Below are 57,671 nucleotides of genomic sequence, written 5' to 3' on the forward strand. Positions count from 1 at the left end.
GTTCTTCACATCCCAGTAATGGAGAACAGATTCGAAACCATCCGCCTTTCTGGGCCACCATTTCTCAAGTAAATACTGTACAGGTACCTCTTTGCGAACATCGGGGTCGAGACTGTAAAAGGCATTGACCGCGTGGCTCACCGCATATTGTACACGATGCCTCCATTGCAGTGGAGAACGCTGCTCAGACACTGGTTCAGGGCGGATGAATCGGTGTGGGCTGCGCAGCATTTCTTCCAATCTGTAATCTTCAAGCAGACGTCCAGGAAGGTCATTCCTTCCCAATGGTATCGCTGCCTGAACATTATGTCTTAACATGATCTTTAGGATACCTGTAATCCGGCAGCAGCGAAGCGTTTGCCAAAGTCACGGCATGTTTCCTTCTCCTGCTCAAGCGGACTGTATTCAATTTTCAACATCTCTGGAGATACCTCCGCCCCACGCTCTTGCAGCTTGGCAGCCGCGAGATCAACCGCTCCGCAGAACTGCTCATAAGACGTGTCACCACTACCGAACACTGCTGCTCTCTTGCCGCTCAAGTCAAGCTCATCCAACTCTTCATAGAAATCAAGGAATTCATCTGGCAACTCCCCGTCTCCCCAAGTGTAGACGCCGATCATGAATCCGTCATAGTCCAATACATCGGATGCATTACAATCCGTTACGGATTTCAGATCTGCGTCGTGACCTCCCTGTGTAATTCCTTCCACAATCAGTTCTGCAATTTCTTCTGTATTTCCCGTCATGCTTGCATAAGCCACTAACAATTTAGCCATCTATTTTTCCCTCGCTTTAGTTTGATCATGTTATATTCTCTTCATGAAGAAAGAATGAATTTTGGATTAACAAAATCATATGTGATAATGATTATCATTGTCAAATTAATTTTTTGGTTATCTTTGTTTTTCAGTATATGGTACACTCCCGTCCCCCAACTGGCGTACAAGCCCTTTTTTGTTGTACAATAGTATCCAAATGACTTTTGAAGGATGGATAAATCATTATGTACGTAGCTAAGAATTGGAAGGACTATGAAGTAATCGATACAGGAGGCGGCGAGAAACTGGAACGTTGGGGAGATGTAATTTTACGCAGACCCGATCCACAGATTATCTGGCCCCTTGAGCAAGAAACCAATGAATGGCGTCAGGTGCATGGTCACTATCATCGTAGCTCTTCCGGTGGCGGTAACTGGGATATGAAAAAGCCCATTCCCGAGCGTTGGACGATCGGATACGAAAACCTGAAATTCCACATTAAACCTACCAGCTTTAAGCACACTGGCCTGTTCCCTGAACAAGCTGCCAACTGGAGCTGGATGATGGATAAAATCTCCAATGCAGGACGCCCTATTTCTGTCTTGAACCTGTTTGCCTATACAGGTGGAGCAACGGTAGCCGCAGCTTACGCTGGCGCTTCTGTTGTGCATGTGGATGCAGCTAAAGGCATGGTTCAATGGGCCAAGGAAAATGTTCAATTATCCGGACTGGCTGATCGCCCTGTTCGTTTTATTACAGATGATGTATTCAAATTCGTACAACGGGAACAACGTCGCGGAAATCGTTACGACGCCATTATTATGGACCCTCCTTCATATGGCCGAGGCCCTAATGGAGAGACATGGAAACTGGAAGAGAACCTATATCCTTTCTTGAAGTCATGTATGACGATCTTGTCGGATAATCCATTATTCATGCTGGTTAACTCTTACACTACGGGCATTTCCTCTACGGTTCTGCGCAACATGTTGACCATGACGATGTCTGCTCAGTACGGTGGTGACATTACTGCAGGTGAAATTGGTCTGCCAATCACACGTAGTGGTCTTGATCTGCCTTGTGGTATTCTGGGCCGTTGGGAGTCTTAATCATGTCAGAACATCGGCATGACCACGATGCGATTCCGATTCTGTTCGAAGACAACCATCTGTTAGGCATTACGAAGCCGGTCAATGTACCTACCCAGGAAGATTCATCAGGTGATCCGGATTTGCTTACATTGCTGAAGCAGGATCTGAAAGAACGATACAACAAACCTGGCAATGTGTATCTCGGGTTAGTACACCGGCTTGATCGTCCTGTTGGAGGGGCAATGATTTTTGCCAAGACATCCAAAGCAGCTTCGAGATTGTCCGAGACTGTTCGGGGACGTCATTTCCGTAAAATATACGCGGCTGTTGTACATGGCAAGTTGCCTGCACAGCAGGGAACGTTAAAACACACACTCCTGAAAGATGCACGCACAAATACCGTTACTGTTGTACCTAAAGGTACGGCTGGTGGTAAGGATGCCGTTCTGGATTACCGGGTTATTGGAGAAACAGATCGATACAGTCTCATTCATATCGAACTGCACACCGGCAGATCTCATCAGATTCGGGTGCAAATGAAAGAAATGGGCTGTCCTCTGTACGGGGATCAGAAGTACGGCGCAAGCGTGAATAAACCCGGCCAGCAGATTGCCCTATGGTCTGCGATTGCTGCTTTTCCTCATCCAGTTACCAAGGAAGAAGTTATTCTGCAATCTTTGCCTGCAAGAGAATTCCCATGGGCAGAATGGCCCGCTGCCGTGTACCAAAAGGCTTTTGGACAACCTCAATAAGTACGTGTTCAAAAAGACTGGTTTTCAGTACCGAGAAGATGGGATGAAGATAGAAATGGAGTAGCGGAGCGTAGAAAAGCTACGTGAGCAACGGACATTTCGGCTGAATTCCATATTCGATGCTTATGATGCCGATAGGCATCATTCGTAATCAAAAGCGGTTTTATCGAACAACCTCTATAAGTGCACAGGATCAGGTTACATCTGTCCATAAAACGTGTCGTTCAGATTCTGTATCTGAACGACACGTTTTCTTATATTTTCAGCTTTATACCTAAAATACAGAGAGGAGACATCATGATGACCCCGTTTACCAAACAAGTCATTGCGATCATCGCGGCGATTCCCGAAGGTAAAGTGATGACTTACGGTCAGATTGCAGCCCATGCTGGAAGTCCAAGAGCTGCGAGACAAGTCGTACGTATTCTGCACTCGATGAGCCGCAAGGAACGTCTGCCCTGGCACCGTGTCGTCAATGCAAAAGGAGAAATCTCCATACCAGATGAACACTCGCGCATGATGCAGGAAACAGAACTGATTAGCGAAGGTGTGGAGTTTCAACTAAACGGAACCATTAATCTCAAACAGTTCGGTCATGAGCCCGATCCTGTATTTCTTATCGATCCAACGATCCAGCCCGAATAATAAAAGTACTCTCCTCCTATCGCACAAACCAAAAAGAGAACTCAGGCAGTTAGGGTTACCCCTTCGACTGCTAGAGTTCTCTTTTTTGGTCTTATCTGATATTCGTTATGCTGTAGCCGTCGCTTTTTCCTGTTCTACAGTAACAGGCTCAACAGCTGGTTTTGTTTTCCGAATAAAGAACGCCATGATCAAAGCAACCACGGTCATTCCGGTAGCCACGATGAATGCATAGTTAACACCGTAAATCGTTGCATCTGCTGTAGCTGCTAACATCGCTGTCTTATTATTAGGGTCAACTTGGCCAGCAGCCACTGCATCCGCCAGATGTGTTTTGAGCTTACTACTCATGATAGTAACCAGAATGGCTGTACCGATCGCACCGGCAACTGTACGCAATGTATTGGACATCGCTGTACCATGCGCGTTCAGACGTTGAGGCAGTTGATTCAGACCTGCTGTCTGGATTGGCATCATCAGCATCGACATACCGAACATACGAGCCGTGTAGATAAACATCATGTAGCCGTAGGTCGTATCGATTGCCAGACGACTCAGTCCAAAAGTTGTAATCGCCGTAATGGCAAGACCCGCAACCGAAAGCCAGCGTGCGCCCACTTTATCAAATATGCGACCTGTAATTGGGGACATAATCCCCATCAATATCGCACCGGGCATCATCAGAAGTCCTGATTCAATCGGTGAGAATCCACGAATGTTTTGCAGGAAAATAGGAAGCAGGATCATACCTGCAAACATCGCCATGGTCACGAGCATATTGATAATCGTTGTTAATGTGTACATGTTGTACTTGAAAATACGGAACTCAAGGAGCGGATGATCTGTTGTCAGTTGACGAATAACGAACAGAATCAGGGATATCGCACCTACGACGAGACATCCAATGACAATTGCACTGCCCCATCCATCGGTACCCGCATCACTAAATCCGTAGAGCAAACTACCAAAACCTAGTGTAGATAAAATAACGCCTGGATAATCCAGTTTAGGTCTGGATTGACGTGTTACGTTTTTGACAAAAGCAATACCAATTGCCGTTGCAATAATAGAGAATGGCAAGATGATGTAGAACAACAATCTCCAGGAATAATGCTCAACCACATAACCTGAAAGTGTAGGCCCAATCGCAGGAGCCAGAATCATCGCGATCCCCATGGTTCCCATGGCCTGACCGCGTTTCTCAATCGGGAAGATGGTCAGGAATACAACGGTCATCAGAGGCATCAGGATACCTGCACCTGCCGCTTGAATGACACGACCTACCATCAGAATGGTGAAGGTTGGACTAAGACCACAGACTAATGTACCTATGGTAAATAGAGTCATGGCTGTAATGAAAATTTGACGCGTTGAAAATTTGGCAATCAGATATGCCGTAACCGGAATCAGTACACCGTTCACAAGCATGTAACCCGTGGTTAACCACTGGGCTTTGTTTGCATTGATCGCGAGGTCTTCCATGATTTTAGGAAGTGCCACGTTCATCAGGGTTTGGTTCAGGAATGCCACAAAGGCACCAATTAACAATGCCGCTACAATCGGGCCTTTCTTGATGTTGTCCATCGCTGAGGATGGAGCTGCAGCAGTAGTCGTACTCATATGTTGTTCATCTCTCTTCCTTCTAACTTTTCAATCATTTGACTATGAATTCTAAGTAGGTGCTCAAGGTCTTCCTTCGATATATCCAGAATGGGTGACACTCTTTCCATCCACAAATGGTGCGTTTCCTGTTGGGCCTGTTCCCCTTTATCCGTAATCTGAAGCTTAACGGATCGGCGGTCAGCATCTGAACGTGTGCGAACGATATACTCGCCTTTGACGAGCCGCTCCACAACAGCGCTCATGGAACTGCTGCCCATATGGCATAGCTCAGCCACTTCGTTGATGCCAATGGAAGGACGCTCCCTCAGGATGGATAACACCATAAACTGAATCGAAGTCAGCTCGATCTCCTTGTTTTCATTCCAAAATGCTCGAAAAAGCATTTGATTCACTTGGCGGAACGAATTAATAATATAGAATACTTCATACGTATCAGTCATTGATTCACCCTTTTACTTTTGGAATATAATATTTCGTACACGAAATATCAGGGGAACAATTATTTATTATAACAAAAATATTTACATAGTCAACTCTTTACATATGAATTCACAAAAATAATATTAGGACATACTAACTGTGTTACATCCATGCCTTTACTCAACTAACCTGGACACAGTCTGTATCATATGTAATTTGTAAATAAAATAACCATAGGGTTCCTGCATGAAACGAGCAGGCACTCCTATGGTTATTCAGAAGAATCAGCATGGTATCATACCGAAGTAGATAAGGCAGGCTCTTTGGTCTTGGGTGAGGTCATTTTGCCTAACAGATATACCAGCAATTGTTGATTGTGCATCGAAATGTTACTGAGAACAGAGTTCATGAATTCATTCCGGATGGTGATTCCCCGTTCTGTTTCCATTCTTCCTTTCTCTGACAGAGATACCCACACAATGCGTCGATCCTGATTATCCCGATTCCTGCGAATCAGATCATTCTTCTCCATTCGATCGAGCAGCATGGTTACAGCAGCTGGTGTAGTAGACAGATAAGGAATCAGATCCGAAGGTTTCATTTTCTGATGATCCTCGAGTACCTCCAGAACAGCCAGCTGAGCCTCCGTTAATGAGGGTGCCAGCTCTTGATCCATATGCAATTTATAATCTTTGGTCAACCTGGACCAGCACTTGGCAAAATCGGAATTATACATCTTCCATCGCTCCTCTCTGCAACCGGTTATCACTTCACCTGCTTAAGTTTTCGCGCTCCAAAGCCGCATTCCTGCTGCCTTTTTTCAATTTCCTAGCGATCGACCGTAATCGACGAAGGTTGTTAAACTTCGCATGAATGCCCTCTTCTAATCCGCCTTCGAACAACAAAAAAAGACTCCTCGCATGACAGGATTAGCTGTTCTGCGAAAAGTCTCGTTTGTTTGTTTTTATGAAGATGATGCTGGTTGATTCTCATTGAAGTCCCTTAGAAGTTCAACGATCTCGTCCTGTTTATCCACATGAACGATCAGCTTGCCAATATGTTTGCGCTCTGTAATCGGCACACCTTCCGAAGAGATCGGGAACACTTGGCCTTCCTTGGTCATTACAGTGATCTTACGTTGCTCTTTGCAATAAAACGCTCCAACAATACGGCTGCCATTCGGTTTCACACGTTTGCCTTCTTTGAACTCGAATGTGGCAAGCCCCTTGCCTCCACGGCTCTGTATAGCGTAATCCAGAAGTAATGATCGTTTACCATATCCCAGATCGGACAAGACGGCTACTTCACCTTCATCTCCTTCTACCCATAGAGCCGATACAACTTCATCTGTATCTCTTAACTGAATACCACGAACACCACCTGATACGCGTCCCATTGGATTGACTTCATCCTCTCGGAAACGAATCGCCATGGCTTCTTTTGAAATCAGCATAATATCTTGGCCACCTGTACTCAGATGTACAGATAACACTTCATCCTCCTTGCCCACTTTACAAGCCGCAACTGCACCGGAACGCTTGGTAACGTAATCCTTCAGCTCCGTTCGTTTCACCTGTCCTCTTCGCGTAACGAAGACCAGACTGTGATTTGGCTCTTCAAAGGATTTCACAGCAAGCACACTTGCAATACGGTCATCTTTCGCAAGGGGAATGACATTCACAATGGCTGTGCCTGGATCTTTCCACTTGAATTCAGGTACCTGGTGAACAGGTAACAGGAAGTACTGACCTTTCCTCGTAAAGACAAGCAAGTTCTCAAGCGTATTTACTTCCAGAACCTGAGCGATATAATCGCCGTCTTTCACACCACTTCCGCTCCGTTCACCACCAGAACGTGTAAAGGACTGCATGCCTGTACGTTTCACGTATCCTTCTTTGGATAACGTAACAAATACATCTTCCGCGTTCACAAGTACTTCGAGATTAACCTTGAGTTCTTCCACTTCACCCTGAATCGCAGAACGACGGTCTATTCCGTATTTATCGCGAATCTCCATCAATTCTTTGCGGATGACTCCGATGAGCTTGCGGTCACTATCCAGAATGGATTGTAGTTGTGCAATCTTTTTCATCAGTTCACCGAGTTCCTTCTCCAGAGAATTGATCTCCAGATTCGTCAAACGGTACAATTGCAACGTAAGGATGGAATCCGCTTGGCGTTCCGTGAATCCAAACATCCACATCAGGTTATTTTGAGCATCTTGACGGTTCTTCGACGCTTTGATAGCCGCAATGACCTCGTCAAGGATGTTAAGTGCTTTTACCAAGCCCTCGAGCACATGCGCACGGTCTTGCGCCTTCTCCAGCTCAAACCGGGTACGGAATGTTACAACCTCACGCTGATGGGCAATGTACGCCTCGAGGATCGACTTCAACCCTAATTGGTGAGGTGCTTTATTCACAATCGCCACCATATTGAAGTTATAGGTGACCTGCAGGTCGGTTTTCTTCAGCAAATAAGCCAAAATACCTTGTGCGTCCGCTTCTTTTTTCAACTCAACCACGATTCGCAGACCTTCACGTCCACTCTCATCACGCACTTCAGCGATACCTTCAACCTTCTTCTCAAGTCGGATGTTCTCCATGGCTGTAACGAGACGAGACTTTACGACCTGATAAGGGATCTCGGTAATGACGATCTGCTGTTTGCCACCGCGCATGTTTTCAATCTCGGTTTTGGACCGGATATAGATCCGTCCCTTACCTGTGCGATAGGCATCCAGAATGCCGTCACCGCCCATAATCAATCCGCCTGTTGGAAAGTCAGGACCCTTCATAAACATCATGATTTCGTCCAGCTCAATCGACGGTTTCTCCATCACAGCGATCGAAGCATCAATGACTTCACGCAAATTGTGTGGAGGAATCTCGGTTGCAAATCCAGAGGAAATACCGCTGACACCATTAACCAGCAAGTTCGGATAACGGGATGGCAATACAACCGGTTCTTTGGCCGTATTATCAAAATTATCCTTAAACAGAACCGTCCGTTTCTCGATATCGCGAAGCATCTCCATCGCGATGGGCGACAAACGGGCCTCCGTATACCGCATCGCCGCTGCCGGGTCATCATCCTGTGATCCCCAGTTACCATGACCGTCCACGAGCATATGGCCCATTTTCCATGGCTGAGCCATCCGCACCATGCCCTCATAGATGGATGAGTCACCATGTGGATGATAATTACCCATTACGTCCCCAACGGTTTTGGCAGACTTGCGGTAAGTCTTGTCAGGCGTATTACCTGAATCGTACATGGCGTACAGAATACGCCGTTGTACTGGCTTCAACCCATCCCGGACATCCGGAATGGCTCGATCCTGAATAATATATTTGGAGTAGCGACCGAAACGGTCCCCAACGACCTCTTCGAGAAAGGCCGGCATAAATTGTTCTGATGGACTCATTCCAAGCACCTTCTATTCTTCGTACTCTGTAAAGTCGACGTTCTCTACAATCCAGCGTTTTCGCGGATCAACCTTATCACCCATGAGCGTAGATACACGACGTTCTGCTTTTGCTGCATCAACAATCTGTACCTTCAGCATCGCACGAGTTTCCGGATTCATTGTGGTCTCCCACAGTTGATCCGGGTTCATTTCACCTAGTCCTTTATAACGTTGAAGCTCAACATTATTACCGAATTCCTTCATGTAATTAGCCAGCTCTTCATCCGTCCATGCATATCGAACTGTCGCAAGCTTACCAGACTTACGAGTAAGTTTGTATAATGGCGGCTGAGCAATATATACTTTGCCTGCATCAATTAAAGGCTTCATATAACGATAAAAGAAGGTCAACAGCAGCACCTGAATATGTGCACCATCGGTATCAGCATCGGTCATAATGATAATTTTGGAATAATTGCTGTCTTCAACTGCAAATTCGGTTCCAATGCCCGCCCCGATCGCCGCTGTAATAGCGCGGTATTCTTCATTTTTGAGAATATCAGCCAGCTTCGATTTTTCCGGATTGAGCGGTTTTCCCTTGAGCGGCAAAATAGCCTGAATCTTCGAGTCGCGTCCCTGTTTGGCAGAACCACCTGCGGAATCCCCTTCGACAATAAATAACTCATTTCGGGTAAAATCCTTCGATTGCGCCGGCGTCAACTTGCCGTTCAGGTTGGAACTTTCACTGCGCTTTTTGCCTGTACGCATATCATCCCGTGCTTTGCGAGCCGCTTCTCTGGCTCTGGAAGCTTGAACCGCTTTGCGAATTAACGTTTGCGCTACCTGCGGGTTTTCTTCCAGGAACCGCTGAATATTTTCGGACACGACCGAATCCACTGCACTTCGAGCGGAAGCGCTGCCGAGCTGATCCTTGGTCTGACCTACGAACTCAACATCTGACATTTTGACACTGATGACGGCCATCATACCTTCACGCAGGTCATTACCTTCGAGATTTTTATCTTTTTCCTTGATCATGCTGGTACGCCGCGCGTAATCATTCATTACACGGGTATACGCAGCCCTGAATCCGGTCTCATGAGTACCGCCGCCCCGAGTAGGGATTGAGTTCACGAACGAAGCCAGTGTTTCCGTATAACCCGCGTTATACTGGATTGCCACTTCGACTTCAATGTCATCCTTCTCCGCATAGAAGTGAATAACATCATGCAACACATCTTTATTTTCGTTAAGAAAAGCAACAAACTGGCTTGCTCCGCCTTCATACATGTATTCATCCTGATTGCCCGAACGTTCATCCTTGAGCACAATTCTCAGACCCGAATTCAGAAAAGCAATCTCCTGAAGACGTTCTGCCAATGTATCATAATTGAATTGAATGCCGCTCTGGAACACCCGAATATCCGGTTTAAATGTAACTTTTGTACCTGTCCGATTGGTATTGCCCAACACTTCGAGACCGGAGACCGGTTCACCGACATGTTCAATCCCTTTTTTGTCCTTCCAATACTCGAATCGCTGACGATGAATCTTGCCATCACGGAAAATCTCGACTTCAAGCCACTCGGACAATGCGTTTGTAACTGACGCACCTACACCGTGCAAACCGCCTGATTTTTTGTATCCTGATCCACCGAACTTTCCGCCTGCGTGCAAAATCGTAAACACGACCTGGGGAGTAGGAATCCCTGTTTTATGTATACCTGTCGGAATTCCCCTTCCGTTATCCTGAACCGTAATAGAACCGTCCTTATGCAGCGTGATATCGATTTTGGAGCAGAATTTGGCGAGATGTTCGTCGACAGCGTTGTCGACAATTTCCCATACCAAATGATGTAAACCTGAAGTGCTGGTGCTGCCGATATACATCCCCGGCCGTTTCCGTACCGCTACCAACCCTTCAAGTACTTGAATGTCGTCCGCGTCGTAGCCTGAAGACCCCTGTCCTCCGCCTGTCGAACCTGCCGACATATCGATTTGCTCGACCATTCATGCTCCCCCTTCTTAACTTGCAACTAAAAAAATGCCTAAAATGCAAACAGATGTTTTCTTATCCTTGTCCATTTTAATTCAAGATATCCCGTTTCGTAAAGACAAGGAATGACACAATGAGTGAAGCAATGCCCCAAACACTAAGCACAATAAGGGAAAAACCTAAATTCATCCCCTCGATTGGAGGTAACCCGCCAGACAAATAATTCGGAAGTTCGAGGTTAACCATGAACAGATACTTCGCTGTCTGCCAGGATGCTGCCATACTGGTCAAGATTGTTCCTGCAATCAAAGCGGCCATCATGATAACGATACTTGCAGCAGTACTGCGCACAAGCACGGATACCATAAATGCAAGCATAGCCACAATTACACTCACAAACCAGATCAGTCCTGCCTGCATGAGCATATACAGCCACTGGTCTACAGCATGCACTGCCGACATATCGACATCTGTTCCCACAACTTTGAATCCTGTGAAGATTGGCATGTTGAAGCCTTTATAACCAAAGACCGCACCCGATATGACATAACATATAATGTAGGCTGATACCACTATGATCGAAACAAACATAATCAGCGTAATTAATTTACTCAGAAGCACTTTCCAGCGTCTAACCGGACGCGTTAAAAGCATTTTAATCGTCCCTGTCGTACGTTCACCAGAAACAAGATCTGAAGCAATAGCCATGATTAACAGTGGAATAAACAATCCAACCGCGTTGTTCATGAACTCCCGCGTAAAGGTGACACCGCCCGGTTCTTTGGGATTGATGTCATTCTCAAGATAATACTGCATCTGCTGGATATATACTGTTCTATATTTTTTGTACTCTTCAGGTACCCGATCGCTACCGAGCGAATTTTGATTGTCTGTGATGGCCTGTTGCAGTTCAAGACGCCAATCGCCGCCAAACTTGTCGCGATTATTCTCCGCAGATTTCATCTGGGCATACGTAAACATCGGTACGAGGACCGCAAGTACAATAAATATAATATAAAGCCGTTTTTTCTTCACCATCTTAATCGTTTCATTGCGGATCAGCGGCATGATATTACTCAATGGATTCACCTTCTGTCATTTTTAAGAATAGTTGTTCAAGCGTAGGCTGAATCCGCTGTACCCCTTCAACCTGTACACCAGCTTGAACCATCTGTTGCACCATATCAGGAATTCGATCTTCGTGCATCTCGGCAACCACAGCGTTGGGACCAAGGCCCGCAACAATGGTATCATCCATCACATCCGCAGGTCGACCTACCAGAGCAATGCCTGCATCCTGCAACATTTTTTTGCCTTGCTCCAGTGGTGAAACATGCCATATGGCCAACTTGGAATGATCTTCAATCAGTTCGCTTACACCTCCAACAGCAAGCACACGCCCAGCACTGATAATGGCTACTCTGTCACAGAGAAGCTGGATCTCACTTAACAAGTGACTGCTGACAAATACAGCCATACCTTCACTGGCAAGTTGCTTAATAAAGACACGAAGTTCCTTAATCCCTTTTGGATCAAGACCATTTGTCGGTTCATCCAGAATAAGCAGACGCGGTCGCCCAAGCAGCGCTTGTGCAATACCGAGCCGTTGACGCATACCCAATGAGTACGTTCTGACTTTATCGTGAATCCGCTGATCCAGACGCACAATATCTACAACTTCCTGAATTCGTTCATTGTCCACACCTGGTTGCATGCGAGCGAAATGCTCCAGGTTCTCCCACCCTGTCAGATATGTATATACCTCCGGATTTTCAACAATGGAGCCTACATACTTCAAAGCACGCTCAGGGTCCCGATTCACATCATAACCACAGACTTTAATTTTTCCTTCTGTTGGTTTGATCAGATCGACCAGCATCCGTATCGTAGTTGTTTTGCCGGCACCGTTGGGACCGAGAAATCCGAAGATTTCACCCGGTTTCACGTCAAATGTAACGTCCTTAATGATCCATTTGCGTCCGATCCGCTTTTTCAGATTCTGTACGGATAGGACGGAATCATACTGCTGCTCTGCCATTTAATTTCCGCTCCCTTCTGCCGATGTATCTGCCTGGAATTCCTGTGCAATCCGAACTGCAATTTGCTCATAACCTTGTCCGTTGGGATGGAAATGATCTGACGAGAGATACTCCCCCAGATGATTTTCAAATAAATCGAATGTAGGAACCAGTGTCATCTTGTCCTCATTGTTCAAAATAGCCAGTGCAGCATCGTTCCATGCAGCAACTACTGCATTACCCGGCTTCTCCAGTTCCTTCACATCACCAAATGGATTGTACAGCCCTATGTACGCAATCTGTGCATCGGGATTAATTTCTTTAACTTTCTTCAATATCTCTTGAAGGCGCTTGGACGTTTCCGGCAAAGCCGCTGCCAGCTGCTCTGCTGTTGGCGGATCTTCCCCCTGGAGAACTTGTCCTCCCTGGAACAAATCATTTGCGCCGATCGAGAGCAAAATAAAATTGGACTGTTGCAGGACGTAACGCACGCCTTGCTCATCGAGTTTTTCCAATAAAGCATCTGTTCTCAAACCGTTTACACCCAGATTATTAAGAACCTGAACATCATATCCTTTATCTTTAAGCAGGTTCCCTGCACGTCTCACAAAACCGAGTCCTTCATCATCCCCCGTGCCTCTTGCCAGGGAATCGCCGATGACGGCCATCCGAATCTTGCCATCTTCCACGACAGCGGGTTTCCCCTCGATATCCTTAGATGGAGCAGTTGCCTCCTGGCCTGTAGTTAATGCGGAATCTCCCTCGGGGAAAATCACGTCTTTTATGGCGTATCCAAATCCAAATAACAACAGCAAAGTTGCCAAGATGGATACTGTACTGACAGTTCTCCAGATCCATGGTGCTGAATCAAGGCTTTTTTTCTTTTTCATCATCACATCTCCGCTCATGTACACCAATCCGGGTGCTTTATAATTTATAATGACTTTACATTAAGGCGTGTCTGAAAATCCGCTTACTTCGGAGTTTTCAGACACGCCTTGATGATGCTATTCCTAAATAACATAAATGTTCTGTCGTTAATTTGCAAACTTTGGCGCTGCATTCGCAGAATTCATTTTTTATATGTCATTTTACGGAAAAAAGGTTATACCATACACAGATATGAACTGTGTACTGGCATAACCTTTTGGAAAAGAAAATCATACTTTCTTCATTATAAATCGATTACTTACCGATAAACTCTTGTGCCCAGTATCCGTTATAGAAACCTACACCGATATGTGTAAAGTTTTTGCTCAAGATATTAGCGCGGTGACCTTCACTATTCATCCAAGCTGTAACCACTTCCTGTGGTGTTTTTTGTCCTTGGGCAATGTTCTCACCTGCATAGCTGTAAGTTACTCCGAATTGTTTCATCATATCAAACGGAGAACCATACGTAGGTGACTGGTGATCAAAATAGTTGTTGTTACTCATATCTTTTACTTTAGCAACAGCTACTTTGTCCAGAAGTGCATCTGAAGTCAGTGCGTTCAGACCTGCTTTAGCACGCTCAGCGTTCACAAGTTTTACAACTTGAGTAGCAAAGTCGGATTGTGTGCTTTCGCTACCATTATTACTTGTATTGTTACCCGTGTTTGAAGGTTTTTTAGCGGGAGTAGTTTCCGGCTTTTCTTGAGCTGGTTGTGCTGGTTTAGTCGGTTGCTCAGGCTTAGTTGTAGGCTCAGCAGGTTTTGTTGTTGGTTGAGTTGGTTTTGTTGTCGGCTCAGCAGGTTTCGTCGTTTGATCAGGCTGCGTAGCAGGTTTCTCTACAATTTGCCCCTCGGATACGGTGTATCCATTTTGTTTGAGCCATTTCTCAATATAAGCTTTCAAGCTGTCTGTACTTGTAATTTTGTACGTTGTGATAGTCTTATATGTTGAATCTGCAGCAGACGCGGAAGCAGGAAGCATTACCCCTACGGCCAGTACGGCTGTCAGACTACTCGTTACGACAGTTTTCATCCATTTCTTTGTCAAATTCATTCATCTCCTTAAGATTAGTTATTACAACTTTGTAATCAATACTCTAGCAGTATATCAATTCAACAGGAGATTGTGAACCTATAAAATATGGAAAAGTAACTTTTTTGTCATTTTTTAGAATGTTACAGATTTGACTGAGGGCTTATCTTGTAAGGCTCTACCCCCATCGACAAAAGCATAAAAAAAAGACATTCGGACTAAAAATGCTAGTCGAATGTCGCTTCACCATCTATTTATCATTCACCACACCAGAATCTGCAGATCAGGATATCATGAGAATTTCCATGCAATAGAAGAAACTTTATTTATACTATAGAAGAACTTTACTGAACCGATAACCTCTCTTCTGAAAACCAATGTGCTCATAAAAAGAGTACGTTGTTGAAGTCACTTCACGGTTTGCACCCGTGACAAACAGTTGTTTACCACCTTGCTGTCTGCCCCAATCTTCGGCACGAGCCATCAGACGACGGGCAATCCCACCACCACGATGTTCTTGACCTACAATCAGGGAAGTAATTTGTGCGGCAGGTTCTGGATAGGCATGACTTTGCACACATTGCAAGCCAATCACACCAATAATTTGTTCATCCACTTCGGCAACAAGCATGCATGCATTTGGATTGGTTTCCAAACATTCAATACGTTCTTTCATGACATTGGTTGTTGTCGGATAGCTGACCTCTCGCATCAGTCCCGTTACCGCTTCAGCATCTCGCAGCTCACACTCTCGGATCATCAGTACAGGGGCCTCAACATTATTGGACATGATTTACCTCCACTTTCAGCATATTAGCGGCTTGCACCGCTGTTTTACGAGCTTCTTCCACATCTTGGCCAGCACTTAAGGCTACAGCCATTCGGCGTCCTACTTTGGTCTCAGGTTTGCCAAATACACGAATCTGAGTACGAGGAAGAGCCAGTGCTTCTTCAATCCCGCCTACAGTAAAGTCAGATGTTTCATCATTAGCCTTCAGCGTTGCTGAAGCTCCCGGTGTCAACAGATGTACACCTGTGACCGGAAAACCAAGAATTGCACGTACATGCAGCGCAAACTCGGAACTGTCTTGCGTCACCATTGTAACCATACCCGTGTCATGCGGACGAGGAGATACCTCGCTGAACACAACCCCATCCGATGTGAGGAACAATTCCACTCCAAACAGTCCATACCCGCCAAGTTCATCCGTGACGGATTTGGCAATATGACAAGCTTGCTGCCATTGCTCAGGAGTCATTGCATGAGGCTGCCAGGATTCGACATAATCCCCATCCTTTTGAATATGACCAATCGGTGGACAAAATACGGTGCCTGATACAGACCTAACGGTGAGTAATGTAATCTCACTGTCAAATTGCACAAAGCTCTCCAAGATAACACGAACGGATTTGCCACGAGCCCCAGAAAGAGCAATGTTCCAGCAATCCTCCACGTCGTCCGGTGTTCGGCATACACTCTGCCCTTTGCCGGAAGAACTCATCAATGGTTTAATGACACAAGGTGTGCCAAGCTTACGTACGGCTTCCTGAAGTTGTTCCAGGTTGTCCGCAAAAAGGTAGTCAGCTGTCGGAAGTTTCAATTGTTCGGCTGCAAGCCGACGGATGCCTTCGCGATCCATCGTTAAACGTGCAGCTCGGGCAGTAGGTACTACACAAAATCCCTCTTCCTCAAGCTCCAGTAAAGCTTCTGTTGCAATAGCTTCAATCTCAGGTACGATGTAATGAGGTTTTTCTTTACGGATCAATTGTTTCAAAGCTTCAGCATCCAGCATGTCGATGCAGTAAGACCGGTGCGCGACCTGCATCGCAGGTGCGTTCTCATAACGATCAACAGCGATCGTCTCTACTCCCAGTCGTTGGGCCTCAATAACGACCTCTTTTCCCAATTCTCCACTGCCTAGTAGCAGCATTTTTTTGGCTTGAGCCGTAAAAGGAGCACCCCACATGTTCTTTCCAATCCTCCCAAAGAGAAATCTTCTATATCTGTCTGTCTCTCTATTTTCGGGGTTTTGGTTAAAGATTGCAAGAGTGCTCCCTATTTTTCTTGTGAATTTTACAAGATTTTTTGTGTTTTTTCGATCAAATTTTACAATTACTGCTCTCAGATTCGATACTCCTTCCATTCCTCCCAAAATTAAGGAAATGTTAACAGAGCAGACTTTAATACTCCAACGAATCAAAATACGCAAACAAATCCCAAGTTTAAAGACTTGGGATTTGTCGATTTTTTTCTCTAAAGATTTCATTATGGGAAGAAACATAAGCCATCTTTGGTGCACCTGGCGTCATATATTGTTTCGCACTATTAACTGCCACGATCGCATCATTGAAGGCTCCTGCAATGAGTCTAACTTTGCTTTCATGCGTCGCACAGTCCCCTGCTGCAAAAACACCCGGAAGACTCGTCTCTGCATGATGGCTCATTAGAACCATTCCATCGTCCATTGCTAAGCCACAACTGACAAGATCACTTAGATTGCTTTTATATCCGTGACTAATGACGACTTCATCCACTTCCAACACTACATTGTCCTGATTTTCCATGTGCGTAATCACAACCTGCTGGATTCGATTACCATTATTATACAGCCGCGTGATGCTGTATGGTGTCCTCACATCCGTTATATTGTTCATCTCACTGACATTTCGTTCCATCGCGCGAAACTCATTATTCCGGTGGATTACAACTACGCTGCGAGCAAGTTGAGCAAGTTCAATTGCCCAGTCTACAGCACTGTTGCCTCCACCCGAAATGAGTACACGCTTCCCAGAAAAATGTTCCGGATTTTGCACGGTGTAATGAAGATTCTCTTGCTCATATTCAATCGGCTCCTGAAGCTCCAGCTTCTGAATCTCTGCAATACCACGGCCTACTGCGACAATGATCGTACGCGTATAATGTATCTTCCCTCCAGTGGTATACATACTCCATATTCCGTTATCCAGTCGAGTGAACCTTTCCACTTTGCAATTCAATACAACCGTTGGATTAAATGTATTGGCCTGCTGAACAAGCCACTCGATCAACTTCGAACATTTCATAGGCGGAAGACCGCCAACATCCCAGATTGTTTTTTCCGAATAGGTATGCAGAAATCCACCAAGCTGGTTTTTGCCTTCGATGATTTTAACTTTCATATCACGCATTCCTGCATAAAAAGCCGCATACATGCCAGCAGGGCCGCCTCCGATGATGGTTACATCATAGATATCTTCTTCATTCATTTTAAACACACCTTGTTAATTTAGTTATGAATTCAAGATACATGTCACTTTACCCGTTTGCTTTATTTGTTTTTTGCTTCAAAAGCAGCAACAATATCATCAATGACATATTCATCGGCAAGTGGAGACATTCCCAGATTGAACCATTCCTTGCCACCCACCATGTAGACGTGGTCCTGCTTGACTGCTTTCAGATTTTTCCATAACGATGAAGATAACATATCTTCAAATTTCTTTTTAATTTCCGGATTAGTCTCATCATCCAGCTGAACGATCAGATGATCTGCGTCGTACTCAGGCAGTACTTCCAAGGATACGGACATGGCAGTTTGATCTTTCGGGAAATTAGGAAGTGGATTCATTCCCAATCGTTTGTGGACAAAGTTCCCTCGGTCAAGGTTTTCCCCATGAAGTACGATTTCTTTTTCCATCACTCTAATGTAGAGAACAGTCTCCTCACCAATCAGCTTGTGCAATTTGTCAGCAGCTACCTTCTCCTTTGCTACCAAATCCTGAATCACCTTTTCTGCCTGTTCTTCTTTGTCCAAAATTTTAGCCATATCCCGCAGTTCATCACGCCAATCATCACGCTGTGGCAAAAGTACGGTAGGTGCAATCAGAGTAAGCTGATCATAGTCCTTTTTAGACCACCAGTCAGGAGCGATAATTAAATCCGGAGTTGCCTCCATGAGTGCTTCAAAGTTAGGCGTTCTTCCTATTCCCATTTTCATTGTGTTTGCAAATGGCTCTTGCAAGTAAGAAGGAAAATCCTCATGGTAGTTCTGTACAGCAATGGGTACGATGCCAAGTGAATATAAAAATTCTGGATATACAACCGACAAACCCACTATTTTTTGTGGGTTCACCGGAATTTCAACTTCTCCCATTTCCGTGTTCACTTTTTTCACCTGACTGGCTTCTGTTGTTGAAGAATTGGCGGTACCCGCTTCTTGTCCCTCGCTCGAGGATGCTTCGTTGCCTGCTGCCCCACAAGCCGAAATAACGAGCATCAACATCATTATGCATACTACGGTCAACCATCTGAATCTCATTCTCTATGTACCCCCTATAGGTCATTAATAGATGACAATGTCTAATCAATAATAATTATCATTATCACTACGATATAGGAGTAGTATAATAAAATATGTTCAGGCATGATATTGACTATTCAGACTTTTTGCTATGGACGATCTTGCCATAACTTTAATATTTCATCCAACATAAGCTCATGGGTAAACGCAGTGTAGTCGAGCAGGACGCTCGACAACAGGATATCCATTCTGCCATTCTGTACCGCTAACAACGCAAGCCATTTTTCAGACTTACGCACAGCAGACCATGTCTGCCTGGATGTCTCATCATCACCCACAATCAGTAATATTCTTTCAACGTTGAGAACGGATAACTCCTTAATGGTTACTGTGCCACGTTCCCAATAAGTCTCAACTCCTTCGGGACCCTCCATTTGCATATCAACGTAAAAAACGGAAGCAATGCTCCTTGGGCCTAACATCTGCAACGCTTCACCATGAACTTTGAGTACAACCAGTCTGTCTTTTCGTATGAAATCTGTAAGCTGATTCTTAATGATTTTTGCCTTCTCTTCATATCTTTGAAGCCACACTTCTGCAATATCCGACCTGTCCAAAAAGCTTGCAACATATCTCAAATGTTCTCTCCAATCCCCTTTTTCCCACGGGAAGTCACACACCGGAGCCATGGATTGAAGCTGACTTTGCAGAGCCTCAGATTCCGTCCCAATCGTAATAATATAATCAGGTTTAACTAATCGCAGCTGTTCCAGCCAGGTGGTCTCACTCTCTGCGAGTGGCATAACTTTGTCCGTTTCATATTTACGTCTATAATAGGATGTCCATGGATGACTTGCCCGCGCGGCACATGGAATGATCTGCAATGCAAGCAGTATACCAATGCTCAAAGAATGAACTGCAGCAATTTTTTGTTTGCTATTCCGTATAAACGCTGCTGGTGGAATGCCAGAGATCTGCTTGAATTTACGCCGGAAATACGTCTCATCCTGATAACCCACGTACGATGCCACATCCTTGAGTCGATAACTGTGATCATTTCTCATTAGGATCTGGGCTTGTTTAATTCGGTATAGCGTTAAATAGTCCACTGGACTGTAACCATACCTTTTCTTGAATAAACGCATGAAGTGTCGAGGGCTCATTCGTGCCACATTTGCTAATTCCTCAATGGTTAATCTCTTCGAATAATTCTGCTCCATGTAGCCTTTAACATGTTCAATTGGTGAAGCCAGATCCGTCTTTTCTGCGCAGGCCACGTCGTAAAACATGGTATACAACAGTTCCTGAAAACGAATCTGACCATAGTACCTTTGCAAACCATCCTTCTTCAACGTGTGGTGGTAAACCATCTGACAGATGACGCCAACAGCAACGGGTGAAGATGAGCTGACCTCGCCATTCACGTCATTACGTAAAAGTTGCTTCATCATATCAAGGGCTATCCCCCCCTCCTGTCCCAGTGCGTACATGACATCAAAATTCATGTGATACACACCTCGTTCATCCAACGAATGCACATTTGCCTCAACCAGTTGCCCCGGGAAGCCTACATACAGTCCGCCCGCCTTCAATTCGATGAAACTGCCATCTATCTTCAACCACCCTTGTCCACTGGCTACAAATATTAACATGTATGTTTCAATGAAGTGTTTCCTCAGAAGCCACTCCGTCGCAGGAGCACTCGTATAATTCACGTGAAGGAGCCTAAAATTCATATGATCCAGGTGATCCAAATGCTTTGAATTTATCTCGTTGTTGTCCATCTGCATTGATCTCCCTCCAGCCATGAACGATTGTATTGATTTCATTCTTCAAAAATATAACATACCACACTAATGTTAAAAAAAAACACTCCGGCTATCCTCTAACCTGTCTTCAATGAATAAGATGCACTTATTATTGAAGGATCAGGCTATAGAACACCAGAGTGTTATAAGTTCATAGATGTTCAGACGCTTCACAAGCATCCGAAGTTTTCATCACAAAAATCTGTATTGAGCTTCTATTAAACCATTATAGACGCCTTGTTTTTGGATAAGCTGCTCATGGTTGCCCTCTTCTTTAATTTCACCATGATCCAGGACGATAATGTTATCTGCATTTCGGATGGTTGAAAGGCGGTGAGCGACCATAAAGGACGTTCTTCCCTGCAACAGCACCTTCAACGCTTCCTGGATTTTAAGCTCTGTCTCCGTGTCGATACTGGCTGTAGCTTCATCCAGAATCAGTATGCGTGGATCAGCAAGCAGCGCACGGGCAAAGGATAACAATTGCCGTTGTCCCATGGATAATACGTTTCCGCGTTCTTCTACTTCGGTATCGTATCCACCAGGCAGCTTCATGATGAACTCATGTGCATTGACTGCTTTTGCCGCGTCCTCCACCTCTTCATTCGTTGCATCCAGTCGTCCAAATCGAATATTGTCACGGATGGTCCCCGAGAAGATGAAGGTATCCTGCAATACAATGCTGATCTGGCTGCGTAAACTCTCTACCGTTACATCCCGCACATCCTGTCCGTCAATGGTGAGACGTCCACCGGATATATCATAGAAACGGCTGATTAGATTGATGATCGTACTTTTACCTGAGCCCGTATGACCAACAAGTGCAATCGATTGTCCCGCAGCCGCCGAGAAGCTGATCCCTTTCAGCGCCTGTCTGCCCTTCTCGTATTCGAACACAACATTTTCGAATGCGATATCTCCTTTAATAGAAGGAAGTGGCTTGGCACCTGGTTTATCCGCAATACTTGGTTTTTCATCCATGAATTCGAAGATACGCTCCGATGATGCCATTGCAACCAGCAACTGATTGTACATCTGTCCCAGACGGTTGATCGGGTCCCAGAAGTTGCCGACATAGTTGGCAAAAGCGACAAGTAATCCCACGGTCAACTGATCCTGTTGAATCAGATAGGCACCAAACCAGAAGAGTATCAATGTACCAAAACCGCCTGTAATCTCAATCAGCGGTCCGAAGCCTTGGTTCATCGCTGATGCTCTATCCCATGACTTTTTGCTGGACAGGTTCATGTTGTCAAAATACTTCATGTTCTCTTTTTCCTGTGTGTAAGCCTGAGTCACTCGAATCCCCTGAATGGATTCATTCAAGTGGGAGTTAATCCGAGAGTTCTTCATTCGCACATCCTGCCAGGCACGACGGATCAGCACCCGCAGTTTTGTCGAGATGATAAACATGATCGGCACCGTAATGATTACGGCAAGACCCAGTTTCCAGTTAATCAACAGCAGGATCACAATGATGCCGAGCAACTGTACGCAGTCGATCATGACGTTAACTGCACCGTTCGTGAACAGATCCTGAAGGGAGTTAATATCATTCGTAACACGTACCAGTACGGAACCTGCCGGTCTTTTGTCAAAAAAGTTAAAGGACAGCTTTTGGATATGCTTGAACAGATCCGAGCGAAGATCATAAATAACGCGCTGTCCGATAATGTTTGTCAATTTGATCCGGTACGTATTGGCTGCCCATTGAATCAGATACAACACAAATATGGAGCCTGCGATAAGATATAGCATAGTCATGCTTGGCAACCCCGTTGCCGGTGCAATGGCCCGGTCAATCGCCAGACTGATTAGAAAAGGTACGGACAATTTTGTAATGGTACCCAAGATCATCATTAGAATAACGAGTGGTAACAATTGTTTTGCATAAGGTTTCATGTATGCAAATAAACGTCCGAATTCTTTCCAGTTAAACGGTTTTTCAATAATTTCATCATCCTGATACACAAATCGTTCATTCAGTTTCTTGTCAGAGGCCACTTTTGCCTCGCGCCTGTCTGCTATCGTTTCGGCACTCATGAATTCACCTGCTCCCCAGCCTCCCGCTTACCGCGGGCAATATAATCTGCATATTGAATTTTATAAACATCCTGATATGGTCCAGGCACTTCAATGAGTTCGGTATGTTTTCCCCGTTGTACCACGCGACCTTCATCGAGCACCAGAATCTCATCTGCATGTCGTAGTGAAGATATCCGGTGTGCAATAATAAATGTCGTTCTGCCGCGCATAACTTCCTGGAAACCGGACTGAATCTCGTGTTCCGTCTCCATGTCCACGGCGCTGGTTGCATCATCAAGTACCAGGATTTTTGGATTTTTCAGCAAAGCCCTTGCAATCGCAATCCGCTGTTTCTGTCCACCCGATAATCCCATGCCGCGTTCACCAACCACCGTGTCATATCCGTCCGGGAACTCCATAATGAAGTCATGAGCCTTGGCCAGCTTGGCTGCACGGATAATCTCATCCATGGTGACGTTCTTGAGTCCGTAGGAAATATTATTGCGAATGCTGGATGAGAACAGGAACGTTTCCTGGAAAACAGAAGCGATCTGACTTCGCAAACTGCGGATGCCTATATCTTTGATGTTTTTGCCATCCAGCTTGATCGTTCCCGAATTCACGTTATAGGCACGCATCAATAGCTGAATGATGGTCGATTTACCTGACCCTGTACCCCCGAGGAAACCGATTACAGAACCGGGTGCAGCATCAAAATTAATATCGGTTACCGCTGGCATTTTATTGCCGTAGGCAAAGGTAACGGATTCAAACGTTACATGGCCGTTCACCTGGTCTGCCTCCACAATGACCGGATCTTCCGTTTCTTCCACATCCACTGGCGTATTGAGCAGTTCGAGCACCCGTTCACCTGAAGCTTTGGATTGCGTATAGTTGTTGATATGGAACCCAAGGTTCCACATTGGACCGATTATGTACCAGATCAAACTGAAAAAGGCAACGAGTTCACCGAGTGTCAGCGTCTTCTGTATAACCATTCTTCCACCGATTATCAGCAACAGCACGATACTCACCGAAGCAAGAATCTCCATGATCGGAAAATAACGACTCCACAATGTTGCGGCATGAATCTGATTTGTCTTGTAACGCTCATTACGTATGGAGAATTTCTCCACTTCATATGGCTCACGTGCAAAGGATTTTACCGTACGTACTCCAGTGATATTCTCCTGTACCGCTGTTGTCAGTGAACTGAGCGCCAGCCGCATCTCCTGAAACGCAGGGTGAATTTTGGATTCGAATCTCAGCGCAACGAAGGCAAGTAATGGGATGCATATGAGCGTGAACAGCGTAAGCTGCCAACTCATGGTCATCATCATGATTGCGCCGAATACGACCATGAAAACCATGTTAAGAATCTGGGCGAAACCAAATCCGATAAAGTTACGGATGGCTTCCAAATCTCCCGTGAGGCGGGACATCAGATCACCTGTCTTGGCCGTATCATAATAACGGAAGGATAAAAATTGAAGCTTTTCGTAACATGCGTTACGAAGTCTGTACGCCAGGAAGTTACCCAAGCGTCCTCCAAAAAAGCCGTGTAAAAACTGCATTCCCGCTTTCAAAATAACTACACCTAACACAGTCAAGGCAATTATGGGAACGTCTTCAAAAGTTCGCGGAACAATAATATCATCAATCAGTATCCTCAGCATGTACGGATACACTAACCCAAGTGCGGTCGCTAAGGCGAGGAACAAGATTGATACAAATAAATACGTTCGCTTTTCCCAAAAAAAGGTTTGCAGTTGCCTAAGAACATCCATGTTTCTCCTCCTCTTATGTCGTTCAAAAATACTATGAACATTTATGAAGTTTATCACCGTACCCCATTCGCGGCAAAGCGAATAACAGACCATATTCTGCCTGCTTTCAGCTTATTGACGCATTAACGAAGGTAAATGCCCACCTTTCAATCAAATGTTTGAATATTCTCTTTATTTCAGGTTGTTCGTAGCAAAAAAAGGCTCCCTGTATGCCTTTTCGGCAGGGGCCTTTTTGGATTGATTTTCGCAACATTTTCAATGTGTTACTGTATCATTCATTTTGTTTTACAAAGACTTCCAGAGAATACACGTCATGCCGTGATTTTAACTGCGTTCAATCTGTTCCAGTTGGTTAGACAAGCTGGTCCATTGCTCGGCCGGAATTCCGCTCTCCAGTGTATCTTGAATTCCACTTACCGCCTCGTCCAGACGCTCTTCCAACTGACGGGATTGGTGTTGCAATGATTGACAGAGCTGGTTATCGTAAAACTGAATCAGCTTGTCTTGCGCAGCAGGTAGAACTTCAATGATCATCTGTTTGAGGACAGGATCAAGTGCCTCCTGTAACCGCTGACGTCCATCCCCTTCGAAGAACTGTTTCGGATTGCGGAAATAATTCAAATAGCTTTTCCATCCAGACGGTTCTTCCAGACGAACTTCTTCAAGCACAGGTGTAGTCCAGCGTTCGTTCAGTGGCAGTGACACATCCACGCCCCCTGATAACTGTCTCACCTCATCTATACATTCCGTAACTTGCTTCATCAGCCAGGTCTGACCTGCCTGTTCAAGTCTGAGGGTGGTAGCAAGCAGTTCCTGCTCCAGTTCAATGGCAATCATGCGTAACAGTTCACGTCCACAGGCTGCAAAAGCCATCTTCAGATTGCCTCGATCCTCCCGAAGTACGGATGGATGGAATGCTTCTGCCATGAATAGACCAAGGCGATAGGCAAGCCGCTGCCGCACATGGAAGAGTAATTCTGCTGTTTCCTGTGACAGTTCTTCCTTCATCGATCTTGCTGCAAGTTGCTGTATGCGCTGACGTGACTGCCCCTGAATAGTCCCTAGTTCATCCCGCCGCTGCTGCAATGCTTCCTCACCCTGAGCTGCATCCTCGGCACGCTTCTTCAATCGCTGAATGACACGTGCCATCTCTTCCGAAGCTCCACCTACAGCAAGATCGGCTAATTCTCTGCCTGCAAATTGGTTGAACTCTTCCTCAAAACGGATAAAACCGGATTGTTCAAGCAGCTTTGAATCACCTGCCATCTTGCCTTCCATCGCCAGTATGCTGGATACCGGGAAGAGTCGTGGTGCCCGAATTCCATTACTGCGCAGTTGGGTGCTCACATGATCGAGAACCTGCTCCAGTTCTTCCTCGGAGGAAGACAGGTCACTGGCATTCACAACAAAGAACATCTGATCCATGGCAGAACTATCCTTAACGCGTCCCAACTGATTGAGGAACTGGCGATCTCCTTGGGAGAAAGCATGGTTGTAATACGTTACAAAAATGAGTGCATCCGCATTCTTCATATAATTGAAGGTTACACCCGTATGACGAGCATTCACGGAGTCCGCTCCTGGTGTGTCTACCAGTACAATGCCTTGTTCAGTCACATCGCAACTGTAATAGAGATCGATACTGTCCACAAAACAGGACTTCTTCTCGTTTGCGACAAAGTTACGATAACCGTCCAGATCCACCAACACATCCTGACCTAACTGGTCCGCTGTTTCTTCCCAGCCGGCTGCTGCCGCCTGCAAAAAGCTGTAATGCGGGCGCCCCGCCGGGTGTACATCCTGTGGTGAGAGGGAGCGTACTCGCTTCTGCCACTCCGCTCCAGGCTCACCCAGTCCGAGCAAACGGAAGGAATAGGCGAGGTCTTCCTGGAAGGCGTCCCGGGTCTTCATGCGGACCCGGGCTGTTCCATGCTCCGCGCCACCGGCAGGAGCCATAATCCGGTTAATCGCCGCTGTCGTTGGATGCGGCGAGACGGGTAGTACAGCTTCGCCCAGCAACGCGTTGGCGAAGGAGGATTTGCCGGCGCTGAATGCTCCGAACAGCGCCAGAGTGAACGTGCCGCCCGCAAGTGAAGCCGCGCGTGCACGCAGATCCCGTACCGCCGACCCCATGGCGGGGTACGGCTCTACCAGCGCAGCAGCGACTTCGAGCCGTGCCGCTGCTGCGTCCAGGCGTCGGCGGCGTTCAGCGCCAGCCGCCGCCGATGGCCCAGGCACCGCCGCCGCGATTGCGCGCTGCGCTGGCGGTGCCTCTGGCGTCTGTGGCTGCGCAGCCACAGACGTTGACGTGCCCGCATGCGGACCGGGTGCTTCGCCCGGTCCAGGTACCGCGGGCACGTCCGGGCCCTTCACCTCCGGCAATAGCCCGGAGGGGAGGGGGCCCGCATCAGGCAGCAGGCTGCGCAGCCCTGCTGCCTCTGCGGCGGCGCTGCGCTGGAGCGCTGTATAGCGCGCCGCCGCCGCGGATTGCGCCAGCAGCGCTGCGCGGCTGGCGTCCAGCGCCTGGAGCGCGGCTTCGCCTTGCGCTGCCAGCGCTTCCAGCATGCGGTCGGCCAGCATCATGGCCGACTTGCGATAGCGGGCCTCAATCTCGCCCCGCACATCTTTACTGAACTGAATCACATACTCTGGAGATACCTCTGCACTGGCACTGCGTTTCATCTCCAATAGTGCTTCATCTACAGCAGGCAGCTCCGTATTCAGCGCCTGCTCCCACTCCGCTCCCCATAGCTGATGGGACTCACCCAGCTGTCTAAGCATCGTACGAATATGTACCTCAACTTGTCCGGAAGCCTGATCCTGTAACAGTCTGACCAGCTCAGAAGCTCGGCGTTGTTTCTCCTGCTCGGTTTTGCCACCTGAGAACAATAAACCTACCCTGAAACCTGGTTTGCGGCTCTCCAAATAGGCAGCAGCCGACGCACGAATATCCGCAGGTGTAAGATTTGCATTTGCCAGAAGAGGTTCAAGCTCCGCCCGGAATTTCTCACGCACTCGCGAAGGCCCAGTACGAATGTCTGTTGCTTGTATATCAAGAAGCTCCAACTCTCGTTCCAAGCGTTCAATTCCTTCCTTGCCACCAATCTCATCCAGCAGGGAATTCTCTTCGTCTTCACGTTTCTCCGCTTCTCTCGTCAGATGTTGCTCCGTTACATGACTGGCCGAACTTGCCAAACTGTGCGTAATTAACGCTTCCTTCTCTTGCATCATGTGTCCAATGAGTTCCGGAAGCACATCCCACTGGTTGTAGCGATGTTGCTTGTCGCGGAGGGAAGTAAACAACAGTCCGTCATATCTGACTTCCCAGGCAGCAAATATAGCTTCGACACCTTCGGTATATTGGCCAAAAGAGAGCTCACGCTCCCGATGCTTGTCGATCTGGTTCACGATCAAAAACAACGGTTTGCCCCAATCCGACAGACTCTTGGCAAATGAAAGGTTTGTCTCTGACTGGACATGGTTATAGTCCATGACATAGAAGACCACATCTGCCAGATGGAGCGCGGAATGGGTTGCGAGACTATGTCCGCGATCTGTTGAATCCACACCTGGTGTATCCAGCAGGACAGCATCATCTTTCAGCAGAGGAATATCATCCCATACCTCAATTGAGCTGTAAGCTCCACCATTTTTGCAATACGCCTCCAATTCCTCTGGAGAAACTTCAAGTGTCCCTGCTCCATTGTCAGCGCTTACGCTTGGCGTAGTGTAAATAAGCGCTCTTGGCTTACCATTACGTATGGATACCACATTTGCACTTGTTGGCACGGGACTTGAAGGCAGCACCCGCTTACCGCATAAACTGTTGATGAGACTCGATTTGCCTGCAGAGAAATGACCACAGAACGCAATCGTCAGATGTTTCATTTCCGCCTTGCTGATTAAATCCGTTATAGCCTGTACAGCCGTATGGTCCCCTGTCTGCTCCATCGCTTCACGCAGCGGAAGCAGAGGTTTGGCCATTTCTTTTGGGTAATCTGTTCTGGACATGACTGGCCTTCCCCCTGGCTCCTCTAATTTGACATCCGTTTCGACGTCTATCTCTTTTACAACATTTATTTTAACATTATCAAGTTTGAATTTGAACGGTTGGAATTGAATATACATAAATGGACGTATAAGTTCTATAATCTAAAAAAAATAAAACCGAACAAGTCGGTTTTATCTGTAATACGTTTTATACTCGGTATTTAGCAAATGCTTACGCCAAGTGTCTGTTGCATGAATGCGATGTGATCACCTTAACCACAACGATCCTCATGACATTAATACAACAGAAACAATAGTGTAATCACTTCTTATGAAACTGCGTTCTCCATGGAAGGTAGCAAGATTTCAAATACTTGTCCATGTTGCAGAATTGTAATGTCTCTGCCTTTGTCTCTCATAACAACAACTTCAGGTTTAACGGACATACGCTCCAGATAATGTTCAGGCACGTCGCCAGAGTGGCTTACTGTGATACCTTCTACTTCTTTTTCTTCATTTTCAGCCATTTCCTGTTCAACGATTTGTTCAAAGATATCGGAGAAGGCCTCAAAATTGTCAGTGTACACGGAAATGCATTTCATGATTATTCATCCTTTTCTGCTCATTAATTTATTTTTCGTTTTCGGGTGGTGACACGTTCCTTATCTTTCCTGATTTGGGACGTTTTCATACGTTTTTTCCCTTCCCTGCATATGTCCAGCAATGGACAGATATGACATGCAGGGTTCTGTGCCTTGCAATGGTAGCGTCCAAAAAATATAAACCGGTGGTGAGTTAAAGTCCACTCGTCCCGGGGTACGCGCTTCATTAGTTTCTTTTCGACTTCAAGTACGGAGTCATCCCAACCTGCAAGCGCCAGCCGCTTGGATACACGTTCAACATGAGTATCTACCGCAATTGCCGGTACTCCAAACGCATTGGAAACAACTACATTCGCGGTTTTCCGCCCGACACCTGGTAGCGTCACAAGCTGATCATGTTCCTGCGGTACATCACCGCCATACTGCTCTATTAAAATTCGGCACATGTTCTGAATATGCTTGGCCTTGTTCCGGTACAAACCGATTCGCCGAATATCCTGTTCTAACTCTTCGAGAGGAACTGCCAGATAATCTGCTGGGCTTCTGTACTTCTGGAACAGATCTGCGGTTACCTTGTTAACCGTTTCATCGGTGCACTGGGCAGACAAAAGGACAGCTACCGTCAATTCAAATGCATTGCTGTGATTTAATTCGCAATGTGCATCAGGAAACATTGCTTCCATAGTTTCGAGTATATGTCTAACCGTCGCTGCATTCATGAAGAGCTACCTCCCACAAAATGACTCCACTCTGCGGAGCCTTACTTCGAAGCTTCATCCGAGTACTTTGCGGGGACCTCAAAAAGCTTGCAAAAAAAACGTCTTGATGCGGGAAAGATCCCGTATCAAGACGGTCATTCTTTTGATCCTCGAAAAGAAACGATTACTGTTTTTGAATCTCCAGAATAACATTGTTCAGGAGATACAATACAATATTATCATTATCTCTGAGAGATTGCACGCTTAAAGTATTGTCACCCTGGTGAACAAATACACTTGATCCGAGTGCAAAACGATAGTTTGTGTCTGCTGTCGTTTCCCGTTTAACCAAAATCTGGTTACCAACGCCATCATAAGACCAGAATTGTTTGCTCATGACAGTTAGTACTCTGAAGCGTGTGGAATTATCCGTATCTTTTGTCATTTCCACACGATCCCCGACCGTAAGACTAGTCAATGAAGTTAATGTGGAGCCAGATTTTACGACTTTAACCGAACCGCTAACAGGCACGGTTTCAGTCTGGCCGTTAAACTGTTTGAGCGTTACAGATGAAGCATCTACCGCTGTAACTTCAGCCAGCGTACGCTTCACGACTTGAACCGCTTTTGGCGTAGCTCCTTCAAACGTTACATTGATCAGGTTGCCTGCTGTCAGTTGTGAAGGCGTGATCGTCTGACCACTCTCTCCTGTCAGTACCGCTTGATCCACGTAGAACTGACTTGTCAACAGATCGGATTTTACTCGAATACGACTATTTGCTTCCAAGGCAACCACTTCGAATTGAGCCACAGTGTTCAGTGCAACCTTCTGCACTACATCCTGATTTGCTCCAAGCGTTACGGTCACTTGGTCACCAATCTTCAAATCTCCCAGACTTGCGCCCGATTTGTTATAGATCTCAACCGTAGGTGCGGTAGTATAAGGCACTGTAATCGTCTGATTACCAGACAACACACTGATTTTTCTGCCCGTTGTGTCAATGTTGCTAATCGTACCTTCATACTTGTAAATCACTTTAACGGACAACGCACGTGTTCCCACATAGGTCAGATCTAATTTGCGACCATCATTTAAAATCGACTCCAGACCAGCGAGTGTAGGTTTGGTCGTATTGTAATCCAGTTTGGTTTTCTCATCCAATGTAAATACAAACGGTTTCTTGTTGTTGTCCAACACGGTAAGTACCTTTGTTTTGCTGTTGTAAGATACAACCGTTACTCCGTTCATAGGTTCCATTTGACGTCCAATCACCTGAATACGCGTTACTTGGTCGTCAGAGTTCAATGACAACTCCACCTGATCCCCGTTCGTTGCATCTGTGATCAGATCATTTAGCGTCGCATCCTGAATACCATTAATGATAACTTCCGGCTTTTCAGTCAGCAATTTCGCCTCAAGGGAACCCCCTTCACGTTTGAACGTTAACGTGGACTGGTTGCCACCGATCTCAACCAATGTTCCGCGCACAGATTGCTCTACACCTTGAGACAATGTGATAGTTTGCAGAACACTGTCCTTTACGGTGTATTTCACGGCATTGCCAGCTTTGAGATCAGCCACTGACATGATACGGTTTTGATATGTGATAAGCAGATTGTCATTGTATGCAAACTGCTCTGTTGCACCCGCTGCATTGACAAGTTTAATCGTTTTGCCAGAAGTGGATACTTCAGCAATTACGCCATTGTCACTCTTGTTAACAATGCCGGATTTCACACGAATAGCGACTGTTTTTTTGTCAGCCGAGAACGTCTCACGCTGTACTTCGATGATGCTATCTGCCGTAATATCGGACAGTTTGATTGCATTACCATTCTGATCGATGAATGCAGTTGCCTCATCATAGCTGTACGTTTCGTAATTCTCGCCCACAAAGATACCAATTTTATTACCAGACAATGAACGTGCAAATGTACCTTCAACACTTTCCACCTGCGGTGTAGCATCAACAACTTCCACATAGGAAGCCCCACCTGCAGAACCTACAACCATAACTTTTGTATACAGCTTCACATCTGTGGCGGAAGCACGAGTTTCACTGTCTTTCGTAAAGTAAGGCGTACTGCTGTTCACTGCGAAGTTAACGGCTTTGCCGTCCACAACCAGCGTGATCTGCCCATCTTTCAATCCTGTCACATAACCCGTGGATGTGTTCGGGTACGTTGTATCCGTTAATGATTCACCACGACTGAAGAAGGTAGCCAGTTGAGCACGGGTTACGGAACCGGTTGGATTGAATTTGTTGCCTTCCACACCTTTGGCCAGATCCAGGCTAACAGCCAGATTGACATAACCTTTACCACTTTCGGAAATGCTTGCATTATCAGCAAATCCGGTAGATTGATTGTTTTGTGCCTTCGCTTCAGCATCCTTGTCCAATGAACGGATTAACAATTTCGTAATCCATTCCCGTGAAGCCGGCTTTTGACCCCAGGAGGTCTTGGATACATCCACCGTTGATTCTTCCGTTTTGTCAATCAGTCCCAGTTGAAGTGCCAGCGCGACATATGGCTTAAAATAATTTCCCACTTCCATGTTTGTCGGTAATGCCGCAGCCGTGTCGTTATTCAACTGGCCTTCTTGATTCATAAAACGGATTGCCATCGTTACAGCTTCTTGCTGTGTTACCGCGTCTCCTGGACGGAACAGGCCGTTGTTACCGAGAAGAATACCTTGATATGCCAGTTTGTACACATGTTTTTCAGCCCAGTATCCGACCTTGATGTCACTGAACAAACCAGTTGGTGCAGCCGTATTTGTTATTGCAGCAGTCTGACCCTGCCCCGTTTCTGTTGATTCTGCTGCCATGGCAGCTCCGCCGGCGCTAAGGGCCATCATGCCTGCAAGCACGGCTGATACTACTTTTTTAGAGTGTGATGGATTGTTATATTTAAAAGTCACCTATGATTCCCCTCTCTCATGTAAAACGACCCATATTCCGTGGATTCACGGTACAACAGCATGCTGTACAGCCTATTCGGATCTTGTCATTGGATGTTCAAGATCCACATGGCCCATCAGACTCTCCGTCTGCTGACCATCCACCAGTAAATCAAGTGATTTTACTTCATCAAACTGGAAGAACGTTTGTTTTAGAGCATCCAGTGCATAAGACTCTCCACCTGCTCCAAGACGTGCCGTATCTGGCATATGAATATCCAGCTTAAGAGCGCCATCCTTGAACTGAACAGACTTCAATTCAATTTCTTTAGACCACAGCGGAACAAGTTTAGCGTCTTTGCTCTGTTGCAGTGATTCAAAGGCAGCTTTATATTTGGCATCATCCGATGCGTATGAAATCTCTGCCGAAGCTTTGTGCAACTCCAGTTCTTCTTCATCCGTATAGAATACAGTGATCGTTTTCTTTTCATTACTTTCGGAAGTTGCCGGCTTCTCCGTAGACGTTTCGCTTGGCGGAGTAGTTGTAGTCGCTTCCTCTGAGCTGCCTTCCTCCGTGGATTCTGTAGGCGTTGTATTCTCTTCAGGCTCAGCAGTTACCGGTTCGGTAATTGTTTCACCTTCAACCTCGGTTACATTGTTTTCAGTTCCTGCGCCTTGCGTCTGATTCGGAGCAGCTGTTGGCTTGCTTCCACATCCAGCAGCAACTGCCATAACCGTTACCAGCAAGGCTGCAATCCATATTTTCTTGTTCATTCTAACTCCGCCTCCTCAACATAAGGGCTTGTCCCTTATTTAATTCCCAGATACTCCTTGATTCCTGCAACAATCCCTTTGGCAACACTGTTCTGAAAACTCTCCGTGAACAGGGCTGCTTCGTCGCTCTTATTGCTAAGGAATCCACCTTCCAGCAGAACTGCTGGCATTGTCGTTTCACGGGTCACATGGAGACTTGCCGTTTTCACTCCACGATCTTTCAGTCCGGAAGACTGTAAAAGATACTTGTGCATCACTGTAGCAAGTGCTTTGCTGTTGGAGCGTGTATAGAATGTCTCTACACCGTTCGCAGCAGCAGGGCCACTGTTAGCATGAATGGAGATGAAAATATCCGCTTTTATGTCTTGTGCAATCTTCACACGTTCTTTCAATGCCAAAAATGTATCATCGCTGCGCGTTAACACAACGTCAATTTTGGATTCTTTTTTCAACAAGGCTTCCACTTTCAGAGCCATTGCCAGATTGAAGTCTTTTTCACGTTTACCAGTTACACCGATTGCCCCAGGATCATGATCTCCGTGACCTGCATCGATAACGACAACTTTTTTGCCATTATTACCAACTGGAGGAGCAGGTGTACCACTTTGATTGTCGAGGTTAATCATAACCAGTCCGGAATCATTTTGCACACTGTACCCTTTTGAACTGGACAGATCGATTACAAAACGAATTGTAGATGGGCTGTTGCTGTATAACGAGTAACGAATCTTCGACACATCCGGATAACCGCTAACGACGAGTTGTCCATTCTGGTTGCTGTCTAAAGCCTGTCCTTCACTGAACGAATCAGCAAATGCGGTATTCGGCAAGTCTATAACGATTCGATCTGGTCCTGTCATCGTGAAGACGTTCGGCTTCGTACTTCCGCTTGTTGCAATCATGAAGCGGTTGTCGCTGAAGCTGATGCCGTTCACCAGTACAAGACCTTCTTGATCCGATCCTCCGCCTTCATTGCCAGAGTTCGGAGGTGTGGTTGTCCCGTTTCCGGAACCTGAATTCTGGGTAACTAATGTTACCGTCTTCGTGGTATTGTTCCAACCCACCTTAAGACCCATTTCCTCACCAATAAATCGGAGAGGTACGAGCGTAGTACCATTTTTCACGAGTGGCGGGGCATCCAGGTTTACGTTACTGCCGTTCACCGTTGCCGTCTTCTGTCCAACAATCATCTGCATGGCAGTGTTGTCTTTGCTAATAGTCACTGTTTGCGTTTGCTGCTTCCACTCCACGCTATATCCAAGATTTTCGGACACAACCCGGATCGGAACCATCACCTTGCTGTTGATAATTTCCGCTTTTGTATCCGATGGCTGTACGATTTCTTTTCCGTCTAGGATAATTTTCGTGTCTGTTGCTGCGTGACTATAGCCCGGGAATACGAGCCCAAAGACAAATAACAGTACCAAAAAACCGAACTTCTTCATCCTTCACCCCTACCATTCTCATATTTTTTTGCCGCATGTTGTCATTTTCCAACTCCGACTGACCGCTTGGGCATTACCAGACACCTATTAGACGCCCCTCGCTCTTAAAAGTTGCGAATATATTCCAACATAACAGAAAAAAAACGTTGTCAGATCAAGCTTTTTTTACATTTTAATGTCTTCTTTTTTCCTTATTTATCAAATATACATCTCTAAACAACGTAATACCCTAACCTTCATATTTGCGCAAAATTCAATTTACAGTCCCAAAAATTCAACAATTCCGTCCACAATCGCCTGTGCACATTTGTCCTGGTATTCTTCCGTGAGCATGACTGCTTCATCTGTAGGGTTACTTAAAAAACCAAGTTCAAGTAACACAGCAGGCATGGTTGTTTCACGCGTCACATGCAGACTAGCCGTTTTAACCCCACGATCCTTGAGTCCTGTTATCGGCAACACATATTTGTGAAGAGTATCAGCCAATGTCTTGCTTTCTTTACGACTGTAGAGCGTTTCAATGCCGTTTGGTACCGGTGTAGTGAATTTGTTTCCATGAATGGATACAAAAACATCTGCCTGATTCAATTCAGCAATATCCACACGCTGTTTGAGCGAAAGTTCTGTATCATCCTGGCGTGTAATGACCGTCTGAATATTTGGGTATTGTTGAAGGATTGCCTGTACCTTCAGCCCTACAGCCAGATTGAAATCCTTCTCATAAGCTCCTGACAAACTCACTGCACCCGATTGACGACCACCATGTCCCGGATCAATGACCACAATCGTTTTACCATCATTCGTAGGTACTGCCGGTTGACTTGTCGGTTCTCCACTCGTGGCGGTCAGGTCAACGAGCAAGACGTTGTTATCTCCAACAGACCATTTGGCTGTAGCCGTCTGATTCAGATCCAGAACGACACGCACGGTAGAAGGCGATTTACTGAACATGGCATACCGGACTTTGGAAACTATTGATGAATCCGTAACGAGAATCTGTCCACTGCCATCCGGGTTAGAGGCTTGTCCCTGAATGAATTCCTGAGAGAATGTCGCTGAAGGCAGATCAACAATAATTCGGTCTGGCCCACCAATACTGGATACTTTGGGGCTAATATTACCGTTGGTTGCTACAATCAAGCGATCTCCGCTGAAGCTGATGCCTTGAAGTTCTGTCAAACCATCCGGGACAGGTGCCTTGACGGGGTCACTGTCACCTTCCGTTTCAACTACGGGAGGAATGCTAAATAGGCTTACTGTCTTGGTTCCATTGTCCCAGCCAACACGCAGACCCATGCCTTCCCCAACAAAGCGTAACGGAACAAGCGTAGTTCCCTGTTTGATCAGTGGGGGCGAATCCAAGTTCACCACGTTTCCATTCACTGTAGCTGCATCTTTGCCAGCCGTCATTTGAATCATGCTGTTTCCTTTTTGAACCTGGACTGACTGAGTTTCCTTCTCCCACTTCACCTTATAACCCAGGTTCTCGGATACAATTCGAATTGGAACCATGACCGTTTTCCCGATATTCTCTGCAGGTGCACCCGTCTGCTGGTTAATGGTTACACCGTCGAGTACAATCGAGGGAGTGGTGTCTGCATGGGCCATGACTGGGAATAAACATAGGAACAGAAGAAAAACGACTGCTGCCGACCATTTTTTCATACCTCATCCACCATTCTTTTTGTCTTTTGAACATCCGACCTGATTCTCTGCAGCGTAACATCAATGACAATATGTAACCTTCCATAATCTACTAATCAGTTTATCAGATATTGTCTGATCATCCGGTTACAACGTTGTCATATTTAGTCGGAAACAGAGTGGCGAAAAGCTTACTTTCTTCATTAGTCCAGTTCCCAAAATCATATGGAAATTACATTCCTCATCCATTTTTGCTATGCTGAGTTCAAATACTTGAATACAGGAGATTGAGCCTTGATGCCTAAAATACTGATTGTGGACGATGAAGCAGATCTTCGAAAGCTACTGACTGATTATTTTGAAATTAACGGATATTCCGTGATGACGGCCAAGGACAGCCGGGAAGCGCTGCGGAAAGTGGAAAAACAGCCCGATCTCGTTTTGTTAGATATCAACATGCCTGAACAGAACGGCCTTCAATTATGTGAGAAAATTCGGGACTTCGTCTCTTGCCCGATCTTATTCTTAACGGCCCGAATCGAAGATGCTGATAAAATAGCAGGTTTTCGTGCCGGAGGTGATGACTATATCCTCAAACCTTTCAGCATTCGCGAGTTGGGCGCCAGGGTCGAAGCACATATACGCAGGGAACAACGAATCCAAACTAAATCTTCGGTAAGGTTTAACAATAATTTGGTCATTGATTATACGGCCAGGGAACTCTACTACCTGGATAAGCGAATTTCACTGCCCAAAAAAGAGTTTGATATTGTCGAATTGCTGTCCACGCATCCTAATATGGTGTTTGGAAAGGAACGCATATACGAAAAGATATGGGGCATGGACGAGCAAGGCGACAGTAACGTGATCGCAGAGCATATCCGGCGAATTCGCTACAAATTAAAGGAATACGGCTGTGATAATCAAATCGAGACCGTTTGGGGAGTAGGCTACAAATGGCCAAGTTCATGACTAGACTCCTGTTTTTAAAGCGATTGTCCTTACTGCACTCTTTTATGCTGTTGTGTGTGGTCACACTCATTGCCGTGCTGGCCATCATAACCATGGAGTTTGCTTGGGCGGAGAAGCTGCGGCTGCGTTTCGGAGAAACGGATTGGGTGATGCCCTCCCTCGTCACGGCGGTTCTGCTCACCGTAGCGACTGGAATTGTCACCATGGCCGTTTTATTTTACAGATGGAAGCTAAAACGTCCGCTGGAGCTATTAAAACGAGCATCCGAGAACATTTCGGCCAACAATCTAGACTTCCGCATTTCCTATGACAGCCAGGATGAGATGGGCGAGTTGATCGCACTATTTGAAAACATGCGCTCACAATTGGAAAAAAATCTTAAGACACTTTGGCGTTCGGTTGAAGAGCGCAAGCAGATCAATGCTATTTTTGCCCATGATCTGAGAACACCCCTGTCCGTGTTAAAAGGAAACGCCGAGCTTCTCGCCACCTATCTTCCCGAGAAGAAGTTGTCGGAAGAAAAGGTGCTGGACCTGATCCATACCATGAACCTTCACATCTTGCGTCTGGAGAGTTATACAGAGGCCATGAACTCCATTCAGAGGCTGGAGGATGTGCCGTTGAACATCCAATCGATGGATACGATCTCATTGACGGTTTTGCTGGACGGCAGCGCTGAACAAATCGCGAAACAGTACGGTATACATTTCGTATCATCCGTCGAGTTTGATAATGACTCAGTACATGTAGATCCCTATCTCGTCATGCAGATTTTCGAGAATCTAGTGGCTAATGGGGCGAGATACGCAGCCAGTCAAGTGAACGTCCACTATGACGTTCAGGGAGGCATTATGAAGATTACCGTCTCAGAGGACGGTCCTGGTTTCTCTGAGGACGCCCTGAGTAAGGCTATACTCCCTTTTTACCGGGGCGAAGTATGGGATGCGAGCGAACATCGCGGACTGGGCCTTTACGTTTGCAAGTTGTTTTGCGAAAAACATGAAGGTAGTCTTCGGATTGCAAACGGTCCTTACGGAGGTGGAAGCGTCACGGCAAGTATTGGGACCCGAGTTGATAAATAGTTGAAAATGATTTGATAACATCTCCTTATCTTGAATTCAAGGAGTGTTATCATGCTAAAACTAAAAAAAGAATGTATATCACCATTAGCTGCTTGTTGTTATGTACCGCGTGGGCGTCCCCCTTATCCGCCAATGAAGCCAGAGACAGGACAGAAGTTCTGCAGGAGATCGACGAATATATGAATCGAAGCATGAAGGCCAATCACATTAAGGCTGCTTCACTGGCAATTGCCAATAACGATGAGGTCTTTTACGCAAAAGGCTACGGGACATTCGCGGATGGCCAGAAGGTTACGGGCAACACCCCTTTTCCCATTGCTTCACTCAGCAAGTCCTTTACTGCATTGGCCGTTCTGCAGCTGGTGGACAAGGGTCGGATCAACTTGGATGCGACTTACGCTTCCTATTTTCCAGAGCTTTCTCTCCAGGACCCCCACGTTCTTGACATCACGGTCCGTCATTTACTGAATCAGACGAGTGGTCTCAATGACAAGATAAATCCCGATATGACAAAGACTCCGCAATTTCAATCGTTGGCTGAAGCGAACCAATTTTTAAACACGGTTCAACTTGCTCATATGCCCGGAACAGCCTACAGCTATCATAATCCCAATTACGTGCTGCTGGCGAACCTCGTGGAAAGTGTTAGCGGAGAGCGCTTTTCGGATTACCTGAAAAAACATATTTTTGAACCGCTAGGAATGAATCATACCTTCAGTGTCAGCACGACGCAGCAATTCTATAAGAATAATACTATCCCGCTAGGACATTACCTGAGCTTGGGACGCGCTATAAGTCAATCCGAACCGCTTTGGTTCATTGAGGGCCCCGCCGGCATCGTTTCAACCGCAGAGGACATGTCCCTATGGATGCTTTCCCAATATAATGGCCGCCTCGTTTCCCCTGTGCTGATGAAACAATATCATGCCGCAGGAGCGATCGGTCCTTACGGCATGGGCTGGCTTGCAAACCAAGATGCGTCTAGCGGCCAAACAATCTCCCACAGCGGCATTTTCTGGACCTACAAGTCAGAAGAACTGGTTTATTTGAACGAGCAAATGGGCATTGCCGTAATGTTTAATTCTGGTATAAACGCTTATGTGAATTACTCGGCATTTATTGATGGAATAGCGGATATCATGAGGGGGCAGGAACCCCAAACCTCGTTTGTAAACGGTCGGAATATGGAAATGATCATGATTGTGCTGATCATCGCTACGCTTGCATGGGGCATCTACGCCTATTTTCGCATACTTCGGAACAACCCCCGCCTAACGATTAGCAAATTGATTCTGATCACGGTTGGTAGACTAATCCCGGTTTTAATTCTCTTGTTTCTGTTCCCATTGGTTACATTCATCGGCGGAGGACGTGTGCTGCCTTGGTTTGGCATCTGGACTACCCTATCAACTCCAATCATATGGCTTATCGTATGGTCATTTGTGAATTTCGTGCATTTGGCTTGTTATATCTATGTCTATTTTCAGAATACAAAAAACGACCCTTTGGAGTTACCTCAGTAATCGATTTTTAGGTTCCTCTATTTAGTCCGCTATTATAGTATCTATTTAAGTATTCGGCCAAGAAGAATCAGGAGTTCTATGTATAGCTGACTTATAAAGCTAATTTAGCTTCTGAAATTACAAAAAGCTTCTATCTCACCGATGGGGAACAAGATCCCTTGGGCGAGGCAGAAGCTTTCTGTTATGCGATATTTTAACGATTAACCGAACAGTTTTGCCGCGTGGCGTTGTTCGTAAGCAGCGATCTCATCATCATGTTGAAGAGTCAGACCGATATCATCCAATCCTTGCAACAGGAATTGACGACGGTGCTCATCCAGATCAAAATCGATATGCAGTCCGTATGCATCAGTAATCGTTTTGTTTTCCAGATTTACATTCATCTCATAGCCTTCATGTGTCGCTGTACGTTGGAACAAGTCTTCAACTTGCTCTTCTGACAGCTTGATTGGCAAAATTCCGTTCTTAAAGCAGTTATTATAGAAGATGTCTGCATAAGATGGAGCGATGACACAACGGAATCCATAGTCCAAAATCGCCCATGGCGCATGCTCACGGGAAGATCCACAGCCAAAGTTGGCACGTGAGATCAGGATGGATGCCCCTTCATAACGAGGTTTGTTCATTTCGAAGGAAGCATTATTGTTGCCCTCTTCATCAAAACGCCATTCATAGAACAAAAATTGTCCAAATCCGGTACGTTCAATCCGTTTCAGGAACTGTTTTGGAATGATTGCGTCTGTATCTACATTGACCCGGTCTACCGGTGCAACAATGCCTTGTAATGTTTTGAATTCTTCCATATTAAACGTTCTCCCTTCTGTCTGTTATAGATTAGATCGCTGCTTCTGTTTTGAAATTCCAGTCCCGTACGTCCACAAAGTGACCCTTAACTGCTGCTGCTGCTGCCATTGCCGGAGATACCAGGTGCGTACGTCCTCCGCGTCCTTGGCGTCCTTCAAAGTTACGGTTGGACGTCGAAGCACAACGTTGACCTGGCTTCAATACATCCGGGTTCATCGCCAGACACATACTGCATCCCGCATCACGCCATTCAAATCCAGCTTCCGTAAAGATTTTATCCAAACCTTCTTGTTCAGCCTGAATTTTAACACGTCCTGAGCCTGGTACAACAATTGCTGTAACCTGACTGGATACCGTGTGACCTTTAGCCACTTGTGCTGCTGCACGCAGATCTTCGATCCGTCCGTTGGTGCAAGAACCGATAAATACATAATCAATTGGAATCTCGGCGATTGGTGTTCCCGGTTCAAGTCCCATATATTCAAGCGCTTTTTCAGCCGCTTTGCGTTCGTTTTCTGTAGGCAATTCAGCCGGAACAGGAACTTTCGAAGAAATGTCGGTTCCCATACCTGGGCTTGTTCCCCATGTCACTTGCGGAATCAATGTCTCTACATCGATTTCAACCATATGGTCGAACTCGGCACCTTCATCGGTTACAAGCTGTTTCCAACCTGCTACAGCTTCGTCGAATTTGGCATCCGCTGGTACGTATTCACGTCCACGCAGATATTCAAATGTTGTTTCATCCGGAGCGATCAATCCTGCTCTTGCTCCACCTTCGATGGACATGTTGCAGACCGTCATACGCTCTTCCATGCTCAACTCACGGATGGATTCGCCTGTGTACTCAATAACATAACCTGTTGCAAAGTCTGTACCGTATTTGGCGATGACTGCGAGGATCATGTCTTTTGCGGTTACACCCGGGTTACGTTTGCCGACAAAACGAACTTCCATCGTTTTGGCTTTTGCTTGTTGCAAACATTGAGTTGCCATAACGTGCTCAACTTCACTTGTTCCGATTCCGAATGCCAGTGCGCCAAACGCACCGTGTGTGGACGTATGACTGTCACCACATACAATCGTTTTACCCGGGTGAGTCAGACCCAGTTCAGGTCCCATAACATGCACAACGCCTTGATCAATCGTGTCCAGATCATACAATTTCACGCCGAAATCACGACAGTTTTGCGAAAGTGTATCAATTTGTTGTTTGGAGATAGGATCTGTAATGTTGAAACGGTCTTTCGTTGGAACGTTGTGGTCCATTGTCGCAAATGTCAGTTCAGGGCGGCGAACTTTACGTCCGCTGAGACGAAGACCTTCAAATGCCTGTGGAGAAGTTACTTCGTGCACCAGATGCAGATCGATATACAGAATGCTTGGTTTGCCTTCTTCTTGATGAATTACGTGATTTTCCCAAATTTTCTCAAACATCGTTTTTTTACTCATCATTTTCACCTCATTATAAGTTCGGTCCTTGGAAGAGCCTCTGTTTTCTTTAAAAAGTGAAGCTCTTGAATGACATAAATATATCACCCCGTCCTTCATTGTTCCAAGATATAATATCTATAGATGTAATAGGTTTAACCTATAATGTAATAAAGACAAATAAACCACTGCTCATCGCAGAGGTTTCAATTGATAACAATTATCATTATCAGATAAGTCTTATACTACGTTTTCGCTGCTTCGCTGTCAATGCTTTTTATCTAGATCATAACAAAACAGCCCTGAATCCAGAGCTGCTTTCCTAGTTGCTGTTATAAAATGAAAGTTATCATATCAACGCCTTTTATAGAGAGCGCTTGTCCGACTACTGTATTACAAACCGTTATTCGCAATCACATCTTTGTACCAATAGAAACTCTTTTTGCGTTTTCTCTCCAGTGTTCCATTGCCGTCATTATCCTGATCTACATAAATAAAGCCATATCGTTTCTCCATCTCTGAAGAAGAATAACTAATCAGATCAATCACTCCCCAACTGGTGTAGCCCAGCAGTTCAACACCGTCCAGAATTGCCTCATGCATCTGTTCCATGTGAGAGCGGAAATAATCAATACGATAATCATCCTGAATGCTGCCATCAGCTTCAATCGTGTCTACCGCTCCAATCCCATTTTCAACGATAAACAAGGGCACCTCATAACGGCTATACAGTTCATTCAGTGAGATGCGCAGACCTACCGGGTCAATCTGCCAGCCCCAATCATTCGTTTGCAGATACGGGTTCTTCACCCCTCCAGTTGTATTGCCACTCACCTGCTCCAATCGGTCGCCATCCACACTTGATACCAGGGACATATAATAACTGAATGAGATAAAGTCCACAGTGTGCACTTTCAGAATCTCTTCATCCCCCTCAAGCATATCCAGGTTAATTCCTTTTTCGGCAAAAAATCTCTTTGTAAAGTACGGATACGCTCCACGTACCTGTACATCCGTAAACATAAGATTGAATTGATTATCCCGGGAAGCAACGAGTACGTCTTCGGGATTACATGTATGAGCGTATGTTGTCAGTTTGGTAAGCATACATCCGATCTGGGAACCGGGAATGATCTCATGACAGTATTTCACTGCGAGCGCACTCGCTACAAATTGATGGTGTAACCCCTGATATACAGCCTGCTCCACATTTTCGAAACGCTCCGGAACAATACCACCACTCGTAAACGGATGACGAACAATGCTGTCAATTTCATTAAATGTAATCCAATACTTCACTTTGTCCTTATAACGGCTGAACACGGTTTTGCAAAAGTGAACAAAATACTCGACTACTTTCCGATCCGTCCATCCACCGTAGTGATTCACCAGATACATCGGCATCTCATAATGCGACAACGTAATCAATGGTTCAATCCCTTGTTCCAGCATGCCATCAATAACGCGGTCATAGAACTGCAAACCGGCTTCATTCGGCTCAGTTTCATTGCCATTAGGGAAAATTCGGGTCCATGCAATGGATAGTCGCAACGTTTTGAGTCCCATCTCCCCAAACAGGGCAAGATCCTCCTCGTAACGGTGGTAGAAATCAATGCCTCTGCGTTTCGGGTATTCTCTATCCGAGGTAGACTCCATCGCAGTTTTGATCTGCTCTTCATTGATCGCATTATGTTTTTTATACTCACTCTTGGCTACACCTTTGCGATAGATAGCAATGTCGGCTGTAGATAGACCTTTGCCATCCACATTCCACGCCCCTTCTGCCTGATTGGCAGCTATTGCCCCTCCCCATAGAAAATCTTCTGGAAACGTTCTTGTTGTATTGGTCATTGTGTATTCCTCCTTGGATTATCTCTGTGACTCTTTCATTCTTGCTCAATTGCGACTCATGACCCGATTGATATGAATAATCAAATACATCATCTCTTCATTGGAGATCGTATGTTCAAACCGGGCTTCAATATAATGCTTGATTAGTAGTACGCAGGCTTCTTCCTGCGGGTATTTATTCGCGATCTGCTCAAAGAGCTCATGATCCTGCGTGTTTAATGTTTTATGCTCAAAGAGCCGTTGAATGAAAAACTGCAAATGGGTCAAAAAGCGTGAATAGTTGATGCTATGTGTATCCAGCTCCACTTGGTAGTGAATTTTGATAATATTGAGTACATCCTTGACTGTATTGGTCATCATCATGACCTGATTCATATTGTCATCATTCTGCTGCGCATTAACGAGATGAAAGGCAATATTTGCCGCTTCCTCCTCAGGCAGGGAGAGACCAAGCTGTCTTTGAATGAGAGACAGACCATGCAACCCGATACTGAACTCCTGCGGATAGAACTTTTTCACTTCCCACAACATTCGGTTCTGGATCGTCATATTGTCCTTGAATCGCTTCATGGCCATATACAGGTGATCTGTTAATGCGACATAGAGATGATCACTCAGATGGCGGGACAATGTATGTTTCGCGTGGGAGATGATTTCATCAGCCAGAATCAGATATTCTTTTGGTGTTTCCTTCATCAGGGCGGTGAGATCTGAAGAGATCGTTTCATTTTCAAGGACATAGATCTTCTCGATCTCATCCTCACTCACGACATCTCCCGGTTTGCTCTTGTAGCCGATGCCCTTTCCCATCACAATAATTTCCTTGTCATCCTCACCACGTCTGGCAAGAACAATGCTCGAATTCAGTATTTTTACGACTTCCATATCAGGCTGCCTGCCTTTCATTCATATTTCAGCGGGTTATAGTTATAACACCGTAATTAATGGTTTCCCCGGTCCTGTTGTCGCCGAAGATTCATTGCCCAGCACCTCCAGATAATCCGATGAATTGGTCACAATTACAGGGGTCGTGGTGTCATAACCTGCGGCTTGTATAGCTTCAAGATCAAATTCAATCAGGAGCTGACCATGAGAGATCTGTTCTCCTTCATTCACTTTTACATCAAAATGCTGGCCTTTCAGTTTCACCGTATCCAATCCGACATGAATCAGAAGCTCTACCCCCTCTACCGATCTCAGACCGATGGAATGTTTGGTACGGAACACCGTCTCAACGGTACCATCAAACGGGGCAAACACCTTGCCAACACTTGGCTGAATCGCCATACCTTGTCCCATCGCTTCTTGCGAGAAGGCCTCGTCCTTCACCTCACTTAATGGCAGAACTTTACCTTCCAAAGGAGCAAAAACGATCTTTTTCGATTTGATCCCTGTGGATGGCTGGATTTCAGATTCACCTCTCGCTTTGTTTGTAGGACTGCCTTCCATCGACACTGCTGTTGGAACAACATCCTGAAATCCAATGACATATACGGCGACAAACGCGACAATGGCAGAGATCAGCATGGTAATGATCGCATAGATAATATTCATATGATCTTCACTGATAAACATAGGCATAGATGCAATCCCCGGACCCACGGCAGCATATGCCTTGAGATTCACAATACCTGCGAACAACCCAGCCACTCCGGCGCCGATCATGCAGGCAAACAGCGTTTTCTTGAGCCTTAAATGCACACCGTACAGAGCGGGTTCCGTGATACCGAATACACCTGAAATTCCTGCAGACAAAGCGACTTGTTTCAACTTGATGTCTTTGGTTTTGAATGACACTGCCAGTGCGCCTGCTCCCTGCGCCATATTGGATGCCAGCATCGCGACCAGCACCAGTGTTTCATATCCAGGTGAAGCCAAGGCTGCGAAAATAATGGGATAAAATACTTTATGCATACCAAACATGACAATCAGAGGCATCAGTATAGCCATAATGACAACGGTCAACCATCCAATCTTATCCTGAATCCAGTAGATCAGGTTGGACATTCCCGTTCCGAGATACATCCCCAGAGGTCCAAGTACAATCAGGGCAACTGGAGCAACAATGAGAATAACAATCAAAGGTTTAAGGAAAATTTTGACCGGCCCTGGTGAGATCTTGTCCGCGAACTTTTCAATGTAAGACATGAACCAGACCGTTAAAATAATGGGTACCACGGATGTCGCATATTGAACGGATGCAACAGGTATGCCAATAAAGGACACCGGATCTTCACCACCAAGCAGACCAATCATATTCGGGTGTAACATGATTCCACCAAACAGAACGGCAACAAAGGGGTTGGTTTTAAATCTATTTGCACTGGAATAAGCCAGTAGAATCGGAAGAAAGTAAAAGGCAGCATCAGACATGACACTCAAAACGGTATATGTCTGGCTCTCTTTGGACATCAGGCCGGTCACGGTCGCCAGTAGCAACAGTGCCTTAAGCATACCCGAGGCAGCAATGGCTGGGATAATAGGTTGGAAAATGCCTGCAATGACACTGGCAAAAGTATTAAACAGTCCTTTGGGGCTATAATCCGCTTTTTGTTTCTCCTGAGTTTCGTTTGATTGCCGAGTATCCATCATCTTGGCAAGTTCATTGTAGACGTACGCGACGTCATTACCGATAATAACCTGATATTGTCCGCCGCTATTCACTGCGCCAATAACACCATCAAGGCTCTTAATTTCTTGGGTCTTCGCCATATCCGGATTCTTCAGGGTAAGTCTGAGCCTGGTAGAGCAATGAATTAACGTATTGATATTATCATTGCCACCGACCAGCTCCATAATCGATTGGGCTAATTGTTTGTGATTCATGGTGCACCTCCGCCATTTTTTCTTGATGGGAACAAAAAAAGACCTAAAAAGGGTAGGAAAAAGAAACTCTTCCCACCCAATCTAGGTCTTGCCTGCCGAACAGTAACACGCCATCGTTGGATGAATTGTTATTCAATTATATAAACGAAATAGAATATGAATATTTGAAATGGTTCCGTACTAACATTTGAAACTGGCACGCATGAAAACGTTGATTTTGTTTTACCCGGGTAAGTGATTCTTATTAAGCGTTTTCAAAATCAGTATATCAACTCTTATGATGGAGTGCAAGCGGTTAAGCGAAATTAATGATTTCTTCATCTGTAATGATATAATGGTGGCATAACGAAAGGACTGACCAATGACGATGGAATTCAGACAACTTCAATATACGCTTCAAATTGCGGCCGAGCGCAATTTCTCCCGGGCAGCAGAGAAGCTGCATATTGCCCAACCTTCATTAAGCCAGCAATTATCCAAATTGGAAAAAGAATTGGGAGTACTGCTGTTTCAGCGTAATACAAGTACCGTGGAGTTAACCCATGCGGGTGTTACGTTTGTCGAGCAAGCCCAAAAGATCGTAGATGCCATGGAGCTATTGCGTCAGGAAATGTCAGACATCTCCCAGCTTCGCAAAGGTAAAGTCGTTGTAGGCAGCATGCCGATCACGGGCTCACACTTGCTCCCACATGTGCTTCCAGCGTTCCAACAAGCTTATCCCGAGATTGAGGTCACCTTATTGGAGGACTCCGGGCTTACGCTTGAGAAATTGACAGCAAGCGGCAAAGCAGATCTCAGTCTGCTATCTCTTCCTTTACAAGAGCCAAGCTTGTCTTATGTAACCATTGGAGAGGAACGGATTGATCTGGCGGTTCCCCCGAATCACCCTTTGGCACGCAGGGCAGATACGGAACATCCGATTCCTGTGCGAATTGAAGAGCTTCGGGATGAACCCTTTGTTGTATTGAAAAAAGGACAGGGCTTCCGCAAACTTACATTTGATCTCTGTGAGCAGGCTGGTTTTGATCCCCAAGTTGTGTTTGAGAGCACCAATATTGAAACCGTTCAGTCGCTGGTCGCCACAGGTATGGGCATTACCCTGGTTCCACGCTTTATTGCCCGTGCGCCGCGCAGTGAATTCGTACCTGTATATGTGCCACTTGCTGAGCCTACTCCCAGCAGAACACTTGTTGTGGCTTATCGTCAAGGAAGAGTACTGTCGAAGGCAGCCGAAGCATTCATCCATACGTTTCAACAAACCGTGGCCGAACTGTCAAAGGGAGACTAAGAAATTGCTCTATGGTATAAGTTCATTTCTTTAGGAACATTTCATACTGAACCAAAACAAAGGCTTGACCCTTATGGGCCAAGCCTTTGTCATATACTCGTTTCCCGCATCCGCAGGATAGAGTTCTTACATTGCAATCACAGTAACTGATTACAGTACAATGTTGCTTGTTAAGTTGTTTAGCTACAATGCTAATTTATAATGTTAACGTAGAAACGTACATAAGAAAACTTCATGTCTGGCGGTTTATTTACGCAAATTACGATCACTTGTCAGCCTGTTTTGCTGATTCATTACACGGCCTTCGTCCTGAACAGTTGAATCAGGGGGTGATAGCCCTCCTGCTCCATTCTCTAAGAATGCCCTAAAGTGATCTTCCCTTGTGTTATCCTGTTCCAGTCTCCTGAGCGTATCTTTCACATGGTTGTCCATTGATTGATCATCCTCCTTGGTGACGGGATAGTTATCATTACCCGCGTCCTGGAAGAATAAACACTTTTTCTGAAGAATTTTATTTCAGTTTTTATTTTTTGCCAAAATAAACCCCAGGTCGACGGTCTTCAAATACGGGAATCCTTCCGCGAACCTCATCCACCAGAGATGGACGAATAATTCCGGTCACGATCTCTTCCCCTTCGCCACCTTCAGCCACAATCTCACCCCAAGGATCAATGATGAGGGAATGTCCGAAAAATTCAGTCTCTCCCCCTTTACCCACACGGTTACAGGCGATCACATACATCTGATTCTCAATCGCTCGTGCCGTAAGTAACGTACGCCAGTGGTGCAGACGAGGTTTCGGCCATTCGGCGGGGACAATCAATGCCTTGGCACCATTCAATGCAAGGGTGCGGGCAAGCTCCGGGAAGCGGATGTCATAACAGATCGAAGCCCCCGCTGTAAGACCGTTCTGCAATTCAAAAATTTCAGGTTCCGCACCTGGCTGTAAATATTTCTCCTCATCCATCAGACGGAACAAATGTAATTTATCGTATCGTGTTACCTGTTTTCCTTCACGATTATAAGCGTACATTGTATTGTATATTTGACCATCCCGTTTCTCAGCGATTGACCCGCCAACGATGGAAATTTGATGTTTTTGAGCAAATGCAGACAGCCATTCCCGAGATTTCTGGCCTTCCGGGTCAGCGAGTTCATGAATTTGCGTCAGAGCGTAGCCCGTATTCCACATCTCAGGTAACACAGCCAGCCCCAGATCCGGATATTGTTCTACCGCACGCTCAAGCAACATCTGCATATGTTTATGATTGGCCTCAGGGTCTCCGAGTTGAATATCGCCCTGAATCAGGGCTACACGCATTTCTCCCTGTTGTTTTTCTGTCATGACAAGCACTCCTCTGAACCGTAATACCTGCTATCATAGCTTGATCCTCCTGAAGACTGCAAGCCTGTTTTTGTTATGAACTTCCACATAACAACTCAGGCAGCAGGGTCAACAATCGATCACTCGTGAGCGCATCACCCACATTCCATGTTGACTCCTCCACAGGGTATACCCGTCCATTCCGCACAGCCGGAAGAACCTTCCAACTGGGACTTTTCATCAGCATCTCTGTAGCCTGTCTTGCCACAACTTCCTCAGGCAGCATAACAAATACATGATCTCCCGCATACTGACGTACCGCTTCAGCCGAAATTTCCTTATAGGCTCTGCCTGCCGCAAGTGCTTCCTTCACTTTGGTAACTGGCCTGAATCCCATTGGATGATATAACATAGGCGCCAGACCGATATTGCCCATAACAAATAATCGTGCACCCCGATGGTATGTAAATACGGATGCCGTTTCCCCCTCTTCAATCACAGTATGGATCTTCGCCCACATCTGCTCAGTACGCTCCGCATAGGAGGTTAGCCAATGTTCAGCCTCCGGTTGTCTGTCAAACCAGCTGCCCAATCTGCGCATTCGTTCTTCCAACGTGGCATGTGAATTGTAAGCAAGCGTCGGTGCAATCCGGGAAAGTTGTTCATACTGTTGTTCATTGCTGCTATCAAAAATAATCAAATCCGGCTTCATGATAACAGCGGCTTCCACATTAACCGGAGCGACCGCGTCATATGTCTGATCTCCCAGTAACTGAATGCCCAGTATCATCAGATCCCCAGCGGAATCTCCGTAATACATCATTCGCTCCGGATTTACTGGAATATTCACATCATGACCCAACCAATCTTGTACTAATGTCTGCTGCTGAATCGATCTGTCATATTGACGAGGAGACAAACCAGTCATTTGGCGAAAACGCCTGCTGAAATAATACTCATCCTTAAACCCCACGCGACTCGCTATATCCCGAAGTGGTTCATCTGATTTGCGAAGCCAGTCCTTGGCATGTTTGATGCGAACATGATTCACATAATCGAGCGGCTTGTGACCCGTGAGTTGTCTGAAAAGAGTCGTATATTGTACAGGTCTGATCTCCGCAAGACGTGCCAGTTTCTGTACAGTGATTTCTTCAGCATAATGGTCGTCCACATACTGAATCGTACTGTGTAGTCTTGCTTCAATACTCTGTTCCGTCTTTGGAGAAGTGTACCGGGTAATGATCACCTCCATCCATTTTTGGAACTGTGCATTCAAATGACTGTATTCGGCATCCGTTTTATAATTCCGAAGGACATACATTTGCTCAAGCAACCCACTTAACGGAGCATAGGGATAACCATTCAATTGGTTTCTGTGCTCAAATACAGGTCGTGTAAAGAGCTCGGGATCACCCGTCAACACATGAATAACATCAAAAGCCATTACGATATATTTCAATTCCGAGTTATTACGATGTTCAATCTGGTACACCTCTCCCGGAGAAAGCGGATAAACACATCCCGTAGTAAACGGAAACTGTTCATGTCCAATATATAAATGCCCATCCCCTTCTTCGCAGATGAGGAAGGCATGTTTCTCACAAGCTACTTCCAGCATCACCTGTTCAGGTGGTTCAATTCGACGTACCAGATGACCCAGCCGAAACATGAATGCTGAAAAGAACAACGCTCCCCCATCGGCATCCAAAGCCTGCATGTCGGTTCACCTCGTTTTTCTAAAATGAGAATAATTATCAATCATTCTGTATGGTCTGATTATAAGCGAGCGATTGTTAATAATCCAGATATGACTTTAATCAGCAAAAAAGAGCGTTCAACGAAAAGTTGAAGGCTCCTTTCACTTTTTTATAACTGCATTACTCAAAGGTGTTACTGCTGCCTCACTAGCTCGTCACCATTATTGAATTATCTGTTTTGGCAGCTCTTGTAACAGCCACTCCCTGGAAAGAGCATCACTAGAAGCTTTTACGATATTAAAACGATATACTTTTCCTTCTTTCACCGCAGGCAGGTTCTTCCAGATTGTACTATCCAGCAATTCCTTGGTGGATTGCTTCGCATCGTCGGTCACAGGATCCAGAATAAATATCCGATCACCGGCAAATTCAGATAATTTTTCAGTCGAAATCTCTACAAATCCCATGTCTTCATCCAATACTTTCTGGATTTCCGCGGTTGGCTTCAGCCCGTCTTTTCCGTATAACAACTGTGGCAATCCTGCACCTGCCATGACAAACAGACGATTCCCGGGATACATGGTGAATACCGAAGCGGTCTCCCCTTCTTTTAATCCGTTCTCATGAAGTTGCGTCCACATCTCTTCCGTCGCTTTTTGATGAGCCGTAATCCAGTCCTCCGCTTCTTGCTTCTTATTCAATAAGTCGCCAAGGATACGCATGCGATCTTCTATTAAACCAAACGAATCAAATGTAACCGTAGGTGCAACCTTTGCGATCTGATCATATTGACCCTCGTCACTGTTGGAGAAAATGATCAGATCGGGATTCAGGTCTAACGCCTTTTCCACACTGATCGGAAATCCTACATCTTCTGCCTGAGCAACCTGATCATCAAATACGGTTCCCTCTTGACGAAGTATGCCGACAGGAACAACACCAAGCGCGAGCAGATCCCCTGTAACTTCTCCATGATAGATAACTCGCTTCGGATTTACAGGAATCTCAACTTCATGGCCAGTCCAGTCTTTGAATATCCGGGTCTCGCCCTCGTTCGTCTCTTCCGTTGCAGTCGTGGTCTCTGTCGTTTCTGTGGCTGCTTTGGAATCATCAGCGCCAGCAGCAGGTGTTGCAGCCTGATTTCCACAAGCCAGCAGCAGAATGGATAACCATGTGATCGTTAATAATACTCCCGTATTTCGTATGCCCTTTTTCATTTCTATTTCTCCCCCTATATCATGTGCGTTGTGCTAGAAATTAATGATATTGATTATCATTATCGGATATTATCATAAAACATGGCTTCTCTCAGCTCAATGGACAAAACGAAATGAGCACTTTCAGTTTTGTACAATACTCTGCTCTTTGCTCCTATGTACTGTATATTCAAGTGCATTTCCCTCTATACAGCTCGGGATTTGCGTGATAAATTAATGAGAACTATTTGCCATTTTTAATAACCGGAGTGATGAATATAATGACCCATTCAGACCATATAACTGCTCGTTCAGCTTTTAAGATACCGACTTCTGATGTGATGACACAGCTGCCAACGCAATTTTTTGCTACCCTTGTTCAAAATGTAAATCGTGAAATCACAAGTGGACATGACGTGATCAATCTGGGTCAGGGGAACCCGGATAAACCTACACCACCTCATATTGTGAAAACACTGCAAGAGTCGGCTGAGAATCCCCTCTACCACAAATACTCGCCTTTTAGAGGGTACTCTTTCCTGAAGGAAGCTGTCGCCAAACGTTATAAGGAAGATTACAACGTTGATCTGGATCCCGAGACTGAAGTTGCGATTCTGTTCGGAGGGAAAACAGGTCTAGTTCAGTTACCTCAGGTCCTGCTAAACCCCGGCGACACCGTTCTCGTTCCAGATCCGGGTTACCCGGATTACTGGTCTGGTGTTGCACTTGCCAAAGCAAATATGTCATTTATGCCTTTGCTGGAGTCCAACGCATTCCTGCCGGATTATGAAGCTGTTACAGCCGAAGATCGGGAGAAGGCCAAGCTGATGTTCCTGAACTATCCCAACAACCCAACGTCAGCAACGGCACCCCTTTCGTTCTACGAAGATACGGTTGAATTTGCCATTCAAAATCAAATCGTAGTAGCCAGCGACTTTGCTTACGGTGCAATTGGATTCGACGGACATCGTCCCGTAAGTTTCCTGCAAGCCCCTGGTGCCAAAGAAGTGGGCATTGAATTCTATACGTTATCCAAAACATACAATATGGCTGGATGGCGTGTTGGATTCGCACTCGGTAACGCAGAGATTGTCTCTAAAATCAATCTGCTTCAGGATCATATCTATGTCAGTCTTTTCGGTGGGATTCAAGCTGCGGCAACGGAAGCACTGACTGGCTCCCAGGAATGTGTTGCCTCGCTGGTTTCACGTTACGAATCCCGTCGCAATGCGTTTTATGACGCTCTATCCTCCATTGGTTGGCAAGCTTCCAAACCAGCAGGTTCATTCTTCAGTTGGTTGCCTGTACCTGCCGGTTATACCTCCGCTTCATTTGCAGACTTGTTACTACGAGAAGCCAAGGTGGCCGTAGCCCCAGGTATTGGTTTTGGTTCGCATGGTGAAGGCTATGTGCGCGCAGGACTGCTAAGTGATGAAAACCGATTACGCGAAGCTGTGGAGCGGATTGGCAAGCTGAATTTATTCAAGTAATTTACAGGACCATAACCCCTTTGCATATGCCAACTTTCCATGGTATGTTATAAGAAATATTGAACGAAACGTGATGACGGGACCAGTAAGAGAATATCAGTCGCGCCCAGAGAGTAAATTCCACCCTGCTGAAAGAATTTACCGCGACTCTTCTCTGAAACCTACCCCTGAGCGGCCTGTTACGTACAGGACAGTGCCTTCTGTTACAGGGCATGAAGCCGGATGATTTATTCATCAATAAAGGTGGTACCGCGGAAGTAACGAACTTTCGTCCTTTTTAACCAAAGGGCGGGAGTTTTTTTTGTACCCGCAAAAGCCTGCTCCAGAAGCACTTATTAATCATGTTTAAGGAAGTGAAACCATGACTTCACGTATTGTAGTTAAGATTGGAAGCAGTTCGCTTACAACGGAAGAAGGCGGTCTGGATCGCAGTTCGATCACTTTTTTTGCCGGAGAGATTGCAGCATTGGCTGATCAGGGCCATGAAGTACTTCTGGTCACCTCAGGAGCGGTAGCGGCCGGATTCCGGGAGATCGGTTATCCTCAGCGCCCCAAACTGCTACATGAGAAACAAGCCGCAGCGGCCGTTGGGCAGGCATTACTGATGCAGGCATATCAACAGGCTTTTGCAGCGCACCGCGTTACTACGGCGCAAATTCTGTTAACTCGTACAGACTTTCACAGTCGTAAACGCATGGGTAATGCGGGCATGACCGTAGAAGAGCTGCTCAAACAGCGAGTGATTCCGATTTTTAATGAGAATGATACGGTGTCGGTGGACGAATTGAAGTTTGGTGATAACGATCTGTTGTCCGCATTGGTTGCAAACCTGGTGAAGGCACAACATCTGATCATTCTTACGGATACCAACGGACTATACACCGCAGATCCGCGCAAAGATCCTTCTGCCGTTCGTTACGACCGTATTCCCGAAATAACGGCTGAGATCTATGCTTTTGCCGGCGGTTCAGGATCATCGGTTGGCACAGGCGGAATGCGATCCAAAGTTGATGCTGCCAAGGTTGCTACACGTGGAGGCGTACCGGTATTTGTGGGAAGTGTGAAAGAACCCGGAGATATGCAGAAGGCAGTGGATGGCACGGGCAAAGGAACTTACTTTGAGACACGACTCGCTTCGTTATCCCGTAAAAAGCAGTGGCTGGGCTTCATGTCCACTCCGCTGGGAACCGTCGTTGTGGATGATGGTGCTGAAGAAGCACTTGTCCATGGGGGCCATAGTCTTCTACCTGTAGGGGTCAAGCGAGTACTGGGAACATTCCATGCTGGAGACGTCGTAGAGGTCATTGGCATGGATGAAACCTTGCTCGGTCGCGGTATTGTCAATTATGATGATGACCAGCTTCGACTCATTGCCGGACTTCCCAGTGGAGAAGTGATGAAACAACTTGCCAGCATCCACAGACTTGAAGTTATTCATAGAGACGAATGGATTACGTTAAAATAAACATGAAGCAATATTAAGTTAAACTAATCATTTACACGTAATGGAGAGGACAGAAAAAACCTGAAAAAGCGGAGCGTTCGCCTTTATCACCGGATTTTCCCTTTAGAAAAGGGAATCGAAAAAATCTGGGGATAACAGCGATTGGAAGGTTATTCTGTCATCGTAGTGTCTGTGTAAATAATCTTTAGTCCAACATGTGGTTAAAATTTTAACTTTATATATATGAGGAGGAATTAAGATGAGTGAAGTCAGAGAAAAAGCCATCAAGGCCCAAGCCGCGGTTCCACAGCTGAACCGATTGAATACAGAACAGAAAAATACAGCCCTGCGTGTCATGGCAAATGCTTTGATTAAGGAGACAGATTCCATCATTACGGCAAACGCCGAAGATCTGGAACGCGGCAGAGAACAAGGTACACCGGAATCCATGCTGGACCGACTCGCCCTCAATAAAGAGCGCATTGTTGGCATTGCTGAAGGATTACGTCAGATTGCGGATCTCCCTGATCCAGTCGGTGAAGTATTGGAGACATTTACCCGTCCTAACGGATTGCATGTTGAAAAGCTTAGAGTGCCGATTGGTCTGATCGGTATCATCTACGAAGCTCGACCTAATGTAACCGTGGACGCAGCCGGATTATGTCTCAAAACAGGTAATGCGGTGCTTCTGCGCGGCGGCTCCTCTGCCCTGTCTTCCAATCGTAAAATTGTGGAGGTGCTGCATCAGGCACTCACAACGACAGACATGCCTGCTGATGCTTTGCAACTGGTTGAAGATGCAGATCGTGCTTCCGTAGATGAGATGCTCAAGTTGAACGGGCTGCTGGACGTTATCATCCCACGCGGAGGAGCTTCCCTCATTCGTAATGTGGTTGCCAACGCAACCGTACCTGTCATCGAAACTGGGGCGGGCATCTGCCATACCTATGTGGATGAATCAGCCGATCCAGTTATGGCAGCCGAAATTGCCATCAATGCCAAGGCACAACGTCCATCCGTATGTAACTCCATGGAAACGTTGCTGCTGCATGCCGCATACGCGGAAGAGCATCTGCCTGCTCTTGCCGAGCAATTCCGTGAGGCCAGTGTGGTCTTGAAAGGTTGCGACACGGTGCGCCGTCTTGTTCCTTCTGCCCTTGAGGCAACCGAGGAAGACTATGCGACCGAGTACAACGACTACATTTTAAATATCCGGGTGGTCGAGAACCTTGACGAAGCGATGCAGCACATCGCACATTATGGAACCAAACATTCCGAGTGTATCGTAACCCGGGATACAGCCCATGCAGAGCGTTTCATGCATGATGTGGATGCAGCAGCCGTCTATCACAATGCGTCCACACGTTTCACCGACGGATTTGAATTTGGTTATGGAGCCGAAATCGGAATCAGTACTCAGAAACTGCATGCTCGTGGACCGATGGGACTACCAGCACTGACATCAACCAAATATCGGATTACAGGCAATGGACAGATTCGTCAATAATATCCCAGCACCAGTTATATAGGAGGAACGATAAATATGAGTCAAGAGCAACAGACGTTACTACAACAGAAGATTACTTTCCACGGAGCAGGCGCGATGGCTGAAGCCATCGTGCGCGGACTGATCTCCCGCCTAGTCGTTCGTCCTCAGGATATTACGATGCTGAACCGCAGCAACCAGAAACGTCAGGAGGAGCTCAGCACCCGTTATGCAGTACATACCGGAACGGCCTCACAATCTCTGGATCATCTTGCCTCCACTCCGGTCATTGTACTCTGTATGAAACCCAAAGATGCTGCTGCAGCGCTGCGCGAGCTTGGTCCGCTGTTATCACCTGATCAACTGATCGTATCTGTCATTGCCGGATTATCAATCCGCACGATGCAGTCCTTGCTCGGTCGTAAACAGCCGATCGCCAGAACCATGCCAAATACGTCCAGTACAATCGGACTTGGCGCAACCGGTCTTGCCTTCTCTGCGGAGATTACGGATGATCAGCGCAGTACGGTAATGACCATGTTTGAAGCGGTTGGAATCGTGACCATTGTGCCTGAAGATAAACTCGAAGTGCTCACAGGGATTTCCGGAAGCGGCCCTGCTTATGTAT

Annotated in this window: 45 protein-coding genes and 1 other annotated feature (2 of these 46 running past the window's edge); of the genes, 11 read left to right on the forward strand and 34 right to left on the reverse strand. The window is 45.9% G+C overall.

The features are described from left to right. Positions 1 to 318, reverse strand: the beginning of a protein-coding gene (locus tag MKZ13_RS18955; RefSeq protein WP_339177375.1) for a hypothetical protein. 489 nt of this gene lie to the left of the window's left edge; the window shows 318 of its 807 coding nt (coding positions 1-318); its start codon is at positions 316 to 318; the stop codon falls past the left edge of the window. A 5-nt stretch (positions 319 to 323) separates the two neighbouring features. After that, entirely contained in the window at positions 324 to 776 is a 453-nt protein-coding gene (locus MKZ13_RS18960; protein ID WP_221820413.1) for a flavodoxin, read from the reverse strand. Positions 777 to 1,003: 227 nt separating this feature from the next. On the opposite strand from MKZ13_RS18960, the gene MKZ13_RS18965 reads away from it, so the two are divergent. The 3 genes from MKZ13_RS18965 (at position 1,004) to MKZ13_RS18975 (ending at position 3,246) form a co-directional block, all read left to right on the forward strand. Next, positions 1,004 to 1,867, forward strand: coding sequence for a class I SAM-dependent methyltransferase (locus tag MKZ13_RS18965; RefSeq protein ID WP_017687801.1), 864 nt, complete (start codon positions 1,004 to 1,006; stop codon positions 1,865 to 1,867). Positions 1,868 to 1,869: 2 nt separating this feature from the next. Then, positions 1,870 to 2,601 (forward strand): RNA pseudouridine synthase, encoded by a 732-nt coding sequence (locus MKZ13_RS18970; protein WP_339177377.1) that lies wholly within the window; start codon positions 1,870 to 1,872, stop codon positions 2,599 to 2,601. A gap of 300 nt (positions 2,602 to 2,901) precedes the next feature. Next, on the forward strand, positions 2,902 to 3,246 hold the full coding sequence (locus MKZ13_RS18975) for an MGMT family protein (protein WP_237174759.1): 345 nt from the start codon (positions 2,902 to 2,904) through the stop codon (positions 3,244 to 3,246). A gap of 105 nt (positions 3,247 to 3,351) precedes the next feature. Here the strand turns inward: MKZ13_RS18975 and MKZ13_RS18980 are convergent, their stop codons facing one another. From MKZ13_RS18980 to MKZ13_RS19090, 23 genes are all read right to left on the reverse strand, one after another. After that, positions 3,352 to 4,863, reverse strand: coding sequence for a DHA2 family efflux MFS transporter permease subunit (locus MKZ13_RS18980; protein ID WP_047843512.1), 1,512 nt, complete (start codon positions 4,861 to 4,863; stop codon positions 3,352 to 3,354). Further along, complete coding sequence (locus tag MKZ13_RS18985) at positions 4,860 to 5,306, reverse strand: MarR family transcriptional regulator (protein ID WP_036613308.1); 447 nt, start codon at positions 5,304 to 5,306, stop codon at positions 4,860 to 4,862. The genes MKZ13_RS18980 and MKZ13_RS18985 overlap by 4 nt, the downstream gene beginning before the upstream one ends. Positions 5,307 to 5,581: 275 nt before the next feature. Continuing rightward, a complete protein-coding gene (locus tag MKZ13_RS18990; protein ID WP_221820408.1) occupies positions 5,582 to 6,022 on the reverse strand; it encodes a MarR family transcriptional regulator in 441 nt (146 codons plus the stop codon). 228 nt (positions 6,023 to 6,250) lie between these two features. Further along, the gene (gene gyrA, locus MKZ13_RS18995; RefSeq protein ID WP_339177381.1) at positions 6,251 to 8,713 is read right to left on the reverse strand and encodes a DNA gyrase subunit A; all 2,463 of its coding nucleotides are present in this window, start codon (positions 8,711 to 8,713) and stop codon (positions 6,251 to 6,253) included. Between the two features lie 12 nt (positions 8,714 to 8,725). Continuing rightward, entirely contained in the window at positions 8,726 to 10,705 is a 1,980-nt protein-coding gene (gene parE, locus MKZ13_RS19000; RefSeq protein ID WP_221820406.1) for a DNA topoisomerase IV subunit B, read from the reverse strand. Between the two features lie 76 nt (positions 10,706 to 10,781). Further along, on the reverse strand, positions 10,782 to 11,771 hold the full coding sequence (locus MKZ13_RS19005; protein WP_036613298.1) for an ABC transporter permease: 990 nt from the start codon (positions 11,769 to 11,771) through the stop codon (positions 10,782 to 10,784). Further along, on the reverse strand, positions 11,764 to 12,729 hold the full coding sequence (locus MKZ13_RS19010; protein ID WP_100527270.1) for an ABC transporter ATP-binding protein: 966 nt from the start codon (positions 12,727 to 12,729) through the stop codon (positions 11,764 to 11,766). Before MKZ13_RS19010 ends, MKZ13_RS19005 begins: the two co-directional genes overlap by 8 nt. Next, the gene (locus tag MKZ13_RS19015) at positions 12,730 to 13,599 is read right to left on the reverse strand and encodes a GDSL-type esterase/lipase family protein (RefSeq protein WP_221820405.1); all 870 of its coding nucleotides are present in this window, start codon (positions 13,597 to 13,599) and stop codon (positions 12,730 to 12,732) included. 295 nt (positions 13,600 to 13,894) lie between these two features. Next, positions 13,895 to 14,689: a CAP domain-containing protein gene (locus MKZ13_RS19020; RefSeq protein WP_339177386.1), complete on the reverse strand. Its 795-nt coding sequence runs from the start codon at positions 14,687 to 14,689 to the stop codon at positions 13,895 to 13,897. Between the two features lie 316 nt (positions 14,690 to 15,005). Next, the gene (locus MKZ13_RS19025) at positions 15,006 to 15,464 is read right to left on the reverse strand and encodes a GNAT family N-acetyltransferase (protein WP_036613284.1); all 459 of its coding nucleotides are present in this window, start codon (positions 15,462 to 15,464) and stop codon (positions 15,006 to 15,008) included. Next, positions 15,454 to 16,641, reverse strand: coding sequence for a formate-dependent phosphoribosylglycinamide formyltransferase (gene purT, locus MKZ13_RS19030; RefSeq protein WP_339177389.1), 1,188 nt, complete (start codon positions 16,639 to 16,641; stop codon positions 15,454 to 15,456). The genes MKZ13_RS19025 and purT overlap by 11 nt, the downstream gene beginning before the upstream one ends. Before the next feature lie 256 nt (positions 16,642 to 16,897). Beyond that, positions 16,898 to 17,920, reverse strand: a complete 1,023-nt coding sequence (locus tag MKZ13_RS19035; RefSeq protein WP_339177391.1) for an NAD(P)/FAD-dependent oxidoreductase — start codon at positions 17,918 to 17,920, stop codon at positions 16,898 to 16,900. Between the two features lie 62 nt (positions 17,921 to 17,982). After that, positions 17,983 to 18,972, reverse strand: a complete 990-nt coding sequence (locus tag MKZ13_RS19040) for an ABC transporter substrate-binding protein (RefSeq protein ID WP_339177393.1) — start codon at positions 18,970 to 18,972, stop codon at positions 17,983 to 17,985. Between the two features lie 131 nt (positions 18,973 to 19,103). Continuing rightward, a complete protein-coding gene (locus tag MKZ13_RS19045) occupies positions 19,104 to 20,783 on the reverse strand; it encodes an AraC family transcriptional regulator (protein WP_339177396.1) in 1,680 nt (559 codons plus the stop codon). 171 nt (positions 20,784 to 20,954) lie between these two features. Then, positions 20,955 to 22,805, reverse strand: a complete 1,851-nt coding sequence (locus MKZ13_RS19050) for an ABC transporter ATP-binding protein (protein ID WP_339177398.1) — start codon at positions 22,803 to 22,805, stop codon at positions 20,955 to 20,957. Beyond that, positions 22,802 to 24,574: an ABC transporter ATP-binding protein gene (locus MKZ13_RS19055; protein WP_339177401.1), complete on the reverse strand. Its 1,773-nt coding sequence runs from the start codon at positions 24,572 to 24,574 to the stop codon at positions 22,802 to 22,804. The genes MKZ13_RS19050 and MKZ13_RS19055 overlap by 4 nt, the downstream gene beginning before the upstream one ends. 324 nt (positions 24,575 to 24,898) lie before the next feature. Beyond that, complete coding sequence (locus MKZ13_RS19060) at positions 24,899 to 28,585, reverse strand: dynamin family protein (protein ID WP_339177404.1); 3,687 nt, start codon at positions 28,583 to 28,585, stop codon at positions 24,899 to 24,901. A gap of 308 nt (positions 28,586 to 28,893) precedes the next feature. Then, the gene (locus MKZ13_RS19065; RefSeq protein ID WP_017687779.1) at positions 28,894 to 29,166 is read right to left on the reverse strand and encodes a hypothetical protein; all 273 of its coding nucleotides are present in this window, start codon (positions 29,164 to 29,166) and stop codon (positions 28,894 to 28,896) included. A gap of 23 nt (positions 29,167 to 29,189) precedes the next feature. Beyond that, on the reverse strand, positions 29,190 to 29,885 hold the full coding sequence (nth, locus tag MKZ13_RS19070; RefSeq protein WP_036607558.1) for an endonuclease III: 696 nt from the start codon (positions 29,883 to 29,885) through the stop codon (positions 29,190 to 29,192). 163 nt (positions 29,886 to 30,048) lie between these two features. Beyond that, positions 30,049 to 32,787: an S-layer homology domain-containing protein gene (locus MKZ13_RS19075; protein ID WP_339177407.1), complete on the reverse strand. Its 2,739-nt coding sequence runs from the start codon at positions 32,785 to 32,787 to the stop codon at positions 30,049 to 30,051. A 72-nt stretch (positions 32,788 to 32,859) separates the two neighbouring features. Further along, the gene (locus MKZ13_RS19080) at positions 32,860 to 33,540 is read right to left on the reverse strand and encodes a GerMN domain-containing protein (RefSeq protein WP_339177408.1); all 681 of its coding nucleotides are present in this window, start codon (positions 33,538 to 33,540) and stop codon (positions 32,860 to 32,862) included. A gap of 35 nt (positions 33,541 to 33,575) precedes the next feature. Then, on the reverse strand, positions 33,576 to 34,985 hold the full coding sequence (locus MKZ13_RS19085) for an N-acetylmuramoyl-L-alanine amidase family protein (protein WP_036607564.1): 1,410 nt from the start codon (positions 34,983 to 34,985) through the stop codon (positions 33,576 to 33,578). 258 nt (positions 34,986 to 35,243) lie between these two features. Then, complete coding sequence (locus tag MKZ13_RS19090; protein ID WP_339177410.1) at positions 35,244 to 36,650, reverse strand: N-acetylmuramoyl-L-alanine amidase family protein; 1,407 nt, start codon at positions 36,648 to 36,650, stop codon at positions 35,244 to 35,246. 276 nt (positions 36,651 to 36,926) lie between these two features. On the opposite strand from MKZ13_RS19090, the gene MKZ13_RS19095 reads away from it, so the two are divergent. The 3 genes from MKZ13_RS19095 to MKZ13_RS19105 all read left to right on the forward strand — a co-directional run bounded on the left by MKZ13_RS19095 (position 36,927) and on the right by MKZ13_RS19105 (position 40,206). Next, positions 36,927 to 37,601, forward strand: coding sequence for a response regulator transcription factor (locus tag MKZ13_RS19095; protein ID WP_339177411.1), 675 nt, complete (start codon positions 36,927 to 36,929; stop codon positions 37,599 to 37,601). Then, a complete protein-coding gene (locus tag MKZ13_RS19100; RefSeq protein WP_339177412.1) occupies positions 37,598 to 38,683 on the forward strand; it encodes an ATP-binding protein in 1,086 nt (361 codons plus the stop codon). Before MKZ13_RS19095 ends, MKZ13_RS19100 begins: the two co-directional genes overlap by 4 nt. Before the next feature lie 179 nt (positions 38,684 to 38,862). Next, entirely contained in the window at positions 38,863 to 40,206 is a 1,344-nt protein-coding gene (locus tag MKZ13_RS19105; RefSeq protein WP_339177413.1) for a serine hydrolase domain-containing protein, read from the forward strand. A 200-nt stretch (positions 40,207 to 40,406) separates the two neighbouring features. Here MKZ13_RS19105 and leuD read toward each other — a convergent pair whose 3' ends face one another. The 5 genes from leuD to MKZ13_RS19130 all read right to left on the reverse strand — a co-directional run bounded on the left by leuD (position 40,407) and on the right by MKZ13_RS19130 (position 47,118). After that, the gene (gene leuD / locus MKZ13_RS19110; protein WP_036607574.1) at positions 40,407 to 41,009 is read right to left on the reverse strand and encodes a 3-isopropylmalate dehydratase small subunit; all 603 of its coding nucleotides are present in this window, start codon (positions 41,007 to 41,009) and stop codon (positions 40,407 to 40,409) included. Positions 41,010 to 41,040: 31 nt separating this feature from the next. Further along, on the reverse strand, positions 41,041 to 42,462 hold the full coding sequence (gene leuC, locus MKZ13_RS19115) for a 3-isopropylmalate dehydratase large subunit (protein WP_074095602.1): 1,422 nt from the start codon (positions 42,460 to 42,462) through the stop codon (positions 41,041 to 41,043). A gap of 372 nt (positions 42,463 to 42,834) precedes the next feature. Continuing rightward, positions 42,835 to 44,292 (reverse strand): glycoside hydrolase family 1 protein, encoded by a 1,458-nt coding sequence (locus tag MKZ13_RS19120; protein ID WP_339177416.1) that lies wholly within the window; start codon positions 44,290 to 44,292, stop codon positions 42,835 to 42,837. Between the two features lie 45 nt (positions 44,293 to 44,337). Next, entirely contained in the window at positions 44,338 to 45,177 is an 840-nt protein-coding gene (locus MKZ13_RS19125; protein ID WP_339177419.1) for a PRD domain-containing protein, read from the reverse strand. Between the two features lie 42 nt (positions 45,178 to 45,219). After that, positions 45,220 to 47,118 carry a beta-glucoside-specific PTS transporter subunit IIABC gene (locus tag MKZ13_RS19130; protein WP_339177422.1) on the reverse strand — a complete coding sequence of 633 codons (1,899 nt, stop codon included), beginning with the start codon at positions 47,116 to 47,118 and terminating at the stop codon, positions 45,220 to 45,222. Positions 47,119 to 47,485: 367 nt separating this feature from the next. Between MKZ13_RS19130 and MKZ13_RS19135 the strand changes: the two genes are divergently transcribed. Next, positions 47,486 to 48,406, forward strand: coding sequence for a LysR family transcriptional regulator (locus tag MKZ13_RS19135; protein ID WP_339177424.1), 921 nt, complete (start codon positions 47,486 to 47,488; stop codon positions 48,404 to 48,406). Positions 48,407 to 48,652: 246 nt separating this feature from the next. Here the strand turns inward: MKZ13_RS19135 and MKZ13_RS19140 are convergent, their stop codons facing one another. From MKZ13_RS19140 to MKZ13_RS19155, 4 genes are all read right to left on the reverse strand, one after another. Next, a complete protein-coding gene (locus MKZ13_RS19140) occupies positions 48,653 to 48,838 on the reverse strand; it encodes a hypothetical protein (RefSeq protein ID WP_105409030.1) in 186 nt (61 codons plus the stop codon). A gap of 91 nt (positions 48,839 to 48,929) precedes the next feature. After that, positions 48,930 to 49,751, reverse strand: coding sequence for a carbon-nitrogen family hydrolase (locus tag MKZ13_RS19145; protein WP_339177429.1), 822 nt, complete (start codon positions 49,749 to 49,751; stop codon positions 48,930 to 48,932). A gap of 73 nt (positions 49,752 to 49,824) precedes the next feature. Continuing rightward, positions 49,825 to 51,447 carry an AraC family transcriptional regulator gene (locus MKZ13_RS19150; protein WP_339177431.1) on the reverse strand — a complete coding sequence of 541 codons (1,623 nt, stop codon included), beginning with the start codon at positions 51,445 to 51,447 and terminating at the stop codon, positions 49,825 to 49,827. 201 nt (positions 51,448 to 51,648) lie between these two features. After that, positions 51,649 to 52,644 (reverse strand): ABC transporter substrate-binding protein, encoded by a 996-nt coding sequence (locus tag MKZ13_RS19155; RefSeq protein ID WP_339177434.1) that lies wholly within the window; start codon positions 52,642 to 52,644, stop codon positions 51,649 to 51,651. A gap of 260 nt (positions 52,645 to 52,904) precedes the next feature. Here MKZ13_RS19155 and MKZ13_RS19160 point away from each other — a divergent pair, with 260 nt between their 5' ends. The 4 genes from MKZ13_RS19160 to proC form a co-directional block, all read left to right on the forward strand. After that, entirely contained in the window at positions 52,905 to 54,113 is a 1,209-nt protein-coding gene (locus MKZ13_RS19160) for a pyridoxal phosphate-dependent aminotransferase (protein WP_339177437.1), read from the forward strand. Between the two features lie 64 nt (positions 54,114 to 54,177). Beyond that, positions 54,178 to 54,392 (forward strand) — a binding site (T-box leader). Positions 54,393 to 54,474: 82 nt separating this feature from the next. Continuing rightward, complete coding sequence (gene proB, locus MKZ13_RS19165) at positions 54,475 to 55,578, forward strand: glutamate 5-kinase (protein WP_047843533.1); 1,104 nt, start codon at positions 54,475 to 54,477, stop codon at positions 55,576 to 55,578. 238 nt (positions 55,579 to 55,816) lie between these two features. Continuing rightward, the gene (locus tag MKZ13_RS19170; protein WP_339177439.1) at positions 55,817 to 57,064 is read left to right on the forward strand and encodes a glutamate-5-semialdehyde dehydrogenase; all 1,248 of its coding nucleotides are present in this window, start codon (positions 55,817 to 55,819) and stop codon (positions 57,062 to 57,064) included. A gap of 36 nt (positions 57,065 to 57,100) precedes the next feature. Continuing rightward, positions 57,101 to 57,671 carry the 5' portion of a pyrroline-5-carboxylate reductase gene (proC, locus tag MKZ13_RS19175; protein ID WP_036607595.1) on the forward strand. 290 nt of this gene lie beyond the right edge of the window, so 571 of the gene's 861 nt are visible here — the first part of the coding sequence; the start codon lies at positions 57,101 to 57,103; the stop codon falls past the right edge of the window.

It is taken from the genome of Paenibacillus sp. FSL R5-0701 (assembly GCF_037973995.1).
Lineage (GTDB): Bacteria > Bacillota > Bacilli > Paenibacillales > Paenibacillaceae > Paenibacillus.

Bases quoted from the DNA above. Each gene is read 5' to 3' on its own strand.
- MKZ13_RS18960 (WP_221820413.1), bottom strand. From the start codon at position 776: ATGGCTAAATTGTTAGTGGCTTATGCAAGCATGACGGGAAATACAGAA.
- MKZ13_RS18965 (WP_017687801.1), top strand. From the start codon at position 1,004: ATGTACGTAGCTAAGAATTGGAAGGACTATGAAGTAATCGATACAGGA.
- MKZ13_RS18970 (WP_339177377.1), top strand. From the start codon at position 1,870: ATGTCAGAACATCGGCATGACCACGATGCGATTCCGATTCTGTTCGAA.
- MKZ13_RS18975 (WP_237174759.1), top strand. From the start codon at position 2,902: ATGACCCCGTTTACCAAACAAGTCATTGCGATCATCGCGGCGATTCCC.
- MKZ13_RS18980 (WP_047843512.1), bottom strand. From the start codon at position 4,863: ATGAGTACGACTACTGCTGCAGCTCCATCCTCAGCGATGGACAACATC.
- MKZ13_RS18985 (WP_036613308.1), bottom strand. From the start codon at position 5,306: ATGACTGATACGTATGAAGTATTCTATATTATTAATTCGTTCCGCCAA.
- MKZ13_RS18990 (WP_221820408.1), bottom strand. From the start codon at position 6,022: ATGTATAATTCCGATTTTGCCAAGTGCTGGTCCAGGTTGACCAAAGAT.
- gyrA (WP_339177381.1), bottom strand. From the start codon at position 8,713: ATGAGTCCATCAGAACAATTTATGCCGGCCTTTCTCGAAGAGGTCGTT.
- parE (WP_221820406.1), bottom strand. From the start codon at position 10,705: ATGGTCGAGCAAATCGATATGTCGGCAGGTTCGACAGGCGGAGGACAG.
- MKZ13_RS19010 (WP_100527270.1), bottom strand. From the start codon at position 12,729: ATGGCAGAGCAGCAGTATGATTCCGTCCTATCCGTACAGAATCTGAAA.
- MKZ13_RS19015 (WP_221820405.1), bottom strand. From the start codon at position 13,599: ATGAAAAAGAAAAAAAGCCTTGATTCAGCACCATGGATCTGGAGAACT.
- MKZ13_RS19025 (WP_036613284.1), bottom strand. From the start codon at position 15,464: ATGTCCAATAATGTTGAGGCCCCTGTACTGATGATCCGAGAGTGTGAG.
- purT (WP_339177389.1), bottom strand. From the start codon at position 16,641: ATGTGGGGTGCTCCTTTTACGGCTCAAGCCAAAAAAATGCTGCTACTA.
- MKZ13_RS19035 (WP_339177391.1), bottom strand. From the start codon at position 17,920: ATGAATGAAGAAGATATCTATGATGTAACCATCATCGGAGGCGGCCCT.
- MKZ13_RS19040 (WP_339177393.1), bottom strand. From the start codon at position 18,972: ATGAGATTCAGATGGTTGACCGTAGTATGCATAATGATGTTGATGCTC.
- MKZ13_RS19045 (WP_339177396.1), bottom strand. From the start codon at position 20,783: ATGAAATCAATACAATCGTTCATGGCTGGAGGGAGATCAATGCAGATG.
- MKZ13_RS19050 (WP_339177398.1), bottom strand. From the start codon at position 22,805: ATGAGTGCCGAAACGATAGCAGACAGGCGCGAGGCAAAAGTGGCCTCT.
- MKZ13_RS19055 (WP_339177401.1), bottom strand. From the start codon at position 24,574: ATGGATGTTCTTAGGCAACTGCAAACCTTTTTTTGGGAAAAGCGAACG.
- MKZ13_RS19060 (WP_339177404.1), bottom strand. From the start codon at position 28,585: ATGTCCAGAACAGATTACCCAAAAGAAATGGCCAAACCTCTGCTTCCG.
- MKZ13_RS19065 (WP_017687779.1), bottom strand. From the start codon at position 29,166: ATGAAATGCATTTCCGTGTACACTGACAATTTTGAGGCCTTCTCCGAT.
- nth (WP_036607558.1), bottom strand. From the start codon at position 29,885: ATGAATGCAGCGACGGTTAGACATATACTCGAAACTATGGAAGCAATG.
- MKZ13_RS19080 (WP_339177408.1), bottom strand. From the start codon at position 33,540: ATGAACAAGAAAATATGGATTGCAGCCTTGCTGGTAACGGTTATGGCA.
- MKZ13_RS19085 (WP_036607564.1), bottom strand. From the start codon at position 34,985: ATGAAGAAGTTCGGTTTTTTGGTACTGTTATTTGTCTTTGGGCTCGTA.
- MKZ13_RS19090 (WP_339177410.1), bottom strand. From the start codon at position 36,650: ATGAAAAAATGGTCGGCAGCAGTCGTTTTTCTTCTGTTCCTATGTTTA.
- MKZ13_RS19095 (WP_339177411.1), top strand. From the start codon at position 36,927: ATGCCTAAAATACTGATTGTGGACGATGAAGCAGATCTTCGAAAGCTA.
- MKZ13_RS19100 (WP_339177412.1), top strand. From the start codon at position 37,598: ATGACTAGACTCCTGTTTTTAAAGCGATTGTCCTTACTGCACTCTTTT.
- MKZ13_RS19105 (WP_339177413.1), top strand. From the start codon at position 38,863: ATGAATCGAAGCATGAAGGCCAATCACATTAAGGCTGCTTCACTGGCA.
- leuD (WP_036607574.1), bottom strand. From the start codon at position 41,009: ATGGAAGAATTCAAAACATTACAAGGCATTGTTGCACCGGTAGACCGG.
- leuC (WP_074095602.1), bottom strand. From the start codon at position 42,462: ATGAGTAAAAAAACGATGTTTGAGAAAATTTGGGAAAATCACGTAATT.
- MKZ13_RS19120 (WP_339177416.1), bottom strand. From the start codon at position 44,292: ATGACCAATACAACAAGAACGTTTCCAGAAGATTTTCTATGGGGAGGG.
- MKZ13_RS19125 (WP_339177419.1), bottom strand. From the start codon at position 45,177: ATGGAAGTCGTAAAAATACTGAATTCGAGCATTGTTCTTGCCAGACGT.
- MKZ13_RS19130 (WP_339177422.1), bottom strand. From the start codon at position 47,118: ATGAATCACAAACAATTAGCCCAATCGATTATGGAGCTGGTCGGTGGC.
- MKZ13_RS19135 (WP_339177424.1), top strand. From the start codon at position 47,486: ATGGAATTCAGACAACTTCAATATACGCTTCAAATTGCGGCCGAGCGC.
- MKZ13_RS19140 (WP_105409030.1), bottom strand. From the start codon at position 48,838: ATGGACAACCATGTGAAAGATACGCTCAGGAGACTGGAACAGGATAAC.
- MKZ13_RS19145 (WP_339177429.1), bottom strand. From the start codon at position 49,751: ATGACAGAAAAACAACAGGGAGAAATGCGTGTAGCCCTGATTCAGGGC.
- MKZ13_RS19150 (WP_339177431.1), bottom strand. From the start codon at position 51,447: ATGCAGGCTTTGGATGCCGATGGGGGAGCGTTGTTCTTTTCAGCATTC.
- MKZ13_RS19155 (WP_339177434.1), bottom strand. From the start codon at position 52,644: ATGAAAAAGGGCATACGAAATACGGGAGTATTATTAACGATCACATGG.
- MKZ13_RS19160 (WP_339177437.1), top strand. From the start codon at position 52,905: ATGACCCATTCAGACCATATAACTGCTCGTTCAGCTTTTAAGATACCG.
- proB (WP_047843533.1), top strand. From the start codon at position 54,475: ATGACTTCACGTATTGTAGTTAAGATTGGAAGCAGTTCGCTTACAACG.
- MKZ13_RS19170 (WP_339177439.1), top strand. From the start codon at position 55,817: ATGAGTGAAGTCAGAGAAAAAGCCATCAAGGCCCAAGCCGCGGTTCCA.